General features: G+C 40.0%; 56 protein-coding genes and 1 pseudogene (1 of these 57 running past the window's edge). 36 read left to right on the top strand and 21 right to left on the bottom strand.

From position 1 onward, the window contains the following. Nucleotides 1–347, top strand: the 3' portion of a protein-coding gene (locus BMZ06_RS02920) for a TetR/AcrR family transcriptional regulator (RefSeq protein ID WP_089749974.1). Its footprint begins 232 nt before the window's first position; 347 of the gene's 579 nt are visible here — the last part of the coding sequence; the start codon falls outside the window, past its left edge; its stop codon occupies nucleotides 345–347. 42 nt (nucleotides 348–389) lie between these two features. Here BMZ06_RS02920 and BMZ06_RS02915 read toward each other — a convergent pair whose 3' ends face one another. Beyond that, nucleotides 390–1,058, bottom strand: a complete 669-nt coding sequence (locus tag BMZ06_RS02915; protein WP_089749971.1) for a GNAT family N-acetyltransferase — start codon at nucleotides 1,056–1,058, stop codon at nucleotides 390–392. A 90-nt stretch (nucleotides 1,059–1,148) separates the two neighbouring features. Between BMZ06_RS02915 and BMZ06_RS02910 the strand changes: the two genes are divergently transcribed. From BMZ06_RS02910 to BMZ06_RS02880, 7 genes are all read left to right on the top strand, one after another. Beyond that, nucleotides 1,149–2,177, top strand: coding sequence for an AbrB family transcriptional regulator (locus tag BMZ06_RS02910; RefSeq protein ID WP_089749969.1), 1,029 nt, complete (start codon nucleotides 1,149–1,151; stop codon nucleotides 2,175–2,177). A gap of 97 nt (nucleotides 2,178–2,274) precedes the next feature. Then, nucleotides 2,275–2,886, top strand: a complete 612-nt coding sequence (locus tag BMZ06_RS02905) for an alpha/beta hydrolase (protein WP_089750240.1) — start codon at nucleotides 2,275–2,277, stop codon at nucleotides 2,884–2,886. An 81-nt stretch (nucleotides 2,887–2,967) separates the two neighbouring features. Then, complete coding sequence (locus tag BMZ06_RS02900) at nucleotides 2,968–3,171, top strand: DUF6501 family protein (RefSeq protein ID WP_041601333.1); 204 nt, start codon at nucleotides 2,968–2,970, stop codon at nucleotides 3,169–3,171. Nucleotides 3,172–3,273: 102 nt separating this feature from the next. Next, the gene (locus BMZ06_RS02895) at nucleotides 3,274–4,869 is read left to right on the top strand and encodes an amidohydrolase (RefSeq protein WP_089749967.1); all 1,596 of its coding nucleotides are present in this window, start codon (nucleotides 3,274–3,276) and stop codon (nucleotides 4,867–4,869) included. 83 nt (nucleotides 4,870–4,952) lie between these two features. Beyond that, the gene (locus tag BMZ06_RS02890; protein WP_014643439.1) at nucleotides 4,953–5,507 is read left to right on the top strand and encodes a histidine phosphatase family protein; all 555 of its coding nucleotides are present in this window, start codon (nucleotides 4,953–4,955) and stop codon (nucleotides 5,505–5,507) included. Between the two features lie 153 nt (nucleotides 5,508–5,660). After that, on the top strand, nucleotides 5,661–5,900 hold the full coding sequence (locus tag BMZ06_RS02885; protein WP_014643438.1) for a ferredoxin family protein: 240 nt from the start codon (nucleotides 5,661–5,663) through the stop codon (nucleotides 5,898–5,900). 133 nt (nucleotides 5,901–6,033) lie between these two features. Next, nucleotides 6,034–6,774, top strand: a complete 741-nt coding sequence (locus BMZ06_RS02880; RefSeq protein WP_089749965.1) for an SDR family oxidoreductase — start codon at nucleotides 6,034–6,036, stop codon at nucleotides 6,772–6,774. 47 nt (nucleotides 6,775–6,821) lie between these two features. On the opposite strand, the gene BMZ06_RS02875 is transcribed toward BMZ06_RS02880, so the two are convergent. Further along, nucleotides 6,822–7,094 (bottom strand): acylphosphatase, encoded by a 273-nt coding sequence (locus BMZ06_RS02875; RefSeq protein WP_089749964.1) that lies wholly within the window; start codon nucleotides 7,092–7,094, stop codon nucleotides 6,822–6,824. 78 nt (nucleotides 7,095–7,172) lie between these two features. Here BMZ06_RS02875 and BMZ06_RS02870 point away from each other — a divergent pair, with 78 nt between their 5' ends. From BMZ06_RS02870 to BMZ06_RS02795, 16 genes are all read left to right on the top strand, one after another. Then, nucleotides 7,173–8,114: a P1 family peptidase gene (locus BMZ06_RS02870; RefSeq protein WP_089749962.1), complete on the top strand. Its 942-nt coding sequence runs from the start codon at nucleotides 7,173–7,175 to the stop codon at nucleotides 8,112–8,114. Between the two features lie 34 nt (nucleotides 8,115–8,148). After that, on the top strand, nucleotides 8,149–9,021 hold the full coding sequence (locus BMZ06_RS02865) for a gamma-glutamylcyclotransferase family protein (RefSeq protein ID WP_089749960.1): 873 nt from the start codon (nucleotides 8,149–8,151) through the stop codon (nucleotides 9,019–9,021). A 13-nt stretch (nucleotides 9,022–9,034) separates the two neighbouring features. Further along, nucleotides 9,035–9,868 (top strand): alpha/beta hydrolase, encoded by an 834-nt coding sequence (locus BMZ06_RS02860; protein ID WP_089749959.1) that lies wholly within the window; start codon nucleotides 9,035–9,037, stop codon nucleotides 9,866–9,868. Nucleotides 9,869–9,888: 20 nt separating this feature from the next. Next, complete coding sequence (locus tag BMZ06_RS02855; RefSeq protein WP_089749957.1) at nucleotides 9,889–10,929, top strand: C45 family autoproteolytic acyltransferase/hydrolase; 1,041 nt, start codon at nucleotides 9,889–9,891, stop codon at nucleotides 10,927–10,929. 79 nt (nucleotides 10,930–11,008) lie between these two features. Further along, the gene (locus tag BMZ06_RS02850; protein ID WP_175477783.1) at nucleotides 11,009–14,602 is read left to right on the top strand and encodes a dynamin family protein; all 3,594 of its coding nucleotides are present in this window, start codon (nucleotides 11,009–11,011) and stop codon (nucleotides 14,600–14,602) included. A gap of 232 nt (nucleotides 14,603–14,834) precedes the next feature. Next, nucleotides 14,835–15,338 (top strand): superoxide dismutase family protein, encoded by a 504-nt coding sequence (locus tag BMZ06_RS02845; RefSeq protein WP_089749953.1) that lies wholly within the window; start codon nucleotides 14,835–14,837, stop codon nucleotides 15,336–15,338. 240 nt (nucleotides 15,339–15,578) lie between these two features. After that, a complete protein-coding gene (locus tag BMZ06_RS02840) occupies nucleotides 15,579–15,779 on the top strand; it encodes a cold-shock protein (protein ID WP_014643429.1) in 201 nt (66 codons plus the stop codon). Nucleotides 15,780–15,854: 75 nt separating this feature from the next. Then, entirely contained in the window at nucleotides 15,855–16,061 is a 207-nt protein-coding gene (locus tag BMZ06_RS02835) for a cold-shock protein (protein WP_014643428.1), read from the top strand. A gap of 98 nt (nucleotides 16,062–16,159) precedes the next feature. Next, nucleotides 16,160–17,422, top strand: a complete 1,263-nt coding sequence (locus BMZ06_RS02830; RefSeq protein ID WP_245755937.1) for a DUF2252 family protein — start codon at nucleotides 16,160–16,162, stop codon at nucleotides 17,420–17,422. A gap of 167 nt (nucleotides 17,423–17,589) precedes the next feature. Continuing rightward, the gene (locus BMZ06_RS02825) at nucleotides 17,590–19,209 is read left to right on the top strand and encodes an ABC-F family ATP-binding cassette domain-containing protein (RefSeq protein WP_089749951.1); all 1,620 of its coding nucleotides are present in this window, start codon (nucleotides 17,590–17,592) and stop codon (nucleotides 19,207–19,209) included. 414 nt (nucleotides 19,210–19,623) lie between these two features. Next, on the top strand, nucleotides 19,624–20,421 hold the full coding sequence (locus BMZ06_RS02820; RefSeq protein ID WP_089749949.1) for a 3D domain-containing protein: 798 nt from the start codon (nucleotides 19,624–19,626) through the stop codon (nucleotides 20,419–20,421). A gap of 521 nt (nucleotides 20,422–20,942) precedes the next feature. Continuing rightward, entirely contained in the window at nucleotides 20,943–21,938 is a 996-nt protein-coding gene (locus BMZ06_RS02815) for a zinc-dependent alcohol dehydrogenase family protein (RefSeq protein WP_089749947.1), read from the top strand. 171 nt (nucleotides 21,939–22,109) lie between these two features. Next, nucleotides 22,110–22,490, top strand: a complete 381-nt coding sequence (locus tag BMZ06_RS02810; RefSeq protein WP_089749945.1) for a helix-turn-helix transcriptional regulator — start codon at nucleotides 22,110–22,112, stop codon at nucleotides 22,488–22,490. A gap of 39 nt (nucleotides 22,491–22,529) precedes the next feature. Further along, a complete protein-coding gene (locus tag BMZ06_RS02805; RefSeq protein ID WP_089749943.1) occupies nucleotides 22,530–23,534 on the top strand; it encodes an LLM class flavin-dependent oxidoreductase in 1,005 nt (334 codons plus the stop codon). An 85-nt stretch (nucleotides 23,535–23,619) separates the two neighbouring features. Beyond that, nucleotides 23,620–23,706, top strand: a complete 87-nt coding sequence (locus tag BMZ06_RS02800) for a YjcZ family sporulation protein (RefSeq protein WP_089749942.1) — start codon at nucleotides 23,620–23,622, stop codon at nucleotides 23,704–23,706. A 161-nt stretch (nucleotides 23,707–23,867) separates the two neighbouring features. Continuing rightward, entirely contained in the window at nucleotides 23,868–24,737 is an 870-nt protein-coding gene (locus tag BMZ06_RS02795) for a CvfB family protein (RefSeq protein ID WP_089749939.1), read from the top strand. An 89-nt stretch (nucleotides 24,738–24,826) separates the two neighbouring features. On the opposite strand, the gene BMZ06_RS02790 is transcribed toward BMZ06_RS02795, so the two are convergent. Beyond that, on the bottom strand, nucleotides 24,827–25,276 hold the full coding sequence (locus BMZ06_RS02790; RefSeq protein ID WP_139205794.1) for a YusW family protein: 450 nt from the start codon (nucleotides 25,274–25,276) through the stop codon (nucleotides 24,827–24,829). A 153-nt stretch (nucleotides 25,277–25,429) separates the two neighbouring features. On the opposite strand from BMZ06_RS02790, the gene msrB reads away from it, so the two are divergent. The 6 genes from msrB (at nucleotide 25,430) to BMZ06_RS02760 (ending at nucleotide 30,003) form a co-directional block, all read left to right on the top strand. Then, on the top strand, nucleotides 25,430–26,014 hold the full coding sequence (msrB, locus tag BMZ06_RS02785; protein ID WP_089749936.1) for a peptide-methionine (R)-S-oxide reductase MsrB: 585 nt from the start codon (nucleotides 25,430–25,432) through the stop codon (nucleotides 26,012–26,014). 174 nt (nucleotides 26,015–26,188) lie between these two features. After that, nucleotides 26,189–27,202 (top strand): ABC transporter substrate-binding protein, encoded by a 1,014-nt coding sequence (locus BMZ06_RS02780; RefSeq protein WP_089749934.1) that lies wholly within the window; start codon nucleotides 26,189–26,191, stop codon nucleotides 27,200–27,202. 114 nt (nucleotides 27,203–27,316) lie between these two features. Then, nucleotides 27,317–27,721 carry a VOC family protein gene (locus BMZ06_RS02775; RefSeq protein WP_089749931.1) on the top strand — a complete coding sequence of 135 codons (405 nt, stop codon included), beginning with the start codon at nucleotides 27,317–27,319 and terminating at the stop codon, nucleotides 27,719–27,721. 13 nt (nucleotides 27,722–27,734) lie between these two features. Next, entirely contained in the window at nucleotides 27,735–28,208 is a 474-nt protein-coding gene (locus BMZ06_RS02770; RefSeq protein ID WP_089749929.1) for a GNAT family N-acetyltransferase, read from the top strand. Between the two features lie 73 nt (nucleotides 28,209–28,281). Next, nucleotides 28,282–28,842 (top strand): nitroreductase family protein, encoded by a 561-nt coding sequence (locus tag BMZ06_RS02765; RefSeq protein ID WP_089750238.1) that lies wholly within the window; start codon nucleotides 28,282–28,284, stop codon nucleotides 28,840–28,842. A 243-nt stretch (nucleotides 28,843–29,085) separates the two neighbouring features. After that, nucleotides 29,086–30,003 carry an exonuclease domain-containing protein gene (locus BMZ06_RS02760; RefSeq protein WP_089749927.1) on the top strand — a complete coding sequence of 306 codons (918 nt, stop codon included), beginning with the start codon at nucleotides 29,086–29,088 and terminating at the stop codon, nucleotides 30,001–30,003. 19 nt (nucleotides 30,004–30,022) lie between these two features. On the opposite strand, the gene BMZ06_RS02755 is transcribed toward BMZ06_RS02760, so the two are convergent. Further along, complete coding sequence (locus BMZ06_RS02755; RefSeq protein ID WP_089749926.1) at nucleotides 30,023–30,589, bottom strand: C40 family peptidase; 567 nt, start codon at nucleotides 30,587–30,589, stop codon at nucleotides 30,023–30,025. A 102-nt stretch (nucleotides 30,590–30,691) separates the two neighbouring features. Here BMZ06_RS02755 and BMZ06_RS02750 point away from each other — a divergent pair, with 102 nt between their 5' ends. Continuing rightward, nucleotides 30,692–31,564: an aminoglycoside 6-adenylyltransferase gene (locus BMZ06_RS02750; RefSeq protein ID WP_175477782.1), complete on the top strand. Its 873-nt coding sequence runs from the start codon at nucleotides 30,692–30,694 to the stop codon at nucleotides 31,562–31,564. On the opposite strand, the gene BMZ06_RS02745 is transcribed toward BMZ06_RS02750, so the two are convergent. The 3 genes from BMZ06_RS02745 to BMZ06_RS02735 all read right to left on the bottom strand — a co-directional run bounded on the left by BMZ06_RS02745 (nucleotide 31,561) and on the right by BMZ06_RS02735 (nucleotide 35,964). Next, nucleotides 31,561–32,040 (bottom strand): site-2 protease family protein, encoded by a 480-nt coding sequence (locus tag BMZ06_RS02745; RefSeq protein ID WP_245755936.1) that lies wholly within the window; start codon nucleotides 32,038–32,040, stop codon nucleotides 31,561–31,563. The two genes, BMZ06_RS02750 and BMZ06_RS02745, sit on opposite strands and share 4 nt — an antisense overlap. 1,598 nt (nucleotides 32,041–33,638) lie before the next feature. Further along, nucleotides 33,639–34,802, bottom strand: a complete 1,164-nt coding sequence (locus tag BMZ06_RS02740; protein ID WP_089749922.1) for a glycosyltransferase family 4 protein — start codon at nucleotides 34,800–34,802, stop codon at nucleotides 33,639–33,641. Nucleotides 34,803–34,815: 13 nt separating this feature from the next. Next, nucleotides 34,816–35,964 carry an NAD-dependent epimerase/dehydratase family protein gene (locus BMZ06_RS02735; protein WP_089749920.1) on the bottom strand — a complete coding sequence of 383 codons (1,149 nt, stop codon included), beginning with the start codon at nucleotides 35,962–35,964 and terminating at the stop codon, nucleotides 34,816–34,818. Between the two features lie 463 nt (nucleotides 35,965–36,427). On the opposite strand from BMZ06_RS02735, the gene BMZ06_RS02730 reads away from it, so the two are divergent. Further along, on the top strand, nucleotides 36,428–38,389 hold the full coding sequence (locus tag BMZ06_RS02730; RefSeq protein ID WP_089749917.1) for an AMP-binding protein: 1,962 nt from the start codon (nucleotides 36,428–36,430) through the stop codon (nucleotides 38,387–38,389). Nucleotides 38,390–38,431: 42 nt separating this feature from the next. On the opposite strand, the gene BMZ06_RS02725 is transcribed toward BMZ06_RS02730, so the two are convergent. The 13 genes from BMZ06_RS02725 to BMZ06_RS02665 form a co-directional block, all read right to left on the bottom strand. Then, entirely contained in the window at nucleotides 38,432–39,961 is a 1,530-nt protein-coding gene (locus BMZ06_RS02725; RefSeq protein WP_089749915.1) for an acyl-CoA carboxylase subunit beta, read from the bottom strand. Between the two features lie 12 nt (nucleotides 39,962–39,973). Next, the gene (locus tag BMZ06_RS02720; protein ID WP_089749913.1) at nucleotides 39,974–40,756 is read right to left on the bottom strand and encodes an enoyl-CoA hydratase; all 783 of its coding nucleotides are present in this window, start codon (nucleotides 40,754–40,756) and stop codon (nucleotides 39,974–39,976) included. 16 nt (nucleotides 40,757–40,772) lie between these two features. Then, entirely contained in the window at nucleotides 40,773–41,675 is a 903-nt protein-coding gene (locus tag BMZ06_RS02715) for a hydroxymethylglutaryl-CoA lyase (protein ID WP_089749912.1), read from the bottom strand. 14 nt (nucleotides 41,676–41,689) lie between these two features. After that, a complete protein-coding gene (locus BMZ06_RS02710) occupies nucleotides 41,690–41,902 on the bottom strand; it encodes an acetyl-CoA carboxylase biotin carboxyl carrier protein subunit (RefSeq protein ID WP_014643402.1) in 213 nt (70 codons plus the stop codon). 13 nt (nucleotides 41,903–41,915) lie between these two features. Continuing rightward, on the bottom strand, nucleotides 41,916–43,271 hold the full coding sequence (locus BMZ06_RS02705) for an acetyl-CoA carboxylase biotin carboxylase subunit (protein ID WP_089750233.1): 1,356 nt from the start codon (nucleotides 43,269–43,271) through the stop codon (nucleotides 41,916–41,918). A 17-nt stretch (nucleotides 43,272–43,288) separates the two neighbouring features. Then, nucleotides 43,289–44,929 carry an AMP-binding protein gene (locus tag BMZ06_RS02700; RefSeq protein ID WP_089749910.1) on the bottom strand — a complete coding sequence of 547 codons (1,641 nt, stop codon included), beginning with the start codon at nucleotides 44,927–44,929 and terminating at the stop codon, nucleotides 43,289–43,291. A gap of 22 nt (nucleotides 44,930–44,951) precedes the next feature. Further along, nucleotides 44,952–46,094: an acyl-CoA dehydrogenase gene (locus BMZ06_RS02695; protein ID WP_089749908.1), complete on the bottom strand. Its 1,143-nt coding sequence runs from the start codon at nucleotides 46,092–46,094 to the stop codon at nucleotides 44,952–44,954. 70 nt (nucleotides 46,095–46,164) lie between these two features. After that, nucleotides 46,165–46,797, bottom strand: a complete 633-nt coding sequence (locus BMZ06_RS02690) for a TetR/AcrR family transcriptional regulator (RefSeq protein WP_089749907.1) — start codon at nucleotides 46,795–46,797, stop codon at nucleotides 46,165–46,167. Between the two features lie 141 nt (nucleotides 46,798–46,938). Then, a complete protein-coding gene (gene parC, locus BMZ06_RS02685; RefSeq protein ID WP_089749905.1) occupies nucleotides 46,939–49,398 on the bottom strand; it encodes a DNA topoisomerase IV subunit A in 2,460 nt (819 codons plus the stop codon). Nucleotides 49,399–49,413: 15 nt separating this feature from the next. Then, nucleotides 49,414–51,369: a DNA topoisomerase IV subunit B gene (parE, locus tag BMZ06_RS02680; RefSeq protein ID WP_089749904.1), complete on the bottom strand. Its 1,956-nt coding sequence runs from the start codon at nucleotides 51,367–51,369 to the stop codon at nucleotides 49,414–49,416. Nucleotides 51,370–51,564: 195 nt separating this feature from the next. Then, nucleotides 51,565–51,978, bottom strand: a complete 414-nt coding sequence (locus BMZ06_RS02675; protein WP_089749902.1) for a CoA-binding protein — start codon at nucleotides 51,976–51,978, stop codon at nucleotides 51,565–51,567. 10 nt (nucleotides 51,979–51,988) lie between these two features. Next, a complete protein-coding gene (locus tag BMZ06_RS02670; RefSeq protein WP_089749900.1) occupies nucleotides 51,989–53,515 on the bottom strand; it encodes an ABC transporter permease/substrate-binding protein in 1,527 nt (508 codons plus the stop codon). Then, on the bottom strand, nucleotides 53,512–54,576 hold the full coding sequence (locus BMZ06_RS02665; protein ID WP_089749898.1) for an ABC transporter ATP-binding protein: 1,065 nt from the start codon (nucleotides 54,574–54,576) through the stop codon (nucleotides 53,512–53,514). The genes BMZ06_RS02670 and BMZ06_RS02665 overlap by 4 nt, the downstream gene beginning before the upstream one ends. Nucleotides 54,577–54,942: 366 nt before the next feature. On the opposite strand from BMZ06_RS02665, the gene plsY reads away from it, so the two are divergent. The 4 genes from plsY to BMZ06_RS02645 all read left to right on the top strand — a co-directional run bounded on the left by plsY (nucleotide 54,943) and on the right by BMZ06_RS02645 (nucleotide 57,281). After that, a complete protein-coding gene (gene plsY / locus BMZ06_RS02660; RefSeq protein ID WP_089749896.1) occupies nucleotides 54,943–55,524 on the top strand; it encodes a glycerol-3-phosphate 1-O-acyltransferase PlsY in 582 nt (193 codons plus the stop codon). A 189-nt stretch (nucleotides 55,525–55,713) separates the two neighbouring features. Continuing rightward, entirely contained in the window at nucleotides 55,714–56,646 is a 933-nt protein-coding gene (gene folE2 / locus BMZ06_RS02655; RefSeq protein ID WP_089749894.1) for a GTP cyclohydrolase FolE2, read from the top strand. Between the two features lie 11 nt (nucleotides 56,647–56,657). Beyond that, the gene (yidD, locus tag BMZ06_RS02650; RefSeq protein ID WP_089749892.1) at nucleotides 56,658–56,894 is read left to right on the top strand and encodes a membrane protein insertion efficiency factor YidD; all 237 of its coding nucleotides are present in this window, start codon (nucleotides 56,658–56,660) and stop codon (nucleotides 56,892–56,894) included. Between the two features lie 99 nt (nucleotides 56,895–56,993). Further along, nucleotides 56,994–57,281, top strand: coding sequence for a HesB/YadR/YfhF family protein (locus tag BMZ06_RS02645; RefSeq protein WP_089749890.1), 288 nt, complete (start codon nucleotides 56,994–56,996; stop codon nucleotides 57,279–57,281). Between the two features lie 165 nt (nucleotides 57,282–57,446). On the opposite strand, the pseudogene BMZ06_RS02640 reads toward BMZ06_RS02645, so the two are convergent. Next, a pseudogene (locus BMZ06_RS02640) lies at nucleotides 57,447–57,671 on the bottom strand (group II intron maturase-specific domain-containing protein); the annotation flags it as partial.

Here is a 57,671-nt window from a genome sequence, read left to right as displayed (position 1 = left end):
CCCCTAATCACAAATTGTTCCAATTGCTGCAAATTATTTTAGAACACGCTCAAATCTATCAAATTGACAAAATGATTCAGGATCTGCAGTCAGGCGATAAAAATGCGGCGATCTATTATAAAAATGAATTAGATGTAGATCTAATGAAAACCTATGATCTGATGATGAATTGGATCTCCGAGGCAAAAGAAACGGGTATATGGAATAAAAATATGGATTCAGGGTTGATCGGTGACTTGATTTTTCACTCTATTCTATTCCCTAACCGAAAGCGTTTGGGAGTGGATGAATTAGCTTCTCAGCTTTTCGGGATGATTGAATATGGTGTTGCCCATAAACCTGGATAATAAAGAAGCCGCAACCAGGACTGGAAGCGGCTTTTCTCTAAATTAACTGAAAAAGGGATTACGCCATTCAGTTAGTAATCCGTAATGACAGGACTCTTCATCCATAATATAATCAGCCATTGGTTTGATAGGAGAACGACCGGATTTTAATAAAAATGTTATTACCGGGTCCTTAATCTCTGCCCCGATGACAAGATTCACATATTCTTCAGGCGTAAGTTCCTGATGATATTTATGGTAGAGAGGCATCCTTGCACCACCGACGAGACGTTCAAGGTTCAAATGAACGACGTTCTCATACATGGCTTGAGTGAGCTGCCGGCCAAGACCCAAAGAACGGTAATCGGGGTCTACACACAGATCCACTACATAAAGAGTATTTCCTTCTGGATTATGCGTGCTCATGGTTCCTTCACCCGTCATTGAATCCCATGTATGGTCGATAACTTCATTGGTCATATCAGTTCTCATTGTGGTCATCGAACCTGCTACAACCCCATCTACTTCTATACAAATACATCCCTGTGGGAAGATTTCCAAATGATTAGCCAGTTGTTCTTTGTTCCACCATAGCTCTGGTGGAAAAGGGGGAGGAAAAGCTTTTTTTTGAATTTGTATTAGATCTTCAAAGTCGCTTTTGTAATAATTACGCAGGTGCAGATGATTAAAACGGGAACGAGCACGGTCATAACCGTAAATCCATTTATCCATTTTAGGGAGACTCCTTTCTATTTTATTCGATATGTATAGGATTCTGAGAACAGTTGTGAGGTAAATTTGTAAAGTGAGGAGGTTCCAAATATTTCTATCCGAAAGTCTATTCTTACCTATGCGTTAGCGCTAACTGCCGGGGGAATATTCTGGCTGCTAAAGCTTCCTCTTCCCTGGATTCTCGGTCCAGTAGCCGGGCTGGTCGTACTTAAATACTGGTTCAATTATGAAACAACCAGTCACCCATCGATAAGAAACGCAGCATTTGCACTGCTTGGCATCCAAATAGGCCTCACTTTTACATCACAAACGTTTGCCTTAGTCGTTCCTTATTTTATTCCTTATACACTTCTTTCTCTTGTGCTTATTTCTCTCAGCCTGTTTTTAGCCTATCTTATCTCAACAAAAACAGCAATCGATATCTCAACCAGTTTAATTGGGAGTGCACCTGGAGGGCTTTCTGCAATGATAGCAGTCAGTGAATCATTACAAGCAAATACGGTTCTCGTTACTATATTTCATACGATACGCCTGGTTTGTGTATTATTTATTATTCCCTTTGCAGCTACTCATTGGTTTTATCAATCCTCTTCTCCTATGATGAACTCCAGCGCGCAGGAAGAATCGTTATGGACTATAGTCATCTATGGCATGGTATATTTTATCGCACTCTTACTCAAAGCTCGGATTCCGGCAGCTTTAGTTATTGTTCCTATGATCATTATAGGGCTGCTTCAATCTATTGGTACTCCCCTATATGAACTACCGGATTTATTTTTTATTGCTGCTCAAATTATGATAGGTGTCCATCTTGGTCATTCAGTTTCTATAAGAGATATATTGCAAGCAGGGAAATACTGTCTGCTGTATTTTGGATTGGCTATTATAATTATAGCATTTGGAATCGCTCTTGGATTTTTGCTTTCGGGGTGGACAGATATGGATTTAGTAACCGCTGTGCTAAGTCTTGCTCCAGGAGGATTGGTAGAAATGGCTCTTACTGCCCAGGCGGCAGGTGGCCAGCCAGCCATTGTAAGTTCATTGCAAATGATACGTCTACTTACCATCGTGATTATCCTGCCTATTTTTTACCAAAAGTTCTTATCCAAAAAGGTATAGGTCTTCTCTTTGACTATATCTCGAATTAAAGATAAACTGATAATCGACGATAAGCTAGGTAAAGAATAATGCAAAGGAGAAGCGATCTACTATGAAAATGAAGCATATATTCGAACAGGGAAAGCCTGGAAATGAACGTGTACTTCTGTTGCTGCATGGCACCGGCGGGACGGAGAAGGATTTGCTTCCCGTTGCTTCCATGATTGATCCTGACGCTTCCGTATTATCAGTCAGGGGAAACATCTTAGAAAGTGGGATGCCCCGTTTCTTTAAACGTCTGCGTGAAGGCGTTTTTGATGAAGAAGATCTGATCATCAGAACGAGAGAGTTAAACGAATTTCTGACTGAAGCTGCAGATGCGTATGATTTTGACCGTAATAAAGTAGTGGCTATTGGTTATTCGAACGGAGCCAATATAGCTGGAAGTTTGTTATTTCATTATGAAAAAAGCCTGGAAGGTGCATTACTGTTTCATCCAATGGTTCCAAGAAGAGGCATACAGCTCCCAGTTCAAAAAGGCTTGCCGGTATTTATTGGAGCCGGAGAAAACGATCCCATTTGTCCAGCTCAAGAAACCGTTGATTTAAAACAGATGCTGGAAGAAGCGGGCGCACAGGTGACAGATCACTGGGAAAGGTCCGGTCATCAACTGACTGAATCAGAAGTGAAGGCAGGCAGAGACTGGTATGAAACACACCTAATCCAATGAATGAAAATGTTTGTAATGATTGAGTCCTCTTTCCGTTTCAAGGTATGATAGGGATAAAGAAGAATAAGGAGGATGAAAAGTATGATTCATAAGACTTGGGAAAACAACCCGACTATTAAGCAGATTGAATGCGTCCATAATGATGCAGCAAAATTCGTTGTAGAAAATGTGTTAACGCCTGGTAAAAGGTATGATGTTAAAAATGAAAGTGAAGAATTTTATTTTGTGATTGATAATTCTGGTCGTATGGGCGGCTTTTATAAAGAATACTTTAAAGAAGTATAAACTCTACCGGCAGTGCTATCGCGCTGTCGGTTTTTAATGTTTATTGCGCAGTAAATGGGGAAGGTATGGATATAGAATATTAGGTATAAAGGAGCAATGAATATGGTAATTGATAATATCAGGATTTACCAGCCATCATCCCAATACGATGAAGATACCCGATATGCTGTAGACGTCGAAGAAGATAAAATCGCGGCCATTTATGAAAGCCCTTATGAAGGAGACAAAAATGTCATAGATGGAGAGGGGAAGGTACTAGCCCCTTCTTTTAACGACAGCCATATGCACCTATTGAGATTTGGCCTATTAAAAAAAGAATTGGATTTAACAGAGGTAACCAGCTGGCGAGAAATGAAGAATCTTGTGGAAAATCATTATGATGAGATGCAAGAATATGATTGGATTTTCGGAAAAGGTTTTAATGATGATCAATTCGATGATATTGATTATTTACTTACAGCCAAGGACTTAAGTGAAATACAGGTAAACTCTTATATTTATTTCATGCATCAGGATGGACATGAATGTGTTATTAGTGAGCAGGCCATGGATTTACTTAGAAACGATAAAGGATTTGAAAAGGAACCGGAAGAATTTAAGGAAAAAGATGATCAAGGTAACTGGACCGGACGTTTTAAAGACACTGCCGTCCATTACATTAAGCACCATTTTTGGGGGCGTTCGGTAGACGATGCGAAAGAAGCCATAACGGCTGCAGTACCTTACTTAAGTGAAGTGGGTGTTACTTCCGTCCATAGTGACGACATTAATTTTATCGGTTCTTATGAGAAACTATGGCAGGCTTATACTGAATTAGAACAGGAAGGTAAGCTCCTGATTGATGTACAACTCCACCATTATATTTTCAATATAAATGATCTTCATAATTATTTAAATAGAAGCACTATGCGAACGGGAGATGGAACAGATCAGGTAAAAGTCGGTGCTGTTAAAATCTTTCTAGACGGCACGCAGCGTTTGTTCACAGCAGCCATGAGAAATCCGTACCCTGAAGCTCCAGAGACTCAAGGAACATTAATTTATTCCCAGTCAGAGTTAAACGACATGGTGAGAACGGCTTCCGAAAACAACATGCAGGTAGCTATGCACGCCATTGGTGACAGGGCAGTAGAACAAGCCATCGAAGCACTTGAACAGGATGGAGTGGATACAAGCAATCGCAGACATCGAATCATTCATGCACAGACACTTGCTCCTGATCTGCTCCAACGATTAACGAATTTAAAACCTTATATTGAAACGCAGCCATCTTTCTTGTTAGGAGAATGGGATAAAAAGGAAAAGTGGATGCCTGAAGAACTTGTTCCTTATTGCGATGCTTTTCAAAGTTTATATAAAGCCCAAATTCCGATTACACTCAGCTCTGATCTTCCGATTGGTGCTATTAATCCGCTCGTATCTATTTACACCGCTGTGAACCGGATGGACCTGGAGGGTCAGCCGCCTGGAGGGTGGATGCCGCAGGAAAAACTTTCGGTGGACGCCTCATTCTCGGGTTTTTACAATACTCCTGCAGAACTTGAATACAGAGAGAGAGAAAAGGGTAGAATAGAAGCTGATTACCAGGCTGACTTTGTTCTATTAGACCGGCACCCCAAAGAGGTTGCTGTAGAAGAACTTAATACTATAGAAGTTGTAGAAACTTGGTATAGAGGGAAAAGAGTGTATAAAAAGTGACATTTTCTCCTGAGCTTCCTTGTCAACACTCCTCCCATCAGCGATAATAAGGATAAGGTTAATTTAAGGGGAGGATGGAGAAAATGGACAAATTGATTTTAGTACGCCATAGTGAAACAGAAGGGCAGCACGAGGATTCCCCGCTGACAAAATCAGGGGTCCGCCAGGCTCAGGTGTTAGCTAATTTTCTTGATCAATCCGGTTACGAAATTGATCATATTATTTCAAGCCCTTTCTTACGAGCGATAGAAACAATTAAGCCTTTTGCCTTAAGTAAAGGATTGTCCATAAAAACGGATGAGCGTCTAGAGGAGCGAATCCTAAGCCATGAACCCCTGGATGATTGGGAAGAAGTCCTGCATGATACGTTTAAAGATCCTGAATTAAAATTCTCAGGCGGCGAGTCATCTCAGGAAGCTAAAAAGAGAATCCTCTCCCTTGTAGATGAGCTTGAACAAGAGGATTGTGGGAATGTGCTGCTTGTAACCCACGGCAACCTTCTTGCTTTGCTGCTGCAAAAGTATAACCGGGAGATCGGTTTTTATGAATGGAAACGTTTATCGAACCCTGATATGTTCTTAGTGCAAAAGCAGGGGGGAGAATATATGGTAGAGCGAATCTGGCAGGAGAATTACTAGCTACCAGGAATTTTGCTCAATTTAGTCGAATTTTAGCGGAAGTAATTGCTAATTTATACTATAGTCGTTATCATAGAATTTAGTGTTTATCGAAACTAGTTAACGTGAATAGTTATTTAAACACACTTAACAACTAGAAGGAGGAGAATATCTATGGCATTTGTTATTACATCCCCTTGTAAAGATGAAAAAGCCGGGGAATGCGTGGATGTGTGTCCTGTAGATTGTATAGAAGAAGGTAAAGATATGTTTTACATTGATCCTGACATTTGCATCGACTGTGGCGCCTGTGAAGCCGTATGTCCGGTTGAAGCTATTTATATAGAGGATGAAGTACCAGAAGAAGAAAACAAATACATCGAGTTGAATCGTAAGTTCTTTGAGGAACAATAATTCATACTTAAAACCGTCTCTAGAAATAGAGACGGTTTTTTATAGTTCACGCCTTTTTGATCGTCCGGGGTATGAATAAGATTGAATTAAAAAGGGTAAATATCATGAGAAGCTTTTAATAGGAGGGAATACTATGACTAAATTAAACAATAAGGTAGCGATCATTACAGGGGCAAGCAGTGGAATAGGAAAAGCTATCGCCCATCATCTTGCTGACACAGGTGCCAATGTGGTGCTTGCAGCACGACGAGCTGAGAAATTGCAGGAATTAGCGAATGAAATTACAGAGTCCTATAATGTAGAAGCTAAAGTAGTGGAAACGGACGTCACCAAAAAAGAAGATGTAGAGCAGCTTGTAAAAGAAACGAAGGATCAATTCGGAAGCGTCGATATCCTTGTTAATAATGCCGGCGTCATGCTTTTATCTTTCTTAAAAAATGACCATGTTGATGAGTGGGAGCAAATGGTTGATGTGAACATTAAAGGAGTACTGTTCGGCATTCATGCCTCTCTCCCTGTTATGCTGGATCAGGATGCTGGACATATAATTAATGTATCTTCCGTGGCGGGCCATGAAGTCTTTCCTTCTAGTACGGTTTATAGTGCAACGAAATATGCAGTTCGCGCTCTTTCCATGGGGATGGAAAAAGAATTGTCACGCTCGGGAGTACGAGTGACAAACATTTCACCGGGAGCGGTAGATACAGAATTGACCGAACATATCACAGATGGTGAAGTACTTGATATGTTCAAAGACCGCAGCATGGATCCGCTGGAAGCGAATGACATTGCACGCGCTGTTGCTTATGCGGCAACACAGCCTTCTAACGTCAATGTAAATGAGGTTATTGTAAGGCCAATGCACAAAAAATAATAAGAAATAAATAACCTTGACCGCAGGATATCCTGCGGTCAAGATTATTAAGTCGTACGAAAGCTATCATAACTATTAGTTACTTCTTTCTCGGTAATATCTAAAGCTTCAACTTTGGCAAAGGGTGTAGGACCTTCATTTATTTTATCTATGAATTGTTTCAGTTGGCGGCCTTCGCCTTCAGCATCAATTTCCACTGTTCCATCTGGCTTGTTTTTAGCCCAGCCTGTTATATCAAGCTGGTCTGCAATTTGCTTAGCCGAGGCACGAAAGCCTACCCCCTGTACTCTGCCATGAACAATTAAATGATTTCTTTCCATTTAGAAGCACCTCCTGCATTTGGTATATTGAAGTTTTCCCCATTCTTTACTACATAAAAACTAAAAGGGGCGAAAGATATGAAAAAGATCGATTTAATGGATATAGAAGGTTTCCGCATCGGTCAGGCTACAGACCCTCATGCGAATACAGGCTGCACCGTTATTATTTGTGAGAGAGGGGCAAAGGGAGGAGTAGATGTTCGCGGGGGCTCACCTGGAACTAGAGAAACAGACCTGCTTCGTTCTGAAAACCTGGTGGAGGAAGTACACGCTGTGTTTCTTTCAGGAGGAAGTGCTTACGGGCTGGATGTGGGAGCGGGCGTTATGCAATTTCTTGAGGAGCGTGGTATTGGCTTTGACGTGCAGGTCGCACGAGTGCCAATTGTCCCTGGTGCGATTCTCTTTGATCTTCATACAGGTGACCCAGCGGTTCGACCGGACCGGAATATGGGTTATCAGGCCTGTACAAACGCTTTTGACCCTATTCCTTTTAAGGAGGGTGCTGAAGGAGCGGGTGCAGGCGCAACGGTAGGGAAAGTTCTGGGACCAGATCATGCCATGAAAGGCGGAGTAGGCAGTTATGCAGTTCAGGCAGGAAGTTTGAAAATTGGAGCTGTCGTAGCTGTGAACAGCTTTGGGGACGTCATTGATCCGGAAACAGGACAAATCGTTGCGGGCGTTCAGAAGGAAGGGCGCTTCTTAGGAACGGAGAATGTGTTGATTCAATCCATAGAAAAGACAGACACAAACCGATTTAGTGGAAATACAACAATAGGATCTGTTATAACTAATGCTAAATTGACCAAACCACAAGCTAATAAAATAGCTGCCCTTGCTCACGATGGACTTGCAAGAACCATACGTCCTTCTCATACATTTGTAGATGGAGACACTTTATTTACATTAACTACAAATGAAGTAGAAGTGGATCTAAATGGTCTTTCAAGTTTAGCTGCTCATGTGGTAGAGCAGGCTGTACTTCGTGCCATTCAAGGTGCTCAAGCTATTAATGATCGTTGAATTTGAGTTAATGTAGAAACAAGGAGGCAGGAATTTGTACGCGTTTGTTTATGGATCATTACGCAAAAATGAACAAAATCATCATTTCCTCGAAGGAGCTTCACTTATATCCGAACAAGCCTGGACGAGCGGCGAGCTTTATTCAGGATCTTCTTATTACCCCCTCTTAATAAAAAATGAAGCTTCTCTTGCTTATGGGGAATTGTACGAAATTAATGAAGAAATGTTACAACAGTTGGATCGACTGGAAGGATATCGTGAGAAAGATCCAGATTCACTATTTAAACGAGAAATGTCAGATGTTCATACCCAGCAGAAGAGTTATTCTGCGTACGTTTATTACTATCCCCATCCACCGGAAGGAAAACCTGTTCTTCACCAAGACTGGAAGGTGGAACAATTATTAAAGAAGGAATCTTATTATTATTTCGCTTTCGGATCATGTATGGACCATGAGCGGTTCTATAAAAGTGGTGTTCAGAACTTATTTCAGGAAATTGAAGGTGGAGCTGAGCTGCAAGGATATCATCTGGGCTTTTCTTATCATCGTGCTGATGGCGGGCGAGCAGATATTATCGAGAGAAGCGGAGACTCAGTAGAGGGAGTGGTTTATAAAATTACGGGGGAAGCTCTTGATTATTTATTTCGCCGGGAAGGTGTATCCAACCATGTCTACAGACCGGTAGTAGTTGAAGTGACTCTTCATAATGGCCCTGTGGTAGAAGCTCTTTCGTTTACCGTTATTCACAAAAAGGAAAGTCTTACTCCTCCCCTGCATTATGCAAGAGAGATCCATCGCGGAGGACGTTTTTATCTAAGTAAGAATTATATGGAGCGATTGGAGCAGCGCCTTCAGCACGAGCTCCCTGTGAATGAATTTACAAAATACCTCCAGCAAATGGAATAGAGGAGATCAAGGGATGGTAAAAACGAACTGGAAAATGTATACGGCGAGAGATTTTTCCCATTTACATTATGTCTCTTTTGAAAAAGACAGACCCAAAAATCGAGCTGTGATCCTAATCCATGGAATTACCGCTGAGTTGAACCACCAGGAAAAATTTGCTGAATCACTGGAATTAGAAGCCGATGTATTTTTACCGATATTGAGAGGGTATGATCAATTGAACTCTCGCGGGGACCTTTCTTATATGGAGCAGTTTGATGATGATTTATTTGACTTCATCCATTTTGTTAAGAAAAAAGGATATGATCAAATTTTATTAGTTGGTCACTCGATGGGCTGTGCTAATTTGTTAAGGTTGATTCATAGAAATCCTAAGGCATCTGATCATTACTTATTTATTTCTCCTTTTTTCCATCCCACTCTTTCTGTTTACCGTAATGATGCTACGGATCAATTTAAACCTTCTACAGATGTAGACTATGTTGTGTATCAGAAAAAGGCAGGAACTCTAATGGTATTGCACAAATTAGGGGTGAAGCGGATTTTGAATTGGACTGTTGCTCAAATCCCGGATGAATTCCATCATTCAGGAAGGCTATCGCTCAGCTTCCGTTTGTTGATGTCCCGCTTTCTCGAGAAAGTGCCAGCAGATTTATTTCGCGGAATGGAAGACCGAGTACGTACCTATGTAGGAGAGCATGATGAAGTAGTTCATCCGGAGCGTTTAAGCGAATGGTATGAAAATACGTTTGGGATGAACATGACAATTGTTAAAGACACTGATCATAACCATATTCTGCACGATCCCGCCTTTCACACCTCTATTAGGGAGTGGCTTAAGGGATAGGAGCTCAAGGAGAAAAAAGGATGAAACAGATTTATTCAGACGTTATTCAGTTTAAGGGAAGTCATTATGCATTCGGACGTTATCAGGCCGAGCAGCTACAAGGAAATCCGCTGCTTACTAAATACCGAAACCGAAGAACCAAATCCATTCGTAAATACAGGGTTAATCACAAGGAAGCCAAAGCTTTTTTTATGAAATATTCAAGCGGGCTGTGGGCTGAATTAGAAGGGCTTTCAGCTGGTTTAGGATGGCCCCTTGAGGAGGTCGTTCATGAATTCAGCGGCTGGCAGCAGGACTGGGTTCGCTCAGGATGCTCCATTATGGCTAAAGAAAACTTCTTTGCCCGTAACTACGATTATCACCCGAAAACCTATGAAGGACGTTTCGTCATATTTCAACCTTCAGAAGGGCCTGCTTTGATTGGCCCGTCTCAACGTATCATCGGGAGAACGGATGGAATGAATGAATACGGTCTTTGCGTAGGGTACAATTTTGTTAATCGAATCAAACCAGGAGACGGTGTGATCTGTTGTCTTTTAACAAGAATTTTACTGGAAAATTGTAAAACGACTGAGGAAGCGGTTGATTGGTTAAGAGAGCTTCCCCACCGTCATTCCTTTAATTATGTCATCTATGATAAGAGCGGTGATTCAAGAATTGTAGAAGGTTCGCCCAGAGGGGTTCGTATTCGGGAGGAAAGTGTATGCACCAATCATTTCGAAGTTCTGCCTCAGGAAAATCGCCGCCATGTGGATGAATCGCATTCCCGTCTCCTTAGGCTAAGACAAGGAAATAACCAAATTTCCACAGGAAGGGAAGCTTTTAACTATTTGAATGATACCACCCAGCCGATATTTTCGAAGCGGTACAGTCAATGGTCAGGTACCATCCATACGGCGTGTTATTACCCTGAGTCTCTATCTATGCTTTTCGGACTTGGTGGAGATAGTACTCCTGTCAAATTCAGTCTGAGCGATTGGATGAAAAGGAACAGGTCACCGATTAAACGAGTTCTCGGGCAGTTAGATACCAAAGAACCACTTCCTTATATCGACGGATGAATTTCTTTGAATGATCTTGTGAATAATACTCCATCGAAGTAATATCATGATACACTATACACAAAAAGGGGAAAATTGCATGACAGCAACGAGAGAGACCGTAACGCAATTACAGAATCTCTATCAATACTTAAAAACGGAAGATCCTGCTCAGAGTGAGAAGGTTCTGGATGTAATCGATAAATTAATTCATGAAAAAGTAATGGTAGGGTTTGGTGGGCATTTTTCCGCTGGTAAATCCACGTTAATTAATCATTTGCTGGATAAACAAATGCTGCCTTCGAGCCCCATTCCAACTAGCGCTAATATTGTGGAAATTACCGCTGGTGAACCTTATACCATGACTTATTTCCATCATGATCTTCCGGAAAAGTATGAAGGGGAAACGGATTTTGAAACTATACAGGCCTTGTGTAAGAATGGCAATGATATATCAAGGGTGGTGATCAGCCGGCCTGACTGCGGCCTGCCTGAGCATGTTACCGTATTGGATACTCCGGGAGTAGATTCGACGAATGATTCGGACCGTTTGATTACAGAATCCTCGCTTCATCTGATGGATGTTCTGTATTATGTGATGGATTATAACCATGTTCAATCCGAAGTCAATGTTAAGTTTTTAATGGAGATGCAAGAACGAGGAACACCATTCTCTGTAATAATTAATCAAATCGACAAACACAATGAAGCGGAACTGTCCTTTGAAGATTTCAAACAAAGCGTCGAACATTCGTTCTCCTCCCGGGGAATTGAGCCTGAAGCCATTTATTATATCTCTCTAAGGGATTTTTCATATGAGAAGAATGAGTATGAATCATTAAAATCAGCGTTTACCCAGTTGTATTCTTCTTCTTATGTTCGGGTGCAGGAGCAGGCGATTAACGCTTGCGAAACCATTATTGAGAAAAGCGTACATAATCGATCGGATGGATTTTTTCAGCGGGAACAGGAGTTAAAAGATCGTAAAGAGCACTTAGAAAAAGGTATGAGAGATAGCCATCTTACGCAGGAAGATCGCAGAGATACAGAACAAGTCATTTCAGAAGCTGCGGACCTTTTTAAGCGGCGTGTATCCTCATTCATGCCGAACGCTTACCTCATGCCGAGTTCATTGCGGGATGAAGCAGAAAAATTTCTTGAATCCAGACAAAAAGGCTTCAAAGTGGGGGTGTTATTCACTAAAAAAAAGACGGAGGAAGTTAAAGAAGAAAGAGAATCCGCTTTTTATGATCAGGTCCTCGAGAGCATTGAAAAAAATTTAAAGTGGCCGCTTAAAGAACGCCTTTTGGAAGTTACGGAAGAGCTTTCGATAACCGATGAAGAGCTTCTGAATGAAATCCAGCGGTTTAATTTTATTTATGAGAAGGCTAAACTGCAGGACATGATAGAACCAGGTGCTTCTGTCACCGGTCACTATATTCTTCGGTATACGGATCAGTTGTCCAATGATATCAAGAAAGAGATGCGTCAGTTCGTGAATCAGTGGTGGAATCAAATCGAAAACCACATAAGAAATGAAAAGAAAAAGGAGTACGAAAAAAACAAGACAGTTTTCCAGGCTATGGAAGAAAAAGATCAGATTGTGGAAGAACTGGAAGAGATGGAGGAAGCTCTTGCTTCCTACCGAGAGAATTTGTACAAGAGCCTTAAAAACGACACGCTTTCTTCCATGGATAAGGATTTGATTAAGAACGATCTGGAGGAGCGGGAAAAACGCGTTCAGCATAAACAGATTACAAGTGAATTGTTGACACAGACTGTAGAAAGTAACTTTGACGAAAGTTTGAATTCAGAGTCCTCACTCCCAGAGGGACATGCCTCTATTGATTCCACACTGCAAAGAGTTACGAAGGCTTTATCGATTGTAGAGGATGTTGAAGGAATTGACGGGTTATTTAATCAGCTGAAGGATAAGCAGGACCGATTGCGTAACAGACATTATACAGTAGCTTTATTTGGTGCCTTTAGTGCTGGTAAATCTTCCTTTGCTAATGCTCTTCTTGGAGATACTCTATTACCAGCCTCTCCCAACCCGACCACGGCGACCATCAATAAAATATCGCCTTCCAGCGATGAAAATCCACATGGTTCGATTCAGGCGATTATAAAGAAAGAAGAAGAACTGTTAGATGATTTACAACCGATGTTTACAAAGTTGGAATTGCGAAGTGAATCACTTTCCGGTTACGTAAGGCAATTGGAAAGTTTACAGGATTGGAGTCGTTTGGAACACAAATCCACTTTATTTTTAGAGGCTTTTTTAAGTGGGTATGACTCGATGAAAGAATATTTAGGTCAGTCCATTTCCATTCCGTGGAATGAATTTTCTATGTACGTAGCTGAAGAGTCTAAATCGTGTTTTATCGAATCTGTGGAAATCTTTTATGATTGCCCTTTTACGGAGGCAGGAATTACTCTGGTGGATACGCCGGGAGCGGATTCAGTGAACGCCAGACACACCGATGTATCGTTTGAATATATCAAGGATGCGGATGCTGTCCTGTTTGTCACATACTATAACCACCCATTTTCCAAAGCAGATCAATCTTTCCTCACGCAATTAGGACGTGTCAAAGATAGTTTCGCTATGGATAAAATGTTCTTTATTATAAATGCGGTGGACCTGGCCTCATCAGAAGAGGAAGTAAAGCATGTAGAAAAATATGTAGCCGATCAGCTGGGACGCTTCGATATTCGAAAGCCGCGTCTTTTTTCACTATCCAGTCTGATGGGTTTACGAGAAAAACAGGGGGAGCAAAGCTTATCCTCCGGTATTAACACGTTTGAAGCTCAGTTTAATCAGTTTCTGCATGGGGAACTCGCCGAGGTCTTAACTCAGTCTATGGAGCGGAACCTAAATGAATTAAAAGAGACACTCGCCACGTTTATTAAGAATAACCAACTCAATGAAAAAGAGCGGAAACAGTTCCTGAAGAAAGCAAAAGCCCAGCATGAGGAAGCTCTTAATGTAATAAAAGACTTCGACCGCACGAAAGAAAAAGAATCTCTAAAGAATAAAATAGACAAACAGGTCTATTATGTTCATCACCGAATGATGCTGAATTTTACGGATTATTTTAAGCGGCATTTCAATCCGGCCACCATTAATGGAAAAGATCAAAATATTCAGGCTGAACTTAGAGCAGCGCGTGATGAATTGGTTCAGGAAATAGAATTTGAGATGAATCAGGAGTTCAAAGCGGTGGGGGTTAGAATTGAGCGTCTTCTGGAAGGTTTGATTGACCAAATACAACAGGAATCTGAAGCGGAGTTGAAAAAAGTAAGAAAGCACCTTAGACTGGAACGCCGGGAATGGACCTCGGTTCCTTTACCTGCCTTCCATGGAGAGCTTGTGATCGATGAGCGGCAATCCTCATCTATATTGAAAATGTTCAAAAGTCCACGTGCTTTTTTTGAGCTTAATGAAAAAGAGGATATGAAAGATGAATTCGCTGCCCTCATCTCTCCCATCTTAAAAAATCAGCTCGATGAAGCGAATGAAATTATGAAAGATTATTATGAGCAGCAATGGCAATTCCTCCTGGAAGATCATGTACATGAATGGCGTCATCAAATTGATGCTTCTTTCCACAGCCTGATTCACAGTGTAGAGCACCCGGCCGATATTGGGCCTTTAGAGAAAAAGTTTGAACAGATAAAAAAGCTGGTCTAATCTGAACGATTTGTTCGTAAGCTAGATCAAGTGAAAAGATATCTCCGTGTAAGAACTTCTTCCTCCTTCTTACACAGCGAATCTTTGAAAATCACATCTCTGTAAAGGGTCTGAATTTATTTCAGGCCCTATTTGTATGAAGATAATAATAATTTCCCAGCGATGAAATGAATTTACGATCATGAAATCCTTAGTTTAATCATATTTATAAGGACAAAGGAGGTCGAAGAGTATGTATTCGTATTATTCCTACTCACCTTACAGATCCGCTTATACTTCCCAGACTGCTAAGGTAACTTTTAGGAGCAGTCCGCTGGCTCCTGATTTAAAAGGGGCCATGTATTTTTACGAAATGCCATATGGGGTTGAGGTCTTTGTGCAAGTGGAAGGTCTGCCTGAATTTCAGACCTTAAAGGATGGAACACAGGTGGGTCCTCATGGATTTCACATTCATGAAAAAGGAATTTGTGAATTAGGAGAAGGAAAAGATCCATTTGCTTCGGCCGGAGGGCATTGGAATCCTGATCAACAGCCACATGGAAACCATGCGGGTGACTTCCCAGTATTGTTTTCTAATCAAGGGAGATCTCGGATGATTTTCTTTACAGACCGGTTTAGAGTTAAGGATATTATCGGAAAATCAGTAATCATTCATCAACAGCCAGATGACTATCGATCTCAGCCTAGCGGGAATGCCGGAAAAAGAATTGCATGTGGAATAATAGAAATATCATGAAAAATGGAATAAATCTTATCAGAAATGGATATACTTAACTGTGTAGGATGTTAAGAAGCACTACTTGACTTAACCGGTGAGTCATAGTATTATATACTATATAAGAGATATCGCTTACCAATTAATAAGAATCACCTATTATAAAGAGTGATCAAGCATTATTGGTACTTTTTATAATATGTGATTTTTTCAGTATGGTAAGCACATATTAATTTTAGAAATATTGGAGGATCCATTCCTATGAAAACAGGTACAGTGAAGTGGTTTAACGCGGAAAAAGGTTTTGGTTTTATTGAGGTTGAAGGAGAAGACGATGTATTCGTACACTTCAGCGCGATCAACGAAGAAGGCTTTAAGTCTCTAGAAGAAGGTCAATCTGTGGAATTCGAAATCACAGAAGGTAACCGCGGACCACAAGCTGCAAACGTAACTAAATTATAATTCAAAAAATAGAAAGAGACTGGCTTCAGAGTCAGTCTTTTTTACATAATTTTATGTCTAGAGGAGGCTTCAAACATGGCTTTCGGTAAAAAGAACCAGGCAGAAATTAAAGAAGAAGAAACTAAAATTTGGGTTTGCACATCTGACGACTGTAACTGTTGGATGAGGGATAACTTCAGAACAAATGAAGAAAATCTTTGCCCTAAATGCGGCAATCCAATGAAACAGGAAAATAAAGTCCTGCAGGTAGTTGAGAATAACAGTTTGTATTATAAAAATTAAGATAACGAAGCGGCCGCCTTTCGAGCGGCCGTTTTTTTGTTTATAATTAAGCGTGAAGCGGGAAAAGAGACAACAATTCATAATGGGAGGGGTGCTATATGGATCCGCAGCTGGAACATATATTATCAACTAAGAAAAAACTCAGAAAAAACACACTGGGCAAGATACTGGAGCAATTCGACGGAAGTATTATGAAGTTATCCCAGTCCAGCCGCAAGAAGAAATATCAGAAAATGAGAGAAGACTCCTACAGCTTTTTTAGAGGCAGTGCTTATTTATTCTTCTTTGATGTTACTGAATTCCCCTTTACCTTTCACACTCCAAAAGATAAACCCACATGGATTATGGGAGACATGCACTTTGACAACTTTAGTGCCTTCCTAAATGAAAACCATGACATTGTTTTCGATGTTGATGATTTTGACGAAGGTTATTTAGGATCTTATTTATACGATATTCTTCGAATGGTTGTTAGTATCCGCCTCATGTCATCTAAGCAAGGATTTTCAGATGAAGAGGAAGATGAACTTGTTGATCAGTATTTAAAAAAGTACCGTAAGCAGCTGGAAGCATTTCAAGAAGGAGACGAAGATCCACAATCTCTTCAATTTACTTCCGAGAACACAAAGGGGCCAATTAAGAAAACCCTGAAAAAAATTGAAGAAAGACACGCTTCTCACGAACTTGATAAGCAAACCGTAGTCGATCATAATTCCATCCGCTCATTTGATATTGGAAAAGACAAACTTTCATCTGTCTCGAAGCAGGAAAGGGACAAACTTGAATCCGCTTGGAAAGAGTATCTGTCATCTTTAAATCCAGGAACGAAAAAAAATGATTCATTCTACAACATTAAAGATGTTGTAAAAAAGAACGGTTCAGGTATTGGATCGACAGGCCTCAAGCGCTATTACATCCTGATAGAAGGACAAGAGGATGAAGTGCACCACGATGATATCATTTTAGAAGCCAAAGAGGCTCGCTCTCCGATTCCAGCTTATTTCTTCCCTTATAATGAACATTTTTGGGAAGATAACAAACATCAGGGAAGAAGAGTCGCACATACTCAGCAAGCCATGCACCATCAGGCAGACCCTTATTTAGGATATTTCAGGATGGATGGACATGACTTTTATGTGCGGGAGAGGTCACCTTTTTCGAAGGACTTAAGAGAAAAAAATCTGGGTGACTATAAGAAATTAAGAAATTCACACAGACGATTAAAACAATGGCTCAAATTAGTGCAAAAATACATGCGCGTGCAGATGCAGATATCGAGGGTGGGATTATGGATTATCATAGCGAACAGGCCATCCTTAATGCGATTGGCTCTAATCAGAAATTGTTTCGCCATCAATTAGGTTTATGGTCGAGGCATTATAAAGAAACAGTGGAAAATGATTTTGAGCTATTTAAAGAATGGCTGATCGAACAAGATTATTTTAAATCATAAGTGAGACCTGTTATATCTTTTGGATGAATGATATAATGTCTTAATGTTATACATTCGAATACTGGAGGATTTTTAATGTTAAATGTAAATAATGTTAGTCTTCGTTTCGGCGATCAAAAGTTATTTGAAGACGTAAATATAAAGTTCACCCCTGGAAACTGTTATGGATTAATTGGCGCCAATGGCGCAGGAAAGTCAACTTTCCTGAAAATCCTAAGTGGAGAGCTCGAACCACAGACTGGCGAAGTTTCTTTAAAGAACAACCAGCGTCTGTCTGTTTTAAAGCAAAACCATTTTGAGTATGATGAGTATCAAGTTTTGGAAACCGTGATCATGGGTAATACTCGTCTGTACGAAGTAATGAAAGAAAAAGATGCTATTTATATGAAAGGTGATTTCACTGAAGAGGACGGTATGCGAGCTGCTGAACTTGAAGGTGAATTTGCCGAGATGAACGGATGGGAAGCGGAATCAGATGCCGCTCGTCTATTGACAGGACTTGGTATTAAAGAAAACCTTCATGAAAAACAGATGAGGGATTTAGCTGCATCGGATAAAGTAAAGGTCCTGCTTGCGCAAGCCCTATTTGGAAATCCGGATGTTCTTTTACTGGATGAGCCTACCAACCACTTAGATATTAAAGCTATTCAGTGGTTAGAGGACTTCTTGATTGATTTTGAAAATACAGTCATCGTAGTATCTCACGACCGTCACTTCTTAAATAATGTATGTACTCATATTGCTGACCTTGATTATGGTAAGATCCAGGTTTATGTAGGTAACTACGACTTCTGGTATGAATCAAGTCAGTTGGCCTCAAGAATGGCTGAGGAACAAAATAAGAAAAAAGAAGAAAAGATTAATGACTTGAAGGAATTTATCGCCAGGTTTAGTGCCAATGCCTCGAAATCTAAGCAGGCAACGTCACGTAAAAAATTATTAGAAAAGATTACACTTGATGACATTCAGCCTTCATCCCGTAAGTATCCGTACATCGCTTTTACGGCTGAACGGGAAATAGGGAACGATTTATTAACTGTAAAGAACTTATCTAAGACGATTGATGGCGTCAAAGTCCTTGATAACATCAGCTTTACGCTTAACAAAGATGACAAAGTGGCATTAGTTGGAGCTAATGAAACCGCAAAGACTACTTTGTTCCAAATTCTCATGGGAGAAATAGAGCCAGACGAAGGCACCTATAAGTGGGGAGTTACTACTTCACAGAGTTATTTCCCTAAAGAAAATTCGAAGTTCTTTGAACGCTCTGATTTGAACCTGGTGGAGTGGCTTCGTCAATATTCTCCTGAAGATGAAACAGAAACGTTCTTAAGAAGTTTCCTAGGTCGTATGCTGTTCTCCGGAGAAGAAGCTCTGAAAAAAGCTAATGTGCTTTCAGGTGGAGAAAAAGTTCGCTGTATGCTGTCTAAAATGATGCTATCTAAAGCTAATGTGTTACTTTTAGATGAGCCTACCAACCACTTGGACTTGGAATCCATTACATCTCTGAACAAAGGGTTGATTCGCTTTAAGGGCTCTGTCATCTTTGCTTCTCACGACCATGAGTTTATTCAAACGATTGCCAATCGAATTATTGAAATAACTTCAAATGGTATCGTAGATAAAGAAATGAGCTATGATGAGTATTTAAATGATCCAGAGGTCCAGAAGCAAGTAGCAGCATTAGCTGAATAATAATAAGCCTGCCAGTGTTGGCAGGCTTATTTTATTTGGGTAGCTCAGTTAAATCTGAGTATTGATCTGTCAATATAAGTAGTTCAATAACCTGCTTATTATAAATTAACCGCAACATTTAAAAGAGCGAATTGAATAAGAGGGCAGGGAAAGGGCTTCAGGTTATTTCACCAACTGGGTGTTGACGAAAAAGAAAATTATCTTGCCATTCGTGGTTAAGAGCTGAATTTGTCATAATTACAGTGGGATACATTTAAAATGCAGAGGTTTGTAATCTCTATGAAACATGTATGTTACCTTTGAAATCAAACTGTTAGCTGTTTGTTCTTAAAATATATAGAAATTCTGATAGTCTTGTAGTTAGTGAAATAAACACTTCGTTTTTTGGAATCATTTAGAGGAGGCATTAACTACATGAAAAAGAAAATTTTCTCAGTAGCAGCTACGGTAGCATTAACAGGTGCATTCGCAACTTCTGTGAGTGCTGAAGAATATACAATTGATAAAGGCGACACGCTTTGGGGCATCTCAAAAAAATATGATGTATCTGTAAATCAACTTAAGTCATGGAATGATCTGAATTCAAATTTAATTTACCCTAACCAACAGCTTACGGTATCAAAAGAGGTCAGTTCATCTTCTTCTGAAAAAAGCAGTAACGATGACACTTATACAGTAAAGTCCGGTGATACACTATATAAGATTTCTAAGAAATATGGAATTAGCGTAGATGAACTTATGGATTGGAACAATCTTGATTCAACTCTAATTCACCCAGGAGATAAGTTTAAAGTGAATGGACAAGCATCTTCTGAACCTGAAGTTTCAGCCAGTTCATCCAACAATGATGGTTCATCAAGTAATGAATCAGCTTCTGAATCTAAATCAGAAAAATCTGGTGATTCAAGCAGTGACGTAGTGAAAGAATTTACCGCAGAAGCTACAGCTTACACTGCGTTCTGTACTGGTTGCAGTGGTGTTACTGCTACAGGCGTGGACCTTCGTGCAAATCCTGATCAAAAAGTTATTGCAGTGGACCCTGATGTAATTCCACTAGGATCTAAAGTATATGTAGAGGGTTACGGTGAAGCAATTGCAGCAGATACAGGCGGAGCTATTAATGGCAACCGTATTGATGTCTTTATGCCAGAGCGTGAAGATGCTCTTGATTTTGGAAGACAGTCTGTGCAAGTTAAAGTCCTAAGTGAATAATAAAAGCTTTCTCCCCCTTTGAAATTGCTATTATTCTATAAATAAGCCCATTTCTGTCTAGTACAGAGATGGGCTTTTATACATTTAACGTAAGGCATAATGATGGATATAAAATTGCAGTTAGATAGGAACAGTCTCACTATCTTCAATGAATTACCTCAATTGCTGCTGTCAAATGGTTAAAAGATCAGTAAAGACCTACCAGAACCTTTCTTGTGAAAAGAAAGGTTCTTTTAATGGAAAATAAACAGCAAGAGAAATCGAATGTAAACACATTATAAAAATCGGCAAACCAGCCTATGTGTCACAAGCCATATGGACTAATTGCTCAATTTAAGGTCTTAAAATAGCTCTTAGATATATAGAATAGAGATGCTGCTAACGAGTAGGAAGAGATTACCTCCTAAAAGTGCAGATCATGCAAAACCCCTTATAAGTGACGTGATAGTGGTAAGTGGTGGATAGTTCATGACTTAATTGATAGACTTGTTAAGAATCATTTATTGGAAGGAGTGCTGAAATTGAAAGCAATTGTACATGAACAAGAAGCTGGAATTGAAGGGTTAAAAGTAAAAGAAATGGAAGAACAGGTTCTGGGAGAGAATGATGTAAAAATAAAGGTACATACAGCCGGGTTGAATAGACGTGATCTGGCTGTCGTTACTAAACGACACCAGCCAGAGGATCCTGCGTTAATTCCAGGCTCCGATGCCGCAGGTACCGTTGTAGAGGTAGGAGAGAAAGTAAGCAGATTTCAAATAGGAGACGAGGTTGTAGTTAATCCAGGTTTAGGCTGGCAGAAAAACAGTTCGGCACCTCCGGAAGGATTTGAGATCGTAGGCCTTCCTGATCACGGAACCTTTGCGCAGTTTTATACTTGTGACGAAAACCATTTCGAAGCTAAACCATCTCATTTAAGCTTTGAAGAAGCTGGAGTTTTATCTCTTGCTGCTTTAACAGCTTATCGAGCTTTATTTACTCGAGGCAATTTACAAAAAGATCAAACCGTTATGCTTCCTGGAATTGGAAGCGGTGTACTTACATTCGCCTTGAAATACGCGAAAGCTATTGGAGCTCGAGTTATAGTTACTTCCCGTTCTGAAGATAAACTTCAAGAGGCTTTAACATTAGGAGCAGATCGAGCCATTCATACAGAAAGCGACTGGAATGAAGAACTTCATAACGAATCTATTGATTTATTAATAGAAAGTATTGGGAAAGCTACATTCGATAAATCTCTGAATATTATACGAAAAGGAGGAACCATTGTAACCTTTGGGGCTACAACAGAAGACCAAATTCAGATAAATATTCGTAAATTTTTCTATGGGCAGTATAATTTGCTAGGCTCTACGATGGGCAGCGCGGAAGAGCTGAGGGAGATGCTTCAATTTATTGATAAAAACGACATAAAACCTCAACTTGATCGTGTATTTTCATTAGACGAGTACGAAAAAGCCTTTGAGTATTTAAGAGATACGAAAAACTTTGGAAAAATCGGAATTTCGTTCAATTAAGAACAAAGATCTAACTCAAATTAACTGTTCTTACTTCAAACTTAGTAGCAACTCCGAATTCAATATAAAAATAATCAATAAAAACCGAACGAATGTGCGTAATAGTAGACAAACCGTCCACTCTTTATTGTAAAATGGAGGAAGAAGCTTATACATAAGGAGTGGATAAGGATGTCTCATAAAAATAATCCCAAGCGATTCGCTTTAAACATGAGTGCCGCTCAATTTACTAAGTTTTATATTATGCACTTACTTCAAATCCATCAGCCGATGATTAGTGAACATTTTAAAACAGAGTTTAAAAAATTAACAAAAAACTGGATACCTGCACCTTCTACATTATTGGATACTCTTCACGAGATGACGGAAGAAGGGTTACTATACCGACGTGAAGATTATAAATCTCATGAGAAGAAGAGACAAAAAGTGTACTGGTATTACTTGACTGATAAAGGAAAAGAAGAATTTGATATTTTGAAGAAACGGTACAAACTCTTATTTGAGGAGCAGTTACAAATCTTACAGCAAATCATGAAAGATGTATATAAGTAAGTTCTTCTTAACTGTCGCTCATTTGAAAGGAAGATCATCATGAAGCTCAGTGTTTTAGATCAGAGTCCTATTTCTAAAGGGGAAACAGCTAATGAAGCTCTACAGCACTCTGTTGAACTAGCTAAGTTTACAGAAGATTTGGGCTACTATCGCTATTGGGTTGCTGAGCATCATAGCACAAATGGTCTGGCAAGTTCTTCGCCTGAGATACTGATTGGACAAATCGCTCAGGCCACTAATACTATACGTGTAGGATCAGGAGGCGTATTGCTTCCGCAGTATAGTCCGTTGAAAGTGGCTGAGAATTTTAGAATGCTCGAAAATTTCCATCCCGGCAGGATTGATTTAGGTCTGGGGAGATCCCCGGGTGGGGGAAAGAAAACCAGATTGGCGCTGACGGATGGTTTTGAGAAACCGTTAAGTTCTTTTTCGCGACAGGTGAAAGAACTCCAAAATTTTTTATTTCATTCTATGGAAAAGGGAGATTCTTATTTTGGTGTAACGGCACGCCCTGACAGTTCATATCAGCCAGAAATATGGATCCTCGGCTTAACGGAGCGAGGAGCAAAGCATGCGGCTCTCCTTGGAACGGGTTTTACTTTCGGTCATTTTATAAATCCTGATCATGCCGCCGGGACCTTGGAGACCTATCGTGAAAAATTTAAGCCTTCCTTAGCTCGCAAACAACCCGATGCAAATGCTTGTGTATTTGTTGTCTGTGCAGATACAGAAGAAGAAGCTGAAGAGATTGCTAAAAGTCAGGATATGTGGCTTTTACAAGTTGAAAAAGGCCTTGAGACAAGAGTTCCTTCTCTGGAAGAAGTGGATCAATACACTTTCACAGAAATCGAAAGGGAAAAAATACGCAATAATCGACGGAGATGCATCATTGGAGACCCCGTACATGTAGTGAATCAATTACAAAGACTTGCTGATAAATATCGTATTAATGAATTTTTATTAATTACCAACATTTTTGATTTTGAGAAAAAGAAACATTCTTATCAACTGGTTGCTAATGAATTAATGAAAAGGTCCAGGTAGTAAGAGAGAATAAACAAAACCCCTACATTCACCCATACCACCCTTCTTGCTTTTGCATATATAAGTAGGGAAAGGGGGAATTAATGTGAGTAGAGGATATGGTGGAGGCTTTGCGCTAATCGTCGTGTTGTTTATTCTCCTTATTATCGTAGGAGCTGCATGGTGGTATTAATAGATGAAAGTGTGGCAGATGCCACACTTTTTCTATGGATTTCTAATGTACTAGTTCTAATCAACTGAAATAAAGTTTAAGTTATTGAGATCTTTGTTTTAAAAATTTTTTATCTAGGCTATAATGGGGTACATTACGTCACAAAGGAGCGAACAATACCCATGGATCAATCCCTTATTGGAACGATACAGAGCTGTACAGTATCAAAAAAAATAACCAATGGATTTATATTAAAATACAAAGACACAGAAATATTACTGCCCGATGAAGCAGTTGATCAGGAAATCGATTTGGAGCAGTCTATAAAGGTATTTCTATACACAAATAAAAAAGGACAGGCTGTAGCAAGCATGACTATTCCGGAGGTAAGCCGTGATTCCTATGGATGGGCAGAAGTAGAAGAAGTGGTACCTAATATGGGTGTATTCGTAAACATCGGCTTAGAGGATAAAGAAATATTAGTTTCAACGGATGACCTTCCGTTACTTAAATCAGTCTGGCCAGTGAAAGGCGACTTTTTATTCGTCAGCTTAGAATTAGACAAAAAAGGACGACTTCTGGCTGAACCCATTTCAGAACAGGAAGTATGGGACGATTTAGAGCCGGCGCCCGCTTCTATTTTAAATTCTGAGACTCAAGGCAGAGTCTACCGCTCAACAAAAGCTGGGTCATCGGTATTAACAGAAGAAGGTTATAGAGGATTTATCCATCCGAATGAAAGAAAAGAGGAACCGAGGTTAGGGGAAACGGTAGTTGCAAGGGTTATTGATGTAAAAGATGATGGGTCAATTAACTTATCTTTACGTCCAGTTAAGAAAGAAAGCAGAAAAGAAGATGCTGAGGTCATTCTCGATTACCTGAGGGAAAATGATGGCATCGTCTATTTAGATGACAACAGCGATCCTGAGAAGATACGTGATACTTTTCAAATCAGCAAATCAGCATTTAAACGAGCTGTGGGCAAATTAATGAAGGAAAATCAAGTAGAGCAAACAAATGGAGCCACTAGACTACTTCATAGTTCTGATTAATACTTAGTAGCAACTCCGAACTAAAAAACAAAAAACAAATCAATAAATATTAAAACCGCCAGCAGTTTTACCTTTGGCGGTTTTAATATTTAATCTTCGTAATTTACTACGGTTCCATCCTGATATGTTACTTCTAACTTAAATTCCTTATAAGGAGCTTCAAGACCAAGAACTGTAAGGACTTCATTGATTACCTCATCCTCTGGGGTATCCTGATCGAAACTCATCTCTCTAAGCTGAGGTGCAAGCTGATTAAAAGCTTCTTCACCTGTAACTTTCTGCCGATCAAAATCGTCAATACGTGCTTCTTTTCTATTTTCTAGATTAACATAATCAATGTGGTAAGACATACGATCTACATAATCAACTTCCAACTCAAACCTATTAAAGTTAAAGGGCCGATTCTCATTAATTTGCTGGTAAGAGATACTTTCTGGTGATGGTTCATTTTGTGTTTGTTCGCCGGATTGATTATTCACATTGTTACATCCCGTTGTTAATAAGAGCAGCAGGAAGAAGGTTATACTCAGTAGTTTCAATAAAATCACTCCATTCTTTTGTTATCCATAGGATTACCAAAAAATTCGTTTTTCATAATCCATCCCTAAGCACAATAGTTAGCTGAAGAGATTGCTCATGTTATGATTAATATATAGTCATTCCTCTGAGACTATTAAAGGGAGGATCAACCCATGAAGAAGAAATCTTTATATGGGATGCTGTTTATATTAATCGGAGCTTTAATTACGGTCCCTATAGCAAGTGGACACTTATCCGGGCAAGAAAAACATCAGAACGAAGAGGAAGGTGATCTTACCGTGACTAACTATAACGGAGAGACTGTCACTTATTCTAAAAAGGAACTAAAAGACATGTTAACGTCAGTTCAGTATAAGGTTACGCAAAAAGATGGTACGGAACGAGCTTTTGAAAATAAATATTGGGATAATACCGATGAGGGAATTTATGTAGATATCATCTCCAAAGAACCTTTGTTCAGCTCAGTGGATAAATACAAATCTGGAACGGGCTGGCCAAGTTTCACTCAACCGCTTGCGGAAGAGAATATTGTAACTAAAAAAGACCCAGGTATTTTTGGTTCCCGAACCGAAGTTAGAAGTAAGGAAGCAGATTCTCATCTAGGACATGTATTTAAAGACGGTCCTCAGCCAACAGGACTAAGGTATTGCATGAATTCGGCCGCACTAGAATTCATTCCAAAAGAAGAAATGGCTGAACGTGGCTATGAAAAATACTTGGATGAATTTGAACAGTAAACTTTTAGAAGCAGGAACTTCCTGCTTCTTTTTTCATAATACAATGATAATGATTATCATTGACTTTCTAGTTATTTTTCTCTATACTGTCTATTGATAAAGATTATCATTATCAATAGACAGTAATACATAACATTGCTGAAATAATCAAATCAGAAGGGAAGGATAGGCTTTATGAAAAAGCTTAGTATTTTAGGACTAATTTTATTCTTGGGAATCCTTGTGGCATGCAGTGATAATTCCGATCAATCCAATGGAGAAGATGGAGAAACCGCTTCTTCACCGGAGTCTGAATCAACTGATGAAGGTAATGCAGGATCTATCACATTTGAAGATGGAGTAGGTGAAATGACTATAGATGGGGTACCTAAAAAAGTAGTAGTTTTAGAGTGGACATATATAGAGCACTTATTACCATTAGGTGTAGAACCTGTTGGAGTTGCAGACCTGGAAGGTTATAATAAATGGGTGAACGTGGGAGAACCACTAAGCGACTCTGTAACGGACGTGGGTACAAGATCAGAGCCCAATTTTGAGGCTATTTCCCGTTTGGATCCTGATTTAATTATAGGAGCAAAATATCGTCATGAAAGCTTTAAAGATCAATTGGAGAGTATTGCTCCTACCGCTTTATTCGCACCATACTCTGAAAAAGGGGCAGAGGATCAATACCAGCATCTCCTAAATGAGTTTAATACTCTGGGGAAAATATTCAATAAAGAGGAAAAAGCTAAGCAGTATATTAAACAGATGGAAGAAACTTTTAAAGAACAGGGAGAACGTATTCAAGAAGCTGGGTATGAAAACCTGAATGCTGTGGTTGCTCAAGCTTTTACATCTCAAAACACGCCTACAATGAGGTTGTTTACCAATAACTCGGTCATCGCTGGAGTTCTAGATAAAATGAATGCAACTAATGCGGTTAAAACCGACGAACCAGAGATTTATGGTTTTATCTCAACAAATGTTGAAGCTTTACAGAATTATCAAGACTCCCATTTCTTCTATTTAGTCCAAAATGACGATCCAATATTTGATAACCTGGCGGACAATCCGGCATGGACAAATCTTAATTTTGTGGAAAAGGATCACACTTATAAGCTGCCGGGAGATATGGGAACTTTTGCAGGACCACTATCAGCCGAACGATTTTCTAAGGAAATAGCCAATGCACTATTAGAAAAATAATGTTCGTAAGGGAAGACCACTTTGGCAGTAAAAGTGGTCTTTCCATTTAACCAGAATTTTTTTGTCCTACGTTTATTATAAATATACTATACTAACTGATAGGGAGGTTTTTTCATGAAGTTCAATGGGTTTTCGGCTTTACAATTTAGAATTGCGAGACCAACGGATCAACTAACTGAAATTGTAGCTTTTTATGAAGAAGGAATAGGATTACCTAAATTAACTCAATTTTCGAGTCATGCTGGGTATGATGGAGTAATCTTCGGCCTCCCAGATAGCCAGTATCAGTTAGAGTTCACTACTCATGAAAAGGGAAGCCCTTGTCCCGCTCCTACCAAAGACAATTTATTGGTGCTATACATAGAAGAAAAAGATGAAATCCAAACCATAATAAACCCCTTAGCTAATCAAGGATTCTTTACGGTAGAACCTGAGAATCCTTATTGGGAAGAAAGAGGCACAACTATTGAAGATCCGGATGGATGGCGCGTAGTACTTATGAATACTAAGGGAATATGAGAGGAAGAAATTTATGCTTAACTTAAACGTAATGTTGCAAAAAGATTTCGATGAACTAATGAAAATGGAAGTGCAAAATTATGCAGATGAAAAGGTTAAAGCTGGAACATGGACAAAAGAAGAATCTTTGCAAAAATCAAAAGAAGCTTTTCAACAGCTTTTACCCGATGGGCTTCAGACGACTCATCACTTTTTGTTATCTTTAAGTCATCCCAATACGAATGAGGTAGTAGGTTATTTCTGGTACCACTTTGATGAAAGTCACCCTCAAAAGGAGGCTTTCATTTATAACTTTTTAATTTTTGAACCTTACAGAGGACAAGGTTTTGGGCGAAGAGCCTTAGAATCCTTAGAAAAGTATGTTAAGCAGCAGGGCGTAAAAAAACTTTCCCTCCATGTTTTTGCTCATAACAAACGTGCTATACATCTTTATCAACAAGCTATGTACGATATTACAGATATTAATATGTCTAAGTACATTGGATAAATAGTTGACATTACAAGTGAGAATGATTATCATTTTTGTTGGGATAGAAAATAATTTAACTGTAGGTGAAACCATGGACCAAAATAAAAGTGAATTAGCCAGAATTATTCGTGAGCGCCGCTCCGTAAAAAGTGATTATTTAGCTAAAGAAGTTCCTGAATCATTAATTAAAGAGCTCTTAGATGACGCTCGTTGGGCCCCAACGCACGGATTAAGAGAACCCTGGCGTTTTATATTTATTCCGACGGAAGAAAAAGATCATTTTGTGGAAGATATCGTGCAGACTTTTCCAAGGGACAGACAAGAAAACAGGAGAAATTATTTTAGCCAGCCGGCAGCTTTTTTAATTGCTGTAATGGATGAAGACCCACGTCAAAAACAGTGGGAAGAAAATTTCGGAGCGATCAGCTCTCTTATACAAAATTTTCAGTTGTTAGCATGGGAAAGAGAATTAGGTGTAGTTTGGAAAACGAACCCTCAAATTCATGAACCTAAGGTTCGTGAAATGCTGGGTGTGCAGCCTGGTGAGAAAATAGTCGGCTTTCTCCATCTAGGTTACTTTGATCAAATGCCAAAAACTAAACACAGAACTCCAATTGAAGAAAGAATTACCGTATATAAAAAGAAGAAATAATGATAAAAACCTCCTTGAGAAAGGAGGTTTTTTAAATCTAATGTCTGACTTTGATTAATAAGGGTTTTCGGGTCTTAGTCTCATCAGTTACTTTTTATTGAAGGAGCACTCTAATAATTTAAAAAAATGGAGAGACTTCAGGCATAGGAAGAAGCCTTTTCAGAGGTATGTAGGCATTATGATAGACTCATAGCACGGTTGGTTTTATGATAATAGATAAGATATTTATAAAGGAGATTCTCAATGAATTTTGTAGCGCTTGATTTTGAGACAGCCAACTCCTCTCGAGGAAGTGTCTGTTCGATCGGTTTAGTAGAGTATGAAAACAATGAAGTAAAACATGAATATTATCGTTTGGTAAAACCTCGAAAAAATTATTTTTCCCCGAAAAATATAAGCATTCACGGCATAACAAAAGATGATGTAGCTGATGCTCATGAGTTTGATATCTTATGGCAAAATGAAATTCAACCAATGGTTGAAGGGAAGTTTCTAGTGGCGCATAATGCTCAGTTTGATATGGGAGTACTTCGTGCAGTTCTCGATGAATATCGTCTTCCATATCCACTGCTTGCTTATAACTGCACCTTAAACATTTCAAAGAAAACATGGGAACTGCCACGTTATAATCTTAAGTCTGTTTCAAACCATATTGGCTTTCGTTTTAATCATCACCACGCACTTGAGGATGCACAGGCCGCTGCTCATATCTTACTTAAGGCTTGCGAAGAGCTAAAGGCTGAAAATACAAAAGACCTGGTTGAGAAGACACAAACCACTAACGGCATGATGTATGATCAGCAATATGAACCTGCACGATTGAATAAGAAACAGAAAACAAAAAGACCTGAAAGTATAAATTATGTGGCAGCAACCAGAGAAATTGATAGCAGTCACCCTTTTAATGGTGCTTCCTTTGCGTTTACAGGAAGGTTAACAGCTATGAATCGAGAGAAGGCTGTTCAAACAGTTGCTAACCTTGGAGGATATACCTATTCGACAGTAGAGAGCACTACTAATTATTTAATTGTAGGAAGCAAAACCTATGATCATTATTTAAATGGAAAGAAAAACAGTAAGTTAGAGCGTACAGAAACGCTATTAAGTCAGGGGCATTCCATAGAAATTCTTCCTGAAAATGAATTCCTGAATTATTTGTAAAGTTTACCATGTCTTAGTTTTATAAGTTTTTTGCTACACAGTTCAAATGCTTTTTATCTTTTAATAAAATGGGGTGAATGGCTATGGAGTGTTCTGAAAGCCGTCCCAAATTTATACCTGCTCCATAATAATAAGACTGCCATACAATTTTTGTGCAATATTGTTCATGATCACTATAGCCGAGCGGCGTGAACACTTTATAAGCAGCTTTTGGATAATTGGTATGAAGATGGTCAAGGTATGTGCAGGCTTTCATGCCACTTTGGGGATCTTTAGCAGAAAAAATAGTAATCGATCGGAATTTATTAAAATAACGACTGATTGGATCTTTCATCAACCCTGAAGGAATAGAGTGAATGACCTCTCTGCGGGAATTTACTATACCAACGTGGCCCGCATATTTCGATTCACTTTTTCCGATAGGAGTAAATAATAAATCCCCTGGGGTTATAATTATATTTGTACCTGGGTACGTAAGAGATATCGTATTATCATTTGATGGTGCTTGAGCTTTTCTTGGCTTTACTGTATAAGCTGCTATACCTGCAAAAGCTGCTAAGAGGATTGAATATAGGCGTTTTTTCATAACTTTTCCTTTCTAATCATAGATGTATTTACATCCATGATATCATATAAAATGTTTTATCTGGATTAGATGGAAGGTGTTTTTTATCGGGGGAGGACCAGGATGAGATCAGAAGAAGAGATGATGAAATTGATTCTTTCAGTTGCTGAAAAAGACACTCAAATTAGAGGGGTAATCATGAACGGATCGCGAGTTAATCCGAAGGTTACTCCTGATTCTTATCAGGACTATGATATTGTCTACATAGTCACTGAGCTAACCCCTTTTATGGCAGATCATTCGTGGGTAGATGTTTTTGGTAAAAGGCTGATCATGCAGATGCCCGATAAGATGCAATTGTACTCCTATAATCATGAACCGGGCCAGAAATTCTCCTACTTAATCCAGTTTATGGATGGAAACCGAATCGATCTCACTTTATATCTTAGAGATCATCTTCCTAAGAAGCTGGATAGTTTAAGCGTTGTTTTAATGGATAAAGACCACAACCTGCCAGCTTTACAGGACCCTGATGAAAGAGATTATTTAGTTCAAAAGCCATCTCCTTATGATATTGAAAGATGTATCAATGAATTCTGGTGGGTGAGTACGTATGTAGCTAAAGGACTGGCCAGACGTCAACTTCCGTATGCTAAAGAAATGATGGATGGTCCCGTAAGAAAGATGCTTAAACGCATGATCAGCTGGTACATTAGTGCAAAAAACAACTTCCAAGTAAATGTCGGCAGTGCCGGAAAATATTTCGAATATTTTTTAGAAGATCATATTTGGAAGGATTATAAAAAAACTTACGCAGATGGAGAGTACCCGAACAATTGGAAAGCTTTATACCAAATGTGTGAATTATTTATAACTTTAACAAGAGAGGTTACTTCCCATCTGAATTATCCGCACGAAGATTCAGAGGGAATTCACGTTTTTGAATACTTAAAGCATATACATGAAAATTCAGACGATCAGCAGATTTCGTATTAATCAATCGGATCTTCTGCTTTTCCGTATCGGATGACATCATATACAGCCAATCCATCACTTGGTTTTCCATCGTCATCACGGTAAGGAAATAAGGAAAAGAAAATAAAGTAGACTGAGAAATAAGAGTATTGATAGAAAAATAAAGCTCGGGGCAATATATCCGCAAAGATAAGATAATTAATCATGAGGATTACCATCATGTTAAAGATACTTCCTGCTAGATATATAGATACGTGGGCCCACGTTTTATTATAGGTTAAATCTTTATACTGACACCAGCCTTCCATGAAATACTTCTTTTTCACCTCTAATTTTCCAATGTTGAATATAGTCTTCCCAGTACCTATACAGAAATGAATCTTCCCTCCGAACAAACGGGCCACCCACACGTGTCCAGCTTCATGTACGAGTGTAACGATAGGTAATATAAAAAAGAAATTAATAAAGAACATTGGTAAATCACTTAAAGTAAACAATTTCAAAACCTCCATATTTTAACATCTATATAAGACTCTTTTATAACTAAGTCACAAGGCAAAGCTTACCCCAATTTCTTAAATAAAAACTATTATCCACCGAAAACAGCGAGAAATAGTAAATATATCACCGATTATTTTTAGAATATAGGATCATTATTTTAAAAACACTATATAATCAGATTTTTCAAGAAGGATAGAAAATGATTTATTATATAGAAAAGGTAAATTCAGGGTAGTTTGTAGTATATTCTTTAGAAGAAATGCCAAATTTGCGGGTAGAGAACATATGTTCTTATTTTTACTTCGCATATTTACTTATCATATAACCCAACTGGTTAAAACAGCTGTAATGAAATGACCGCAAAAAGAATGAAACCAACCATAATATATAGGGGAAATAAAAAGGGGAGGACCTAGTATTTTATGTAAAATTATGGCTCTCATAAGTATATTTCCAAATATAAAAATCAAGATGATACTTATAATCTAATAACAGTATATGAGCAGTTAAAAATCTTCCTAATAATTAAGCTTTCTTATGAGGTTTGCTGCTCAAGAGAAGATAACGAATTTAGCTTTAGAATATAATAAAATGCTAAAATTACGGAGTAAGAACAAATGTTCGTTTTAAGGATGATTGATGAATGTAGTGAACAAACTCGAATATGATCAGAAGTGCTAAAATAATCAAGGACAAAAGTAATCCAGAAGAAATCATGAACATACTAGATCTTAGCACGAATACTAAAGTTAAGTCATAAGAGAGAAGAATGACTTACCCAGGATTATCAGTGTTTATAATGAGGGTTTTAACAAAGAATCGCTGAACTGAAGAAAAATTTATCATTTTATTATCATTTTAGCTGGTGGAGTAGGTCTTAAGTAAAAGCATATACTTATTGATCATTTTAAAAATTCTAGTTTACATAATATATATTATAGGAAGTAAATGAAATGAGTTTATTTTTGTCTCATAATTCAAGTTTACTTATGATAGTGAGACAAAAGAAAAATTTCACCGTAGATCTTAACATCATTAGATTAAAATTAATTATCTGGGTATCCACACTGTTTGTTATCAGTCAGTTCAAATCAAAATAATATCTAAATTATAAACTTATATTATGACTCGCGGTTTTATCACTCTTCAGCTTTAGATTCTCTCTGTACGATTGCTATCTAAATAATTATCAATTTTTCGTTACTTTATATTCACCCCAGCCAAGCATTTCAGTAGCTCGTCTTTTTATATACTTAGTTTGCGTTTTATGTGTCTATCCAATAATATATATTCTCTGGAACCTTTTATCGCTGAACTAATTTTTCATTGTAAGTTAAATGCTTTTGCTCCAAACTTCTTTGTTGTTAAATGTTTATTGTACTTATAGATTGTTTTTTTATTTTGATTTCGGAGTTGCTACTAAGTTTTAAGTAAAAATACTTTTAATTTGTTACCACTTCAATTAATTCGTTATAAAGAACGTTTGATTTAACCTGGTTTGTTCTTTTATTTCGGAGTTGCTACTAAGTAATTTGTTGTACTACCTCTCCAATTTAATGGAAATTGCCCACTCAAATGAAAAGTCACAGAGCATTTACTCTGTGACTTTAACCTTTGATTTTTTAGTCGAGTATTCTTCATTTTCTCCAAATACCCGTAAAGTTTCATGGTAATAATCCAGTATCTGTTCAGAAGGTTTTTGCCAACTGTGTTTTTCTGCTTCGGCTCTTGCGTTTTTACATAAGTACTTATAAAGCACTTCGTCTTTCAGACGGTTAATCGCATCGATCATACTATCGGTATTCTCATTTTCAAACAGAATGCCTGTTTTACCGTCTTCCACCTGTTCCATCGTAGGACCGCTTTTTGCAGCAATAACCGGCAGACCTGAAGCCATGGATTCTAAGATAACGAGTCCTAAAGTTTCCGTTACAGAAGGAAAAATTAGAGCGTCAGATGAAGAAAATGCTTCTCTTAGTTCTTCCCCATGTAAAAGACCAGTAAAGACGGTATTGGTACCCTCAAATGTGTACTCAAGTTCATCCTTAACGGGCCCATCCCCAACAATAGCTAGTGAAAGGTCATCTCTTTGATCAAGTAATGGTCTAATCTTGTGAATTTCTTTTTCAGGTGCTAAACGCCCCACAAACACAAGCAGTTTATTTTCAGGTTTCCCACCGGATAGACGCTCACGCATCTCTGGTGTCTTATGCTTAGGATGGTAGTGGTCCACTGCAACGCCACGGTCCCATACATTAACATTATGGAAATTCTTATGATCCAGCTCTTTCTTAATAGCATTAGATGTACATAAGTTCACGTGCGCATAATTATGAAGTTTACGGAAATACCACCATACCAGAGGCTTGAAAAGATATAGTCGATAGAAATCCAGATACTTAGGCACATGCGTATGATAAGAAGCAATCAAAGGATAATTAAGCTTATTTGCGTAATATACACCTGAGACACCAACGATCGCCGGGTTTACTACATGGACAAGATCCGGATTATGTTTTTGCAGTAAGTCTTTTACCTTACGCTGAGGTAAGGAGAACTCTTTCGAACGATAAAAAGGTAATTTTGTTGCTTTAACCCCTTCTACAATCGCACCTTCATACTCCTTCACACCAAGGTCTGGAGCTATGACGACCACTTGATGTTCTTGACTTCGCAGGTATTTGATGGCTTCCTTCAATCTGGTTACCACTCCATCTGTTGATGGGAGGAATGTTTCAGTAATGATGGCGATCTTCAAAGTGGAAAACTCCTTACTTCCAAGTGATTGATGGTAATACGTTCTCGACAATAATACGGTCTTTGTGTTCAACTGCTGTACGCAGAATATCACGAATAACGTCATCTGTTAATAAATGAGGTTCTAAACCGAGATCACGAAGTTTTGTGTTAACCGCATTATAGTAATGGTCTTCGTTTTCAATTCGTGGATTCTCAATTTTCTTAACCTGTGTATCTAATCCTTCTTCGTGTGCAATTTTTTGTACACGCTCAGCTAATTCCTGTACAGAGAACCATTCAGTAAACTGATTAAATACTCGGAATTCACCGTTGTCAGCTGGATTTTCTGCAGCGATTTCTACACATCGAACGGTATCTTCAATATTAAGGAAAGCTCTCGTTTGACCTCCTGAACCATAAACCGTAATATCATGACCAATGGCAGCCTGATTAGCAAAACGATTCAGGGCTGTACCAAATACTCCATCATAATCCACGCGGTTAACAAGCATTGGATCAAGTTTTGTTTCTTCTGTATGTAATCCATACACGATTCCCTGGTTAAGGTCTGTCGCACGGATACCCCAGATCTTACATGCAAACATAATATTGTGGCTGTCATGCACTTTGGAAAGATGATAGAAGGAACCAGGCTGTTTAGGGTAAGGAAGCGTGTCTTTTCTTCCCTTATGCTCTATTTCTATATATCCTTCTTCAATATCAATATTTGGAGTTCCGTATTCACCCATCGTACCCAGTTTAATTAAGTGGCATTCTGGAGCAAATTCTTTAATTGCATATAATACGTTCAAGTTTCCAATAACATTATTGGTTTGTGTATAAGCAGCGTGCTCACGATCAATCATGGAATATGGAGCCGAACGCTGTTCAGCGAAGTGAACGAATGCTTCTGGCTCTACCTGGCGGAACACTTCTCTTAAGAAATCATAGTGATTCAAATCGCCAATAAATGTACGGATTTCATTCCCTGTTACTTCTTTCCACTTAGCCACTCGATCTTCTAATGATGCTATGGGAGTAACTGAATTGGAATGAAGCTCATCATCAATTTTTCTGCGTGCTAAATTATCAACAATCGTTACATCATGTCCTTGTTTGGATAGGTATAATGCCGTTGGCCAACCGCAAAAACCGTCTCCTCCTGCTACAATAATTCTCATAATCTACCTCCTAGTTACATCTAGCCTTCTCGTATTCCCATTATAGAATAACATTCTTTTCATAATGAATGGTAATGTTTTAATCCCTGTTCTTGAGCCCTATTCTACAATCGAAATGAATATCTTCGATTTTGACTTTACCATTAATTCTAGTTTGAAACAATTAATTAATTGTTAAAGTAGCTCGAATGACGTCGATATTTTAATCATTTGGCGACTGTCGTCCAAAATAAGGAAATTAATTTATAAAAAGCGGAGTTTTACAAAATAAAACACTGAATGCGGCCTCGAATCGTTGAAAGTTATTATAGCCATATTTTTGTAAAATACTCCCTAGTCAAATGAAGTATTTGGACCAGGAATCAACCTTGTGAAAAAAGTACAATCGTTCATTATAGGCTCAATCTCCGGTATAATAGAAGTGTGAGATATTTCAGAACATTAAACTGGGGGCGAAAATTTAATGAGTACATATGAAAAAGCTTGGTTTCCATCGGAAAGTCAAATCAGAGCTACACGACTGTTTAAATGGATGCAAAAACTAGGATATGACAACTATGATGTATTCCACCAAAAATCAATTGAAGATATTGAATGGTTCTGGGATGAAGCCTTGAAAGAACTAGGAATAGAATGGGATCAATCATATGAAAAAACCGTGGATTTATCCAGTGGAATAGCTTATCCTAAGTGGTTTACCGGAGGAAAGATGAATGTAGTTCACAACGCTCTTGATAAATGGGCTTTGGATGACACAAAAAAACATGCCGTTGCCCTCTATTGGGAGGGTGATGATGGAGACACGATTCAATACACTTACGAGGAGTTATACAAAGAAGTAAATCGTGTCGCAAATGGACTAAATAAACTGGGGATTGTTGAAGGAGATATTATTACGCTTTATATGCCTATGATCCCAGAGACTCTCATATCAATGCTTGCTGTTTCAAAAATTGGTGCTGTATTCTCCCCTGCCTTTTCAGGCTATAAAGCAGATGCAGTTGCTACCAGAATTCAAGCCGCCCGTTCCAAAGCTCTCATTACAGCAGACGGCTTCTATAGAAGAGGAAAGACCATACCTATGAAGATGGAGGCAGACCTCGCCTGTGATCAATGCCCTTCTTTAGAACATGTTATAGTGGTCGAGCGCGCTTCCTGTGAAATTGAATGGAATGAATACCGGGATACCCAATGGTCTCGTTTGCTTGAAAATGAAACCGTTTACAATACGAAGAGCATGGAAGCAGATGACCCTTTTATGATTATCTATACATCCGGTACAACAGGCAGACCAAAAGGGGCTGTGCATACACATTCAGGCTTTCCAACTAAAGCAGCTTTTGACGCTGGAGTGTGCATGGATGTCACAAAAGATGACACGCTTTTTTGGTACACAGATATGGGATGGATGATGGGTCCCTTCCTCGTTTATGGCGGCCTGGTTAACGGTTCCTCTATCGTCATGTTCGAAGGAACTCCGGATTTTCCGAACCCTGATCGTTTATGGAGTTTAGTTGAAAAATATAAAGTGACCCATTTAGGTATCTCACCTACACTCGTGCGGTCGATGATGAAGCATGGTGAAGAATGGATTAAGAAACATAATTTAAGTTCACTTAAACTAATAGGCTCCACAGGAGAACCTTGGAATCCTGAGCCATGGTACTGGCTGTTCAAGCATGCAGGTAACTCTGACGTTCCCATCTTTAACTATTCAGGCGGCACCGAAATCTCTGGCGGAATCCTTGGGAATGTGCTTGTTAAGCCTATACAGCCGGTTACATTCAATGCTGCTCTACCTGGCATGGACGCAGATGTTTATGATGAATCAGGGGATTCTCTCAAGAATCAGGTAGGAGAATTAGTGCTGCGGAAACCCTGGGTAGGAATGACCAGTGGTTTCTATAATGAAAATAAACGCTATGAAGAAACCTATTGGACCCGATTTAAAGATACCTGGGTACATGGTGACTGGGTTATTCTTGATGATGAAGGTTTTTATACGATAACAGGCCGCTCCGATGATGTCCTTAATGTAGCTGGTAAAAGGCTTGGTCCTGCAGAAGTGGAATCTGTGCTGGTTGAACATCCTTCCATTACAGAGGCAGGGGTGATCGGCATTCCTCATGAAATCAAAGGTGAAGAAGCAGTAGCATTTGCTGTTCTTAATCCTAATATTGAAGGATCAGAGCAACTAGTAAACGAACTTAAAAGCCATTTAGTTGAAAAGTTAGGAAAGGCCCTGGCTCCTAAAAAAGTGTACATTGTTGATGATCTGCCTAAGACTAGAAATGCTAAAGTTATGAGAAGAGCGATTAAATCCGCTTATTTAAATAACCCAGCAGGTGATTTGAGTGCTCTTGAGAACCCGAACACCATAGAACAAATACAAAGGATAGGCAAAAAATCATCTTTATCTACCTAAATAAAAAACATCTCCTGATCAAGTAGATCAGGAGATGTTTTTTTATACAGGATAGACCCCGTGTTTTCTTTCCGTAAAGGTAACATCTTTATTTTGATAAGCTTCGTATCGAGTGGAAAGTTCTTCTCGCAGCCGGTCAGGCTGGATAATATCATCGATCACCAGCTCAGATGCTAAGCGATAAATATCGATATTTTCTTTGTATTCTTCGTGTTTCTCTTTAATAAACGCAGGTCTTTCTTCTTCAGGAAGTTCAGCTATTTTATTTGCATATACCGCGTTCACAGCCGCTTCAGGACCCATAACAGCAATTTGAGCTGTCGGAAGAGCTATACATGCATCCGGCTCAAAGGCAGGTCCTGCCATAGCGTAAAGCCCAGCTCCGTAAGCTTTTCTTACAATAACGGAGATCTTAGGAACGGTCGCTTCACTCATAGTTGATAACATTTTGGCTCCGTGGCGAATAATACCTGCACGCTCCACCTTCGTTCCAATCATGAATCCAGGAATATCTACCAGGAATAATAAAGGGATATTAAAGGCATCACAAAGCTGTATAAATTTAGCGGATTTATCGGCTGAGTCCGGAAACAGCACCCCGCCCTTCGCTCTAGGCTGATTAGCAATGATACCGACCACGCGACCATCTATTCTCGATAAACCGGTAATAAGTTCCGGAGCGAATTTCTTTTTAATTTCGCAAAAAGAATCTTCGTCGATAATACGGTCAATTAACTGGTACATATCAAAAGGGGCATTCTGATTTTCTGGAATCAATTCTTCTATGGACTTTTCGAATGCTACAGGGTCAATACTTTCTTTTTGAGCCGGAGCTTTTCGATAATTCGCCGGAAAATAGCTCATGTATTTCCGTGCGAATGATATAGCTTCCTGCTCATCCTTAGCAAGTACGTCCCCACATCCCGAAACGGAGCAATGCATTTTTGCGCCTCCCATCTCTTCAAGGGAAACTTTTTCTCCAATCACTTTCTCCGCCATTCTAGGAGATCCCAAGTACATCGATGCATTCCCGTCAACCATGACTACAATGTCGCAAAAAGCAGGTATGTAAGCTCCTCCAGCGGCAGAGGGTCCAAATAACAAACAGACTTGTGGAACCCGTCCGGATAACTTTATCTGGTTATGAAATATACGGCCGGCTCCCCTTCGATTGGGAAACATCTCTACTTGATCGGTGATTCTTGCACCGGCGGAATCTACGAGGTAAAGCATCGGAAGCTGCAGTTTCATAGCTGTTTCCTGTATTCGAATGATTTTTTCAACAGTGCGTGCTCCCCATGATCCTGCTTTAACAGTAGAATCATTGGCCATAACACAAACCTGTTCTCCATTGATTTTCCCTATACCTGTGACCACTCCATCTGCTGGAAGTTTATCATCCTGGTTGTTGGCAAAAAAGGCATCTTCAATATTTAAATCATCGTCGAACAATAATTGAAGACGCTCTCGTACAAACATTTTTCCTTTTTCTGCATTTTTAGCATGATACTTTTCTGCTCCACCCGAGGAAATATGCTTTCTTTTTTCTTCTAACGTCTGATTCTTCGCCATCTTTTCCCCTCCTTACTTTCCTTTATAATCTGGTTTCCTTTTCTCTTTGAATGCTTTCAGGCCTTCCAGACGGTCTTCCGTGTCAATCGTCTTTTGATAGCACTCCTTTTCAATTTGAAGCCCTGCAGATAATTCCTTATCATATCCGTCATGGATAGCTTTTTTAGCCTGTCTAAGCGCAATAGGCGCATTGCGTGCAATGGAGAACGCAATATCCTTTGCTTCTTCTAACAGTAATTGCGGCTCATACACATATTCCGCAAGTCCGATCGCATGAGCCCTCTGAGCTTCAATGGGGCGTGCCGTGTAAATCATTGCTTTCGCTTTTCCAAGTCCAATTAACCGGCTGAGTCGCTGGGTTCCTCCCGCTCCAGGTATAATTCCAAGAGAGGTTTCAGTGAGCCCCACTCTTGCTGAATTACTCATAATGCGCAAATCACAAGCTAAAGCAAGTTCAAGCCCTCCTCCAAAAGCGACCCCATTAATCACGGCGATGGTAGGCACGGAGATTCGTTCAATCAATTGGATGGTATCACCGATTTTCTCAACCGTTTGGATAACTTCCTGCTCGGACATATCCGCGCGTTCCTTTAAGTCAGCTCCAGCGCAAAACACTTTCGTTCCGCTTCCAGTAATTAATACTGCCCGCACGTCGTCCCGCTGATTCACTTCTTTTGCTCGAGCTGCTAACTGATCCAATAATTCCCTGGAAAGAGCATTTGCCGCTTCTGGACGATTTAAAGTTAGTAATAAGACGTGCTCATTTACCTCTTTTAACGTAACAAGTTCGCTCATCTCACAGCCTCCTTTCTTACCTGGATCTTTCTATTTGCATCACGTGACTGGCTAGCGGTTTATTTAAAGTATCTTGAATAAATGAAGCGGCCTGTCTGAGTTTCTGTTCATCTATTCCCGTCGATACCTCCATCTGGTGCAGCATATGAACGAGGTCCTCGGTAGCAAGATTGCCTGAAGCACCCTTTGCATAAGGACAGCCTCCAAGTCCACCGAGAGAACTGTCAAACGTGGTAATCCCATGATTTAACGACACAAGCACATTCGCGAGCGCCATTCCTCTCGTATTATGAAAATGCATAGCTATATCCTTGAAGGGTAACTGCTTCTGAATTTCATGTAAGGACTTGTCCACCTGTTTAGGATTTGCAACCCCGATGGTATCCCCTAAAGAAAGCTCATCTATGCCCATATCAAGCATATGCTTGCTCACGTCTATGACCTGTTCAATCGGAATATTTCCTTCATAAGGACAGCCAAAGACGGTCGATAAATACCCGCGGACCGTTTTCCCCGCACCCTTTGCTTCCTGAACGACTTCCCGCAGGACAGGATAGGTTTCTTCAATCGACTTGTTTATATTTTTTTTATTATGACTTTCACTGGCTGACATGAACACAGATACTTCATCTACGTCTGTTTCCAGCGCCGCTTCAAGCCCTTTCATATTGGGTACCAGGGCTGCGTATGTTATACCAGGTTTTCTCTCAATAGATGAAGCTACTTGTTTCGCATCCTTTAACTGGGGAATCCATTTCGGATGGACGAAAGAACTGAATTCAATGTAGGAATAACCGGCTTCTGACAATTGATTTATCCAGGAAATTTTATCTTCTGTCGGAACTTCCCTGGACTCATTCTGTAGTCCATCCCGGGGTCCGACCTCTTTGATCGTCACTTCTTCTGGTAACTCCAGCATAATATCCGCTCCTGTTATTCAATAATGGCAATAACGTCGCCTTCATTTACGAAATCACCTTCACTGACCTTTAGTTCTTTTACACTTCCTGAAGCTTCAGAAGGGATGGGTATTTCCATTTTCATAGATTCTAAGATAGCAATGTCCTGCCCTTCACTGACTTCTTCGCCCTGCTGAACGACTAATTTCCATACACTTCCTGCCATTGATGCTTTTACTTCATTCATAATTCATCTCTCCTTATTGGTTGGTTAACGTAGGTAAGTAATAATCCCGGATAAAGGTTGTTTTTGTATTTCCTTTTTTAAATTGGTCGTGAGTAATAATTCGTTTTAACATGGTTAAGTTCGATTTAATTCCTTCAATTTCATATTTATGGAGAGCCTTTGCCATCAGATCAATCGCCTGCTCTCTTGTCTCGCCATGTACCACCAACTTCGCAATCATAGGGTCGTAAAACGGGGTAACCTTCGAACTCCCGTTTACAGCCAGTTCATGGCGGATGTTTTCACCTTCTGGTAATTCCAGTTTTGTAAGCTGGCCCGGAGAAGGGTAAAAGGTATTCGGATCCTCCGCATAAATACGAACTTCAATCGCATGACCTTGAATCGAAAGATCTTCCTGTTTAAGAGAAAGAACCTCATTCGAAGCGACTCTTAACTGCTGCTCCACCAGATCTACACCTGTAATTTCTTCTGTTACTGGGTGCTCCACTTGAAGACGGGTATTCATTTCAAGAAAATAATAGTTTTCCTGCTCGTCTACCAAAAATTCAATGGTTCCTGCATTGGAATAACCAAGTCTTTCTACAGCTTTTAATGCACTTTCTCCCATTTGACGTCGTGTTTCCTCTGAAAGCACTGGGGAGGGAGCTTCTTCCACAACTTTTTGGTGACGTCTTTGAATCGAGCATTCCCTTTCAAATAAATGCACAGCATGGCCATGATGGTCAGCAAGCACTTGCATTTCGATGTGTCTAGGATTTTCAATTAATTTTTCCATAAACATTTTCCCATCGCCGAAAAACGTCTGGGCACGCTTGGAATTCCCCTCAAAAGCTTTTTCAAGCTCTTCATCCGAATAGACCGCCTGCATGCCAATGCCGCCTCCACCTGCTGCCGCTTTTAGCATGACGGGATAACCAAATGACTGAGCGATAGATAAGGCAGCTTCCGCTGATGCTACCGCTTCATCTGTCCCGGGTACGATCGGCACACCAGCCTGACTCATCTCATGACGAGCCGCAATTTTGTCCCCCATCTTAGCAATGACTTCTGGTCTTGGTCCTATAAATACAAGCCCGGCCCGGGTTACTTTTTCAGCAAACTCAGCACTTTCACTAAGAAGCCCGTAGCCGGGATGAATGGCCTGTGCACCGGATTCCTTGGCCACTTTCAAAATCTTATCGATGTTTAAATATGATTCGTTGACCCTTGGTTTACCTATTAGATAACTTTCATCCGCTTCTTTTACATAAGGGGCCTCCTGGTCTGCCTCTGAATAGACGGCCACGGTACTAATATTCATCTGTTTGCACGTACGTATGACACGAGCTGCTATTTCTCCTCGATTGGCAATAAGTATTTTCGTAAACACCATTCTCCACCCCTTTTTTACGATTTCAAATCCATCATGTCCAGCGCATCTTCCCTCAGTTTAAACTTTTGAATTTTCCCGCTCGCTGTCATCGGATACTCATCTGTAAACATGATGTATCTTGGAATTTTATGCTTGGAAATTTGACCCTCGCAAAATTCGCGGATATCGTTTTCTTCGATTGACTTTCCTTCCTTAGGAATGATCCAGGCCATAATTTCTTCACCATATTTCTGATCGGGAACACCGACCACTTGAACATCCAGCACATCTGGATGCTGATATAAGAACTCTTCAATTTCCCTTGGATATACGTTTTCACCACCTCGAATGATCATGTCTTTCATCCGGCCGGTAATTTCAATATACCCATCCTCATCGATCACGGCGATATCACCCGTATGAAGCCATCCTTCAGAATCGATGGCCGACTCGATAGCTTCCTGGTTCTTATAGTAGCCCTCCATAACGAGATATCCCCTTGTACAGAGTTCTCCAGGAATCCCCGCTTCTGCTTCATCTCCAAGAGCCGGATCAATGATTTTGACTTCTACGTTAGGATGCGCCTGTCCGACACTGGAAACGCGAAGTTCAATCGGGTCATCCGCCTTGGTTTGTGTAATAACTGGAGAGGATTCCGTCTGACCATAGGCAATGGTAATCTCCTCTGCCCCCATATCCTCGATGACACTTTTCATGACTTCCATTGGACAGGTAGATCCCGCCATAATTCCTGTACGAAGAGTGGTAGGCTTCCAGTCATTAAATTCAGGATGATTGAGTTCTGCAATGAACATCGTAGGCACTCCGTGAAGCGCTGTACAAGCTTCTTCTTTTACCGCTTTTAATACCTGTAAGGGTTCGAATTGCTCAAGAATAACCATAGTGGCTCCTTTAGATACAGCAGCAAGCGTTCCCAATACACAGCCGAAGCAATGGAAAAAGGGAACAGGAATGCATAAACGATCTTCATTGGTAAGTCTCATGCAGTCCGCAACCTGATTCCCATTGTTGACGATATTATAATGGCTCAGCATCACACCTTTAGGAAAACCTGTGGTTCCTGACGTGTATTGCATGTTGATCACATCTTTATAAGAGAGGGAGCTTTTACGCTCTGCTAATCTTTCATCACTTGTAGACCGGCCCATTCCGACCAGATCTTCCCACGTGTAACACCCTGGATGCTCTTTGTCACTTAACGTAATGATATTTTTTAAATGAGGGAGCCGCTCACTCTGAAGATCTCCTTTCAATGATGAAGAAAGCTCCGGGCAGATCTCTTTCAAAATATCAATATAAGATGTGCCTCTAAAATCTTCCGCTAGTATTAAAGTGGTCGCATCCGATTGTTTTAGAAGGTATTCGAGTTCCTGTGCTCTGTAATTCGTATTCACGGTTACAAGTACCCCGCCCATTTTTCCTGTGGCAAATTGGGAAAGAAGCCATTCCGGCTTATTATCAGACCATATGGCTACGTGCTCTCCCTTTTCAACCCCTAACGCCATGAGTCCTTTAGCTGTTTCATCAGCCATGTCGTTAAATTCCTTATAGGTTTTTCGAAGCTTCTTCTCAGGATAGACGAAAGCTTCCTGATCGGGATACTGACGAGCCTGTTCCTCTAAAAGTTCTCCTACGGTCGTTTCTAAAAGGGACATATACATTCCTCCTCTTTATTTATTAGCAGCCTAACTGACGGGCGATAACCAAACGTTGAATTTCAGACGTTCCCTCTCCAATTTCAAGCAGTTTAGCATCCCGTAGAAAACGCTCTACTTCATATTCCCTCATATATCCGTATCCCCCGTGTATTTGAATAGCTTGATTGGATGATCGGAAAGCGGTTTCAGAAGCGAACAGCTTGGCATACGCTGATTCTTTCGTGAAGTTCTTCCCTTGATCTTTTAACCAGGCAGATTTTAGTACCATATTACGTGCAAGTTCTACTTCCATCGCCATATCTGCTAATTTAAACTGAATGGCTTGAAAACTGGAGATTGGCTGGCCAAATTGTTTTCTTTCTTTTGCGTAAGCAAGAGCACGATCCAAGGATGCTTGCGCAATACCGACGGCAAGAGCAGCAATAGAAATCCTCCCTCCATCAAGCGTGTAAAGGAACTGCTTAAAACCTTTATCAGGATCTCCAAGCAGATTTTCCTTAGGCACTTTCACATCTTCCAGGATGATTTCTGAAGTGTTGGATCCACGGACGCCCATCTTTTCATAAGGACTGCTGATTTTCATGCCTGGAGTATCTTTAGGGATGATAAAAGCCGAAATAATATTTTTACCATCTTCCCGTTTTCCGGAAACCGCTGTAACGGTAATAGACCGAGCATACTCCGCATTCGTAATCCAACACTTTTCTCCGTTTATGACGTAATGATCTCCTTTAAGTTCAGCTCGTGTTTTCGTTCCCCCTGCATCAGAACCAGCATTCGGTTCTGTTAGTCCAAAAGAAGCAAGTGCTTCTCCCTTAGCCAGTGGAGTTAAGAATTCCTGTTTTTGTTCTTCTGTACCGAAATAATAAATGGGGCTCGCTCCTAGAGAAACAGCCGCTGCATAACTAAGTCCTGTAGAACCGCAGACACGACCAATTTCTTCGACAGCCAAAGCATAAGTAACCGTGTCCCCACCGGATCCTCCATATTCTTCTGGAAATGGAATACCAAGCAGCCCCAGTTTCCCCATCTCCTTAAAAATATCTTCTGGAAATTCCGCTTTTGTATCAATATCTACCGCACGCGGATGAATAACCTCCTCAGCAAAATCACGAACCATTTTTCTAGTCATTTCCTGTTCTTTCGTCAACTCAAAATTCATATGATTCCTCCTTAGAGAATTAAGACCGACTGGTTGGTCGGTACGTAATCAAAAAAATAAATGAAAGCGTTTACTTATTTTCATAAAAAAAAGGAACGTGGAGCAGTCGATTCAAGTAATCCGTGTCTTCTTTCCCAGGCAGTAAAAAGTGTAAAATCAGATCCGTGAAAACATCTGAAATCTCATGGATCGAATGTGGACCATCCCGTTTATACCACTTATAAATCCAGTTCACCATTCCCAGTATCGCCATACCTGTAATAGACACTGGCAGTTCTTTGCGAAAATGTCCCGACTCCTGTCCTTCTTCGATGACTTGAAAAACCATTTTTTTAAATTCATCACGTTTTTGCTTAATCTGTCGTTCGTATTCAGGTTTAAGATAATTGCTCTCCTGATAGAACACAGAAATATGAGGTTTGTATAGATCAAAAACTTGAACAAACGCATGAATGATAGCTTGAATCTTTTTGACAGGAGATGAGTGAATCACATTGGCTGATTGAGCTTCTTTCAATACATATGTAATAAAGGTATCGTGAATGACGAAAAGGAGTTCGTCTTTGGAGCTGAAGTGATGGTAAAAACCGCCTTTAGACGTACGGGATAATTCTACAATTTGATTGACACTCACACCGTGAAAACCATAGCGATCGAATAATTCAAGCGAGGTTTGAATTATGTCTTCTTTTAAATCTCTCATACACCATCCCCAATCCGCTGAACTTATATTCATTTTAGCATAACTTTTTGAAAATACAAACGAATCTAAGGAAATATTGGAAGTAAATAACTTTTGAAATATAGTAAAAGACAGCCTCCAAAGAGACTGTCTTCTGATTAATTAATCACTATCTGGGTTCTCGGATTGAAACGGATTTTCATAAACAGGTTTAACCCACGCTTCGGATATTTTACCATTCTGGTCTGTATCCATAACGTAAGAGCCGTTACTGTACCGGTCATTAGCTTTGAAGTCCATTACGTTCAGCGTAATCGATTTCTCTTTTTCCGTTTTCAATATCACCTGATCATCTCGATGGACTAGATGAACATCAATCAGGCGGTGAGGATTGTTTTTTAATTCACGGAGCATAATAACCCCCCGTTTAGCACGAGAAGCTTTTTCAAATTCTTTCAAGCGCATACGTTTAACTGCAGCACGATGTGTAGAAAGAAATACGGAAGGGTCTTCATCTTTTCTGAAGATCTGCCCTGAAATGACCTCTTCTTCTTCTTTTAAATGAATAGCTTTCACCCCGGCAGCACGCTGACCCACAGCATTAACTTCCTCCTCGGAATACCATAGACCATAAGCCTTGTTACTAGCAATAAAGATTTCGGAATGACCATCTGTCACGTGGACATCCACAACTTCATCATTATCTTTTAAATTAATAGCTACGAGAGCCTTGGAATGTCGCTGAGCCTGGTACAGCTTCAATTCACTTTTCTTTACCATCCCGTTTTTAGTGAAGAAAAGTAAATACTGGTCTTCCTTGAACTCGCGGACCGGGATAGCTTCCACGATATACTCATCTTTCTCCACCTGGACAATATTCGAAATATACTGCCCTAAATCCTTCCACCTGATGTCTGGAAGTTTATGAACAGGCAGGAACAGGTATTTACCGAGATTCGTAAACAACAAAATAGTATCCGTTGTATTAATTTCAAGTAGCCTTAAGAGATGGTCGCCATCTTTTAAAGCGAAATCTGCTCCGTTGGAGGCTGCGTATGACCGAAGGCTTGTACGCTTAAGATATCCGTCTTTTGTAACAGAAACAAGTACGTCTTCGCTGGCTACCGTTACTTCAAGATCAACTTTAAGCTCTTGCACTTCATTTTCTATATTGGTTCTCCGGTCCTCGCTGTATTGTTTTTTCATGCTCCTGAGGTCGGACTTGATAACTTTCATTAGCTCATGTTCACTGGCAAGTAGTTGCTCTAAATAAGATATTCGTTTGCGCAGCTCGTCCGCCTCCGCTTCAAGAGCCGTAATATCCGTATTCGTTAAACGATAAAGCTGAAGCGTGACGATGGCCTCTGCTTGAGCTTCTGTAAACGAATACTGATTCATTAATTGCTGCTTGGCATCCTGCTTGTCCTTAGAGCCACGGATCGTCGCTATAACTTCATCTAGAATCGAAATGGCTTTAATCAGACCCTCCAAAATGTGCGCTCGTCTTTTAGCCTTGTTCAGGTCATAGACGGATTGACGAGTGACAACTTCCTTCTGGTGGGATATATACGCATCCAGCATCGTTGGCAGACTAAGAAGTGTAGGGGTCCGATCATGGATAGCTACCATATTAAAACTGTACGATATTTGAAGATCTGTATGCTTATAAAGATAGTTAAGCACACCTTCACTATTGGCATCTTTTTTAAGCTCAATAACGACCCTGAGACCTGTACGATCTGTTTCGTCACGTACTTCAGAAATCCCTTCCACCTTACGATCAATTCGCAATTCATCCATCCGCTTAACCATAGTAGCTTTATTAACTTCAAAAGGAATTTCGTCGATGACAATCTGCTCTCGTCCGCCGCGGACTTCCTGTATTTCTGCTCGTCCTCTAAGTACGATTTTTCCTTTCCCGTTCTCATACGCTTTCTGAATGCCTTCCACACCCTGAATCGTACCGCCAGTTGGAAAATCGGGACCTTTCATCTTGGTCATTAGTTCGGGTACCCCTGCACTCGGTTTATCAATCTTCATAATAACCGCATCTATAACCTCGCCAAGGTTGTGGGGTGGAATTTCGGTGGCATAACCAGCCGAAATACCTGTAGAACCGTTCACAAGAAGATTAGGAAATTTAGCGGGAAGAACGGTTGGTTCTTCTATCGTATCATCAAAGTTTGGGATAAATTCTACCGTTTCTTTTTCAATATCCCGCAGCAGTTCTGATGAAATAGCGGAAAGTCTCGCTTCGGTGTAACGCATGGCGGCTGGCGGATCCCCGTCCACACTTCCATTATTTCCGTGCATTTCCACGAGAGGTTTCCGTAATTTCCATGTTTGGCTTAAACGTACCATCGCTTCATATACGGAAGAGTCTCCGTGTGGATGATAATTACCAATTACAGTACCGACTGTTTTAGCCGACTTCCTGTATGCCTTATCATGTGTATTTCTTTCCTGATGCATTGCATATAAGATACGACGCTGCACGGGTTTTAAACCGTCCCTCGCATCGGGAAGAGCACGTTCTTGAATAATATATTTACTGTACCGTCCAAAACGATCTCCAAGAACTTCTTCCAATGGTAAATCTAAATACTTCTCTGCCTCTGCCAACAGAATATCCCCCTTTTATGTTTGAATTTTGTCGTTTTCCAAAATATTAGCTTCGTCTTCCATACCGAAAGCGACATGGGATTCAATCCATTTGCGGCGAGGTTCTACTTTATCGCCCATCAATGTGGTTACACGCCTCTCTGCGCGTGCCAGATCATCTATCGTTACCCTGATCAAAGTTCTGGATTCCGGATTCATCGTTGTTTCCCACAACTGATCAGCGTTCATTTCCCCAAGACCTTTATAACGCTGAATGGTATAGCCGCTCTTGAACTCTTTAAGAAGCTTATGCATTCCTTCTTCATCCCAGGCGTATTCGGTTTGTTCTTTCTTGCCTTTGCCCTTAGAAACCTTATAAAGCGGTGGAAGAGCGATGAAAATTTTCCCTGATTCGACAAGCTGTCTCATATAACGGTAAAAGAATGTCAGCAGTAAAACTTGAATGTGGGCTCCATCCGTATCCGCATCCGTCATAATGACAATTTTATCGTAATTACAGTCTTCCAGGGTGAAATCTCCGCCAACACCTGCACCGATGGTATGAATAATGGTGGAAATCTCCTCATTTTTAAAGATATCAGCTATCTTCGCTTTTTCAGTATTGATAACTTTTCCTCTTAAAGGGAGAACCGCTTGGAATTTACGGTCACGTCCCTGCTTAGCAGAACCTCCTGCAGAATCACCCTCTACAAGGTAAAGTTCATTTTTTTGAGGATTTCTGGACTGAGCAGGTGTTAACTTCCCACTGAGCAAAGTATCTTTTCTTTTTTTCTTTTTTCCGGATCGTGCGTCTTCACGAGCTTTACGCGCAGCTTCTCTTGCTTCCTTCGCTTTTACAGCTTTCTTAATCAGCATAGAAGCTACATCAGGATTTTCTTCAAGAAAATAAGATAACTGTTCAGCCACTACAGCGTCCACCGCTGAGCGTGCTTCTGAAGTTCCTAATTTACTTTTGGTCTGGCCTTCAAACTGAAGAAATTCCTCAGGGATTCGAACAGAGATCACTGCGGTGAATCCTTCACGAATATCGTTTCCTTCCAGGTTTTTATCTTTTTCCTTAATTAATTGAGCACGACGGGCGTAATCATTAAAAATTCTTGTAATCGCCGTTTTAGCACCTGATTCGTGCGTACCTCCATCTTTTGTACGGACATTATTAACAAAGGAAAGGATATTCTCTGCGAAACCATCATTGAATTGGAATGCGAAATCAGCTTCGATGTCTTTATAGCTTCCCTCGAAGGATACTACGGGGTGAAGAGTGTCTTTCTCTTCATTGAGGTAAGAAACGAAGGATTCAATACCATCATTATACTGGTAAACCTCTTTAACCTTTTCACTGCGTTCATCAATTAGATTGATCCGGAACCCTTTCAACAGAAAAGCAGCTTCCTTCAAACGCTCCGATAAAGTTTCGAAATTGAATTTCGTCACTGAAAATATTCCTGGATCCGGTTTAAAACGAATGGTAGTCCCGGATTTTCTAGTCGCTCCTTTATGCTCCAGAGAAGTCACGGGAAGGCCTCCGTTTTCAAAACGTTGATAGTATTTTTCTCCATCCCTGCATATATAGACTTCCAGCCATTCAGATAAGGCATTTACTACAGAAGCTCCGACGCCATGGAGACCTCCGCTTGACTTATAGCCTCCCTGTCCGAACTTCCCTCCTGCGTGAAGCACAGTCAAAATCACTTCGGGTGTAGGCTTTCCTGTCTGATGCATTCCAGTCGGCATTCCTCGTGCTTCGTCCTCTACCGAAACACTGCCGTCTTTATGGAGAGTCACAGTCATTTGATCTCCGTGTCCAGCTAACGCTTCATCTACGGCATTGTCTACGATTTCATGTACTAAGTGATGGAGGCCACGGTGGTCCGTAGATCCTATATACATCCCCGGTCGTTTTCGGACTGCCTCCAAACCTTCCAGTACTTGTATGGAATCATCTGAGTATGTTTGATTCTGCTTCGCCAATTTACCATCGGCTCCTTTCTCGTCAACTTCATCTACTACTATAATAGAACAAACGTTCGTTTGTGTAAACGCTCAATAAAAAATGCTGCTTGTTATATTGTAGCGATTTTATAAGGTTTCGCAAACATTATTCTAATATCAACAAGAAAAAACCCCTGTGCAAACAGGGATTTTTTTAAAAAAAGTATATTATTTTTACAAATAAACAGCGTGGGCAACTTTTATACATACGTCCATGATCACGGCCATATCTTTATCTTTTAACTCTTCGTAGGCTTCTTCGTGAATAACCCCCTGCTGACCCCAAAAAGCTTGAGCAGGAATAGCAGAAGCCTCTTTCGCAACGTCAGGAAGAAATTCCGATCTCCTGAATACGTTTATAATATCAATAGGTTCGGTAATATCACTTAACCGAGCAACAGCCTTTTTACCTAATGCCTCATTGATGGTCGGATTAACCGGAATAATGCGGTAGCCCGCTTCCTGCATAGCTTTACTAATCTGGTAAGAAGTGCGGTGTGGTTTGTCTGATAAACCGACAACCGCAATCGTTTTTGATTTTTTTAAAACTTCCGCAATTTTTTCGCGTGAAGGATTTTTAAATGTCATATTATACCTCCTATTCTTCAATTAAGCCTTCGCTCACTAAATACTCACGTGCGACTTCTTCAGGGCTGCGATCTTCATAATCCACTTGATAGTTCATTTGCCGCATTTTATCCCCGGTTATTTTTCCTCCTAATTGATTAAGAGCATCTTTTACTTCAGGATATCTATCTAAAGTTTCCTGCCTCATAAGGGGGGCGCCCTGGTAAGGAGGAAATAGGTTTTCAGGATCTTCAAGTACTTTTAAGTTTAAATCAACCATATAACCAGAAGTTGCGTAAGCATCGATAACATCCACTTGTCCAGTCTTAATAGCATCCTGACGCAGGCCAGGGTCCATCGTTTTTACTTCGTTAAAATCAAGGTCGTACACTTTTTTCATTCCCTGATACCCATCCTGACGATCATTGAATTCAAGGGTGAAACCAGCGGTGAATTGGTCTTCTACTTGATTTAAATCCCCAATGGTTTCTAGGTTGTATCTTTCAGCAAGCTCTTGCGTGGTAGCCACAGCATACGTATTATTAAATTTCATGGGCTCTAAGAACGCCATATCATACGTTTCAGCCATGCCCTCTTTTGCCTGCTGATAAACTTCCTGCGGCTCGTTGCTATCCGCCTGTTCATCAAGCAAGGATACGATAGCCGTCCCTGTAAATTCAGGATATATGTCTATACTGCCCTCCTGCAAGGCACTGAATACAAGATCCGTTTTCCCTAAGTTTGGCTTCAACCCTACAGAAAGATCCGTTTCTTCCTCAATAAGCATTTTATACATATTGATCAAAATAGCAGGTTCTGAGCCCAATTTTGCTCCAAGAACGAGATCATTTTTTGCTTTGCCGCCAAACGCTAATGGACCCACAGCAATTAATGCGGCAATAACTAAAAGACTTACAAGAGAACGGAATCCGGATTTAGCGGATGTTCGCTCAAACAGTCGGAGGATCACATCTAATATAATAGCTAATAGAGCGGCTGGAATAGCTCCAAGAAGGATTAGGTTCACCTCACCCCCGCGGTCAAGTCCAAGAAGAATTAAATCACCTAACCCTCCAGCGCCAATTAAAGCAGCGATGGTAGTTGTTCCTACAATTAAGACCATGGATGTACGAATTCCCGCCATGATGACCGGCATGGCCAGCGGTAACTCTACCCGGGATAAGCGGCGAAATGAATTCATTCCCATCCCCGTAGCCGCTTCCTTTAGAGCAGGATCTACTTCTTTAATTCCTGTGTATGTGTTTCTGAGTATAGGCAGAAGTCCATAAGCCGTTAAAGCAATAACAGCAGGTGTCTGTCCAATACCGAATAAAGGAATTAAAAACGCTAAGACCGCAAGACTCGGGATTGTTTGTAAAATTGCGGTTACACCAATAACCGGCTCAGCAACCTTGTGTTTTCGAGATAATAGTAACCCGAGAGGTACGGAAATGAGCGTTGCAATGACTAAAGCAATAATGGAAATTTGTAAATGTTCCCAAATCTTTTCGAGTAAGACATCCTGTCGTTGAATAAAAACTTCTTTAAATTGATTCATAATTGCCCCACCCCTTTTTCATGGTGGTTTTCTTTCAAGTAAAAGACGATGTCTTTATAAGAGAGAGTACCAAGAAGCTGCTCCTGTTTAACTACCGGCAGCATGGGATAATCTGTTTTTTCAAAAACTGCCGTCGCTTCTTTTAAAGTCATTCCATTTTCCAGTGCCGGGAGATCCATAGGCTTCCCATCATGAACGGCTGTGGCATACGTTCCATCGGGATTTTTTAACGCAAATGTTCCTTTGATCGGGATCGTTCCTTTCTCTAGTTCTTCAAACGGATACATTTGATTTTTTGTCCGGTCCATAATGACGTCCACCGCTGTTTCCCATGGAGTTTTTCGGCTTCCTATAAAGTCTTTCACAAAATCGTTAGCTGGATTTAGTATTAAGTTCTGCGGAGTGTCGAGCTGTACGATTTCACCAGCTTGCATGACACAAACTCTGTCCCCTAGAGCCATGGCTTCATCCATATCGTGAGTCACAAACACAATGGTTTTCTGTATTTCCTGTTGCAGCTGTCTAATATCTTTCTGCAGCTGCTCACGACTGATGGGATCGAGGGCACTAAACGGTTCATCCATTAGTATAATATCCGGGTCTGCGGCTAGAGCCCTTATAACTCCTACCCTCTGCTGTTGACCACCCGATAATTCGCTTGGTTTCCGCTTCCGGTGCTTTTCAGCATCTAACCCCACCATACGCATTAGTTCATCAATACGGTTAGAAAGGTCTTTCTTTTTCCACTTCTTCATTTCAGGAACAATAGATATGTTTTCTTCTATTGTCATATGAGGAAACAAAGCAATTTCCTGTAATACATAACCAATATTCCAGCGGAGCTCGTGAATGTTATATTCTCGAATATCTTTATTATGTATAGTTATTGACCCTTCTGTAGGATGGATCAATCGGTTAATCATCTTCATCATTGTCGTCTTACCGCAGCCACTAGGACCAATTAGAGTTAAAAGCTCTCCGTCCTTCACATGTAAGGCGATGTCTTTAAGAGCCGTGGTCCCATCAGGATACGTCTTCGTTACGTCTTTAAATGTAATCATGGTTTTCCCTCTCTTCATCCTAATAAAATATGAATACTATATTTCCACAATTCCACAATTTCAAACATTTTGCAAAGATTCGAAATCATTTAGAACACATCGAGGAACCACTTATTTATATCTTCTTCATACTAAAACTTTGCGAGAAATTTCTTGTCACACGGTGCTGAATTGGTATAATAGGAAGTTGTTACAGCTTTGAAATTTAGTACATAAGTTTAAATCTATTGATAGTAAATTAAAAAGGCACTCTGAATCCGTTTATCCCTCAAATCAATAAGTTTAACCTTTACAATGAAGCGGCCGGGTTCTTTCCTCAAACCTCTCATGGTAAAATAGAATAAAGCAACGAAGGAGATGAGCGGCATGGAATACGCTTTATTTGCTATTATCGCGTACTTGCTTGGGTCCATTCCATCAGGTCTGATAATAGGGAAATATGGCTACGATACTGATATCAGAGAGCACGGGAGTGGTAATCTGGGCGGAACCAATACCTTTCGTGTATTAGGTATTAAAGCAGGATTAATTGTAACTTCAGCGGATATCCTTAAGGGAACTCTAGCCACAGCTCTTCCTTTATTATTTGGAGCTGACGTCATCACTCTCGTCATTGGAATCTTCGCTGTAATCGGTCATATGTATCCAATCTTTGCAGGGTTTAAAGGCGGGAAAGCGGTGGCGACTTCCGGAGGCGTTATATTGGGAGTGAATCCTATCATTTTCTTTTTACTACTAGCCACTTTCTTCCTGGCTTTATACATTAGTAAATATGTATCTCTATCTTCTATGATCAGTGGTGTCATTGGGATTATTGCTACTCTTATTGCCCGGGACTTTGGGTTGACCATTGTAATTACTCTTTTCACGCTATTCGTGATCTACCGTCATCGGTCGAATATTAAAAGGATTATGAACAAAACTGAACCAAAAATCACTTGGATGTAACCTGCTTTTCACGAGGTCTGTGCAAAAAAGCATAGACCTCCTTTTTTGTGGAAACGATAGTAAGACAACCATAGGGAGAGGTTTTATCCTGTTTTTACCAACACATTAGTAAAAGCATTAAATTGTATAAATAGATTTACATATTGTATACTTTGACTAGAAATGAAGGCCTGAAAGGAGTCTTTTACTATGAACAAAACTGAACTAAATCATAATAAGCAATTACCTTCCAAAGAAGAACGCCACCAATTATTTGGATCTGTGAAACCAGGTCCACGTACAAAACCGGTGGATAAAGATAAAATGGCTGATTTACAAAATTCAAAAAAAGATTTCCTTTTTGATATTGATATGGTGGGAATTTCAAATGTGAAGCACCCTATTCGCATTCCGAGCAAACTGACGCCGGAAATTCAGACAACAATTGGCACGTTCTCCTTTGGTTCCTCCATTAGGAAAGGAAGCAAAGGTACGAATATGAGCCGCTTTACAGAACAATTGGATAAATATCACAATGAAGGATTTGCCATAGATATTGCAACTTTAAAAGGTTTTACCGAGGAACTGGCCGGTCGTTTAAAACAAAAAGATGCTGAAGTGGAAGTACATTTCCCCTGGTTCTTTGAAAGAAAAGGGCCATACTCAGATCTTGCTGGTATGAACTACGCAGATGCTACGATTCGTGATGAATATAAGGAAGAAACCGGGCATGATGTTACGGTTACGTTAACTGGTAAAATTACTACCCTTTGTCCTTGTTCAAAAGAAATCAGTGAATACAGCGCCCATAATCAGCGAGGGAACGTGTCTATGACTGTTACCTTAACGGATGATTTCGACGAGCAGGAAATTGACTGGAAAGCAGCTTTACTTGAGGCGGCCGAAAGCAATGCGAGTGCCCGCATTCACCCAGTTTTGAAAAGACCGGATGAAAAAATGGTAACAGAGCAGGCTTATGAAAACCCACGCTTTGTAGAAGATATCGTACGCCTGGTTGCAGCCGACTTATACGAATATGAATTTGTAGAAGCTTTTACCGTTACTTGCCGAAACGAAGAATCCATTCATCTGCACGATGCGGTGGCCACTCTTAGCTATGATAAAAAACAAGAAGCAGAATAAGGATTTATCCTATGAAGCATGTCATGATAGGCCTTATACAATTTTACCGTAAAGGAATCAGTCCTTTCTTCCCTCCCAGCTGCCGATTTCAGCCTACTTGTTCGGAGTATGGATTAGAAGCTTTTAAACGGTTTGGTTTTTTAAAAGGGTCTTATTTGACCATTAAACGGATCTTAAAATGTCATCCTTTTCATAGAGGTGGCTTTGATCCGGTTCCTGATAAAAACAAGAAAGACAACCACCGCTAATTTCATTGGGGTTGTCTTTCTATTTTATTAGGTTTATCCCTACGCATTTACGGATACAACATAGGAGATGACCATAGAATAGAAGGAGTTGAATAAATTATGGATCTTACCGTCACAGAAGAAGCAGCCAAATGGTATGAAGAAGAATTAGATGTAGATGACAATACCAACCTTCGATTTTATGTCCGTTATGGCGGAACAGGTGGTCTTCAGCCAGGATTTTCTCTAGCGATTCGCATAGAAGAGCCCTCTGAACCTGTTGCGGAAACAAAAGTTGGAAAGATCACTTATTTTATAGAAGAAGATGATGAATGGTACTTCGGAGGTCATTCTCTCCAGGTAGAGTTCAGCTCTAAATGGGAAGAACCAGATTTTCAATATCAATAGCATTCAAACGAACCAGAAACTCCTCTTATTTAATAGCTGAGTTTCTGGTTTTTTAATTCATTGAGACATGCTTACGTCTCTTTAAATCGAGTAGGAGGAGGTGACTAACCTCCGTCCTCTCACACCACCGTACGTACGGTTCCGTATACGGCGGTTTCATAAAATTCAACGTGCATTCAATGATTTCAAACCCATACGTTGCCAATAGTGGTCATTGAGTGTGCGATGGAGAATTGGGCTACTGGCTATACGCCAGTAGCCTTTTCTTGTATTTCCCCATTCGAAGGCTTTCGCCTTTGTCACTCCCAATGCTATTAAATTATTCACTTTTGTCTTAGGCAATTTCCATTCTTTCCATCGAATCATCCGGAGCCTTCTCCTCAGCCATTC

The organism is Halobacillus alkaliphilus, from assembly GCF_900113125.1.
In the GTDB taxonomy this organism is placed as follows: Bacteria; Bacillota; Bacilli; order Bacillales; family Halobacillaceae; genus Halobacillus; species Halobacillus alkaliphilus.
The sequence above is the reverse complement of the archived record's forward strand: the minus strand, read 5'-3'. Positions and strand labels throughout refer to the sequence as shown.

Coding starts and splice junctions, on each gene's coding strand:
- BMZ06_RS02915 (WP_089749971.1), bottom strand. CDS start 1,058: ATGGATAAATGGATTTACGGTTATGACCGTGCTCGTTCCCGTTTTAAT.
- BMZ06_RS02905 (WP_089750240.1), top strand. CDS start 2,275: ATGAAGCATATATTCGAACAGGGAAAGCCTGGAAATGAACGTGTACTT.
- BMZ06_RS02900 (WP_041601333.1), top strand. CDS start 2,968: ATGATTCATAAGACTTGGGAAAACAACCCGACTATTAAGCAGATTGAA.
- BMZ06_RS02895 (WP_089749967.1), top strand. CDS start 3,274: ATGGTAATTGATAATATCAGGATTTACCAGCCATCATCCCAATACGAT.
- BMZ06_RS02890 (WP_014643439.1), top strand. CDS start 4,953: ATGGACAAATTGATTTTAGTACGCCATAGTGAAACAGAAGGGCAGCAC.
- BMZ06_RS02885 (WP_014643438.1), top strand. CDS start 5,661: ATGGCATTTGTTATTACATCCCCTTGTAAAGATGAAAAAGCCGGGGAA.
- BMZ06_RS02880 (WP_089749965.1), top strand. CDS start 6,034: ATGACTAAATTAAACAATAAGGTAGCGATCATTACAGGGGCAAGCAGT.
- BMZ06_RS02875 (WP_089749964.1), bottom strand. CDS start 7,094: ATGGAAAGAAATCATTTAATTGTTCATGGCAGAGTACAGGGGGTAGGC.
- BMZ06_RS02870 (WP_089749962.1), top strand. CDS start 7,173: ATGAAAAAGATCGATTTAATGGATATAGAAGGTTTCCGCATCGGTCAG.
- BMZ06_RS02860 (WP_089749959.1), top strand. CDS start 9,035: ATGGTAAAAACGAACTGGAAAATGTATACGGCGAGAGATTTTTCCCAT.
- BMZ06_RS02855 (WP_089749957.1), top strand. CDS start 9,889: ATGAAACAGATTTATTCAGACGTTATTCAGTTTAAGGGAAGTCATTAT.
- BMZ06_RS02850 (WP_175477783.1), top strand. CDS start 11,009: ATGACAGCAACGAGAGAGACCGTAACGCAATTACAGAATCTCTATCAA.
- BMZ06_RS02845 (WP_089749953.1), top strand. CDS start 14,835: ATGTATTCGTATTATTCCTACTCACCTTACAGATCCGCTTATACTTCC.
- BMZ06_RS02840 (WP_014643429.1), top strand. CDS start 15,579: ATGAAAACAGGTACAGTGAAGTGGTTTAACGCGGAAAAAGGTTTTGGT.
- BMZ06_RS02835 (WP_014643428.1), top strand. CDS start 15,855: ATGGCTTTCGGTAAAAAGAACCAGGCAGAAATTAAAGAAGAAGAAACT.
- BMZ06_RS02830 (WP_245755937.1), top strand. CDS start 16,160: ATGGATCCGCAGCTGGAACATATATTATCAACTAAGAAAAAACTCAGA.
- BMZ06_RS02825 (WP_089749951.1), top strand. CDS start 17,590: ATGTTAAATGTAAATAATGTTAGTCTTCGTTTCGGCGATCAAAAGTTA.
- BMZ06_RS02820 (WP_089749949.1), top strand. CDS start 19,624: ATGAAAAAGAAAATTTTCTCAGTAGCAGCTACGGTAGCATTAACAGGT.
- BMZ06_RS02810 (WP_089749945.1), top strand. CDS start 22,110: ATGTCTCATAAAAATAATCCCAAGCGATTCGCTTTAAACATGAGTGCC.
- BMZ06_RS02805 (WP_089749943.1), top strand. CDS start 22,530: ATGAAGCTCAGTGTTTTAGATCAGAGTCCTATTTCTAAAGGGGAAACA.
- BMZ06_RS02795 (WP_089749939.1), top strand. CDS start 23,868: ATGGATCAATCCCTTATTGGAACGATACAGAGCTGTACAGTATCAAAA.
- msrB (WP_089749936.1), top strand. CDS start 25,430: ATGAAGAAGAAATCTTTATATGGGATGCTGTTTATATTAATCGGAGCT.
- BMZ06_RS02780 (WP_089749934.1), top strand. CDS start 26,189: ATGAAAAAGCTTAGTATTTTAGGACTAATTTTATTCTTGGGAATCCTT.
- BMZ06_RS02775 (WP_089749931.1), top strand. CDS start 27,317: ATGAAGTTCAATGGGTTTTCGGCTTTACAATTTAGAATTGCGAGACCA.
- BMZ06_RS02770 (WP_089749929.1), top strand. CDS start 27,735: ATGCTTAACTTAAACGTAATGTTGCAAAAAGATTTCGATGAACTAATG.
- BMZ06_RS02765 (WP_089750238.1), top strand. CDS start 28,282: ATGGACCAAAATAAAAGTGAATTAGCCAGAATTATTCGTGAGCGCCGC.
- BMZ06_RS02760 (WP_089749927.1), top strand. CDS start 29,086: ATGAATTTTGTAGCGCTTGATTTTGAGACAGCCAACTCCTCTCGAGGA.
- BMZ06_RS02755 (WP_089749926.1), bottom strand. CDS start 30,589: ATGAAAAAACGCCTATATTCAATCCTCTTAGCAGCTTTTGCAGGTATA.
- BMZ06_RS02750 (WP_175477782.1), top strand. CDS start 30,692: ATGAGATCAGAAGAAGAGATGATGAAATTGATTCTTTCAGTTGCTGAA.
- BMZ06_RS02735 (WP_089749920.1), bottom strand. CDS start 35,964: ATGAGAATTATTGTAGCAGGAGGAGACGGTTTTTGCGGTTGGCCAACG.
- BMZ06_RS02730 (WP_089749917.1), top strand. CDS start 36,428: ATGAGTACATATGAAAAAGCTTGGTTTCCATCGGAAAGTCAAATCAGA.
- BMZ06_RS02725 (WP_089749915.1), bottom strand. CDS start 39,961: ATGGCGAAGAATCAGACGTTAGAAGAAAAAAGAAAGCATATTTCCTCG.
- BMZ06_RS02720 (WP_089749913.1), bottom strand. CDS start 40,756: ATGAGCGAACTTGTTACGTTAAAAGAGGTAAATGAGCACGTCTTATTA.
- BMZ06_RS02715 (WP_089749912.1), bottom strand. CDS start 41,675: ATGCTGGAGTTACCAGAAGAAGTGACGATCAAAGAGGTCGGACCCCGG.
- BMZ06_RS02710 (WP_014643402.1), bottom strand. CDS start 41,902: ATGAATGAAGTAAAAGCATCAATGGCAGGAAGTGTATGGAAATTAGTC.
- BMZ06_RS02700 (WP_089749910.1), bottom strand. CDS start 44,929: ATGTCCCTTTTAGAAACGACCGTAGGAGAACTTTTAGAGGAACAGGCT.
- BMZ06_RS02695 (WP_089749908.1), bottom strand. CDS start 46,094: ATGAATTTTGAGTTGACGAAAGAACAGGAAATGACTAGAAAAATGGTT.
- BMZ06_RS02690 (WP_089749907.1), bottom strand. CDS start 46,797: ATGAGAGATTTAAAAGAAGACATAATTCAAACCTCGCTTGAATTATTC.
- BMZ06_RS02675 (WP_089749902.1), bottom strand. CDS start 51,978: ATGACATTTAAAAATCCTTCACGCGAAAAAATTGCGGAAGTTTTAAAA.
- BMZ06_RS02670 (WP_089749900.1), bottom strand. CDS start 53,515: ATGAATCAATTTAAAGAAGTTTTTATTCAACGACAGGATGTCTTACTC.
- BMZ06_RS02665 (WP_089749898.1), bottom strand. CDS start 54,576: ATGATTACATTTAAAGACGTAACGAAGACGTATCCTGATGGGACCACG.
- plsY (WP_089749896.1), top strand. CDS start 54,943: ATGGAATACGCTTTATTTGCTATTATCGCGTACTTGCTTGGGTCCATT.
- folE2 (WP_089749894.1), top strand. CDS start 55,714: ATGAACAAAACTGAACTAAATCATAATAAGCAATTACCTTCCAAAGAA.
- yidD (WP_089749892.1), top strand. CDS start 56,658: ATGAAGCATGTCATGATAGGCCTTATACAATTTTACCGTAAAGGAATC.
- BMZ06_RS02645 (WP_089749890.1), top strand. CDS start 56,994: ATGGATCTTACCGTCACAGAAGAAGCAGCCAAATGGTATGAAGAAGAA.